At 68.6% G+C, this 51,348-nt stretch carries 54 protein-coding genes and 1 pseudogene (1 of these 55 cut by a window edge); 22 read left to right on the top strand and 33 right to left on the bottom strand.

Features of this window, described 5'->3' with window-relative positions; translation table 11 throughout:
- The 4 genes in view from ACIBI9_RS56060 to ACIBI9_RS56075 are tightly spaced (at most 28 nt apart) and all read right to left on the bottom strand, a layout consistent with a single transcriptional unit that may run on beyond the window.
- On the bottom strand, positions 1-538 hold the start of the coding sequence (locus tag ACIBI9_RS56060) for a glycoside hydrolase family 172 protein (protein ID WP_397235617.1). Its footprint begins 584 nt before the window's first position; the window shows 538 of its 1,122 coding nt (coding positions 1-538); its start codon is at positions 536-538; the stop codon falls past the left edge of the window.
- A 28-nt stretch (positions 539-566) separates the two neighbouring features.
- Positions 567-1,394, bottom strand: a complete 828-nt coding sequence (locus ACIBI9_RS56065; protein WP_397235618.1) for a carbohydrate ABC transporter permease — start codon at positions 1,392-1,394, stop codon at positions 567-569.
- Positions 1,391-2,380 (bottom strand): carbohydrate ABC transporter permease, encoded by a 990-nt coding sequence (locus ACIBI9_RS56070; RefSeq protein ID WP_397235619.1) that lies wholly within the window; start codon positions 2,378-2,380, stop codon positions 1,391-1,393. Before ACIBI9_RS56070 ends, ACIBI9_RS56065 begins: the two co-directional genes overlap by 4 nt.
- Positions 2,370-3,674 (bottom strand): ABC transporter substrate-binding protein, encoded by a 1,305-nt coding sequence (locus tag ACIBI9_RS56075; protein WP_397235620.1) that lies wholly within the window; start codon positions 3,672-3,674, stop codon positions 2,370-2,372. Before ACIBI9_RS56075 ends, ACIBI9_RS56070 begins: the two co-directional genes overlap by 11 nt.
- A gap of 205 nt (positions 3,675-3,879) precedes the next feature.
- Here ACIBI9_RS56075 and ACIBI9_RS56080 point away from each other — a divergent pair, with 205 nt between their 5' ends.
- Positions 3,880-4,788, top strand: coding sequence for a carbohydrate kinase (locus ACIBI9_RS56080; RefSeq protein ID WP_397235621.1), 909 nt, complete (start codon positions 3,880-3,882; stop codon positions 4,786-4,788).
- A gap of 402 nt (positions 4,789-5,190) precedes the next feature.
- On the opposite strand, the gene ACIBI9_RS56085 is transcribed toward ACIBI9_RS56080, so the two are convergent.
- The 4 genes from ACIBI9_RS56085 to ACIBI9_RS56100 all read right to left on the bottom strand — a co-directional run bounded on the left by ACIBI9_RS56085 (position 5,191) and on the right by ACIBI9_RS56100 (position 8,480).
- Entirely contained in the window at positions 5,191-5,499 is a 309-nt protein-coding gene (locus ACIBI9_RS56085; protein ID WP_397235622.1) for an alpha/beta hydrolase fold domain-containing protein, read from the bottom strand.
- 320 nt (positions 5,500-5,819) lie between these two features.
- Positions 5,820-7,031: a cytochrome P450 gene (locus ACIBI9_RS56090; protein WP_397235624.1), complete on the bottom strand. Its 1,212-nt coding sequence runs from the start codon at positions 7,029-7,031 to the stop codon at positions 5,820-5,822.
- A 53-nt stretch (positions 7,032-7,084) separates the two neighbouring features.
- A complete protein-coding gene (locus ACIBI9_RS56095; RefSeq protein WP_397235670.1) occupies positions 7,085-8,299 on the bottom strand; it encodes an NAD(P)/FAD-dependent oxidoreductase in 1,215 nt (404 codons plus the stop codon).
- Positions 8,283-8,480 (bottom strand): ferredoxin, encoded by a 198-nt coding sequence (locus tag ACIBI9_RS56100; RefSeq protein ID WP_397235625.1) that lies wholly within the window; start codon positions 8,478-8,480, stop codon positions 8,283-8,285. Before ACIBI9_RS56100 ends, ACIBI9_RS56095 begins: the two co-directional genes overlap by 17 nt.
- Before the next feature lie 170 nt (positions 8,481-8,650).
- Between ACIBI9_RS56100 and ACIBI9_RS56105 the strand changes: the two genes are divergently transcribed.
- Positions 8,651-9,280: a TetR/AcrR family transcriptional regulator gene (locus ACIBI9_RS56105; protein WP_397235626.1), complete on the top strand. Its 630-nt coding sequence runs from the start codon at positions 8,651-8,653 to the stop codon at positions 9,278-9,280.
- Positions 9,281-9,326: 46 nt separating this feature from the next.
- Positions 9,327-9,497: a hypothetical protein gene (locus ACIBI9_RS56110; protein WP_397235627.1), complete on the top strand. Its 171-nt coding sequence runs from the start codon at positions 9,327-9,329 to the stop codon at positions 9,495-9,497.
- Between the two features lie 87 nt (positions 9,498-9,584).
- On the opposite strand, the gene ACIBI9_RS56115 is transcribed toward ACIBI9_RS56110, so the two are convergent.
- Together ACIBI9_RS56115 and ACIBI9_RS56120 are read right to left on the bottom strand one after the other, a co-directional pair.
- Complete coding sequence (locus ACIBI9_RS56115) at positions 9,585-9,878, bottom strand: hypothetical protein (protein WP_397235628.1); 294 nt, start codon at positions 9,876-9,878, stop codon at positions 9,585-9,587.
- A 185-nt stretch (positions 9,879-10,063) separates the two neighbouring features.
- Entirely contained in the window at positions 10,064-10,438 is a 375-nt protein-coding gene (locus tag ACIBI9_RS56120) for a nuclear transport factor 2 family protein (RefSeq protein WP_397235629.1), read from the bottom strand.
- 106 nt (positions 10,439-10,544) lie between these two features.
- On the opposite strand from ACIBI9_RS56120, the pseudogene ACIBI9_RS56125 reads away from it, so the two are divergent.
- Together ACIBI9_RS56125 and ACIBI9_RS56130 are read left to right on the top strand one after the other, a co-directional pair.
- Positions 10,545-10,706 (top strand): annotated as a pseudogene (locus ACIBI9_RS56125) (helix-turn-helix transcriptional regulator); the annotation flags it as partial.
- Between the two features lie 63 nt (positions 10,707-10,769).
- The gene (locus tag ACIBI9_RS56130; protein WP_397235630.1) at positions 10,770-11,069 is read left to right on the top strand and encodes a helix-turn-helix domain-containing protein; all 300 of its coding nucleotides are present in this window, start codon (positions 10,770-10,772) and stop codon (positions 11,067-11,069) included.
- On the opposite strand, the gene ACIBI9_RS56135 is transcribed toward ACIBI9_RS56130, so the two are convergent.
- Together ACIBI9_RS56135 and ACIBI9_RS56140 are read right to left on the bottom strand one after the other, a co-directional pair.
- The gene (locus ACIBI9_RS56135; protein WP_397235631.1) at positions 11,053-12,033 is read right to left on the bottom strand and encodes an aldo/keto reductase; all 981 of its coding nucleotides are present in this window, start codon (positions 12,031-12,033) and stop codon (positions 11,053-11,055) included. The two genes, ACIBI9_RS56130 and ACIBI9_RS56135, sit on opposite strands and share 17 nt — an antisense overlap.
- A complete protein-coding gene (locus ACIBI9_RS56140; protein ID WP_397235632.1) occupies positions 12,021-12,947 on the bottom strand; it encodes an EamA family transporter in 927 nt (308 codons plus the stop codon). The genes ACIBI9_RS56135 and ACIBI9_RS56140 overlap by 13 nt, the downstream gene beginning before the upstream one ends.
- 82 nt (positions 12,948-13,029) lie before the next feature.
- Here ACIBI9_RS56140 and ACIBI9_RS56145 point away from each other — a divergent pair, with 82 nt between their 5' ends.
- The gene (locus tag ACIBI9_RS56145) at positions 13,030-13,464 is read left to right on the top strand and encodes an Lrp/AsnC family transcriptional regulator (RefSeq protein ID WP_397235633.1); all 435 of its coding nucleotides are present in this window, start codon (positions 13,030-13,032) and stop codon (positions 13,462-13,464) included.
- 493 nt (positions 13,465-13,957) lie between these two features.
- Here the strand turns inward: ACIBI9_RS56145 and ACIBI9_RS56150 are convergent, their stop codons facing one another.
- Positions 13,958-14,695 carry a VOC family protein gene (locus ACIBI9_RS56150; RefSeq protein ID WP_397235671.1) on the bottom strand — a complete coding sequence of 246 codons (738 nt, stop codon included), beginning with the start codon at positions 14,693-14,695 and terminating at the stop codon, positions 13,958-13,960.
- Between the two features lie 444 nt (positions 14,696-15,139).
- On the opposite strand from ACIBI9_RS56150, the gene ACIBI9_RS56155 reads away from it, so the two are divergent.
- Entirely contained in the window at positions 15,140-15,601 is a 462-nt protein-coding gene (locus ACIBI9_RS56155) for a GNAT family N-acetyltransferase (protein ID WP_397235634.1), read from the top strand.
- 193 nt (positions 15,602-15,794) lie between these two features.
- A complete protein-coding gene (locus ACIBI9_RS56160) occupies positions 15,795-16,574 on the top strand; it encodes an alpha/beta fold hydrolase (protein WP_397235635.1) in 780 nt (259 codons plus the stop codon).
- A gap of 7 nt (positions 16,575-16,581) precedes the next feature.
- Here the strand turns inward: ACIBI9_RS56160 and ACIBI9_RS56165 are convergent, their stop codons facing one another.
- A complete protein-coding gene (locus tag ACIBI9_RS56165; RefSeq protein WP_397235636.1) occupies positions 16,582-17,292 on the bottom strand; it encodes an IS630 family transposase in 711 nt (236 codons plus the stop codon).
- Between the two features lie 39 nt (positions 17,293-17,331).
- Positions 17,332-17,640, bottom strand: a complete 309-nt coding sequence (locus ACIBI9_RS56170) for a transposase (protein ID WP_397235672.1) — start codon at positions 17,638-17,640, stop codon at positions 17,332-17,334.
- 196 nt (positions 17,641-17,836) lie between these two features.
- Here ACIBI9_RS56170 and ACIBI9_RS56175 point away from each other — a divergent pair, with 196 nt between their 5' ends.
- A complete protein-coding gene (locus ACIBI9_RS56175) occupies positions 17,837-18,043 on the top strand; it encodes a hypothetical protein (RefSeq protein WP_397235637.1) in 207 nt (68 codons plus the stop codon).
- Positions 18,044-19,547: 1,504 nt separating this feature from the next.
- Here the strand turns inward: ACIBI9_RS56175 and ACIBI9_RS56180 are convergent.
- From ACIBI9_RS56180 to ACIBI9_RS56195, 4 genes are all read right to left on the bottom strand, one after another.
- Positions 19,548-19,841: a phosphotransferase gene (locus tag ACIBI9_RS56180; protein WP_397235673.1), complete on the bottom strand. Its 294-nt coding sequence runs from the start codon at positions 19,839-19,841 to the stop codon at positions 19,548-19,550.
- 103 nt (positions 19,842-19,944) lie between these two features.
- Positions 19,945-20,112, bottom strand: coding sequence for a hypothetical protein (locus ACIBI9_RS56185; RefSeq protein WP_397235638.1), 168 nt, complete (start codon positions 20,110-20,112; stop codon positions 19,945-19,947).
- A 77-nt stretch (positions 20,113-20,189) separates the two neighbouring features.
- Complete coding sequence (locus tag ACIBI9_RS56190) at positions 20,190-21,449, bottom strand: FxsB family cyclophane-forming radical SAM/SPASM peptide maturase (RefSeq protein ID WP_397235639.1); 1,260 nt, start codon at positions 21,447-21,449, stop codon at positions 20,190-20,192.
- An 80-nt stretch (positions 21,450-21,529) separates the two neighbouring features.
- The gene (locus ACIBI9_RS56195; protein ID WP_397235640.1) at positions 21,530-21,766 is read right to left on the bottom strand and encodes a hypothetical protein; all 237 of its coding nucleotides are present in this window, start codon (positions 21,764-21,766) and stop codon (positions 21,530-21,532) included.
- Between the two features lie 812 nt (positions 21,767-22,578).
- On the opposite strand from ACIBI9_RS56195, the gene ACIBI9_RS56200 reads away from it, so the two are divergent.
- Positions 22,579-23,883: a phosphatase PAP2 family protein gene (locus ACIBI9_RS56200; protein WP_397235641.1), complete on the top strand. Its 1,305-nt coding sequence runs from the start codon at positions 22,579-22,581 to the stop codon at positions 23,881-23,883.
- 256 nt (positions 23,884-24,139) lie between these two features.
- Here the strand turns inward: ACIBI9_RS56200 and ACIBI9_RS56205 are convergent, their stop codons facing one another.
- Together ACIBI9_RS56205 and ACIBI9_RS56210 are read right to left on the bottom strand one after the other, a co-directional pair.
- Entirely contained in the window at positions 24,140-25,300 is a 1,161-nt protein-coding gene (locus ACIBI9_RS56205; protein ID WP_397235642.1) for an NlpC/P60 family protein, read from the bottom strand.
- Positions 25,297-25,602, bottom strand: a complete 306-nt coding sequence (locus tag ACIBI9_RS56210) for a hypothetical protein (protein ID WP_397235643.1) — start codon at positions 25,600-25,602, stop codon at positions 25,297-25,299. The genes ACIBI9_RS56205 and ACIBI9_RS56210 overlap by 4 nt, the downstream gene beginning before the upstream one ends.
- 574 nt (positions 25,603-26,176) lie before the next feature.
- On the opposite strand from ACIBI9_RS56210, the gene ACIBI9_RS56215 reads away from it, so the two are divergent.
- The 3 genes from ACIBI9_RS56215 (at position 26,177) to ACIBI9_RS56225 (ending at position 28,508) form a co-directional block, all read left to right on the top strand.
- Positions 26,177-27,388: a cytochrome P450 gene (locus ACIBI9_RS56215; RefSeq protein ID WP_397235644.1), complete on the top strand. Its 1,212-nt coding sequence runs from the start codon at positions 26,177-26,179 to the stop codon at positions 27,386-27,388.
- Between the two features lie 323 nt (positions 27,389-27,711).
- The gene (locus ACIBI9_RS56220) at positions 27,712-27,897 is read left to right on the top strand and encodes a hypothetical protein (protein ID WP_397235645.1); all 186 of its coding nucleotides are present in this window, start codon (positions 27,712-27,714) and stop codon (positions 27,895-27,897) included.
- A 20-nt stretch (positions 27,898-27,917) separates the two neighbouring features.
- Positions 27,918-28,508 carry a GDSL-type esterase/lipase family protein gene (locus tag ACIBI9_RS56225; RefSeq protein WP_397235646.1) on the top strand — a complete coding sequence of 197 codons (591 nt, stop codon included), beginning with the start codon at positions 27,918-27,920 and terminating at the stop codon, positions 28,506-28,508.
- A 282-nt stretch (positions 28,509-28,790) separates the two neighbouring features.
- On the opposite strand, the gene ACIBI9_RS56230 is transcribed toward ACIBI9_RS56225, so the two are convergent.
- From ACIBI9_RS56230 to ACIBI9_RS56255, 6 genes are all read right to left on the bottom strand, one after another.
- On the bottom strand, positions 28,791-29,561 hold the full coding sequence (locus tag ACIBI9_RS56230; RefSeq protein WP_397235647.1) for a hypothetical protein: 771 nt from the start codon (positions 29,559-29,561) through the stop codon (positions 28,791-28,793).
- Positions 29,562-29,839: 278 nt separating this feature from the next.
- Complete coding sequence (locus tag ACIBI9_RS56235; RefSeq protein WP_397235648.1) at positions 29,840-30,733, bottom strand: alpha/beta hydrolase; 894 nt, start codon at positions 30,731-30,733, stop codon at positions 29,840-29,842.
- Positions 30,734-30,751: 18 nt separating this feature from the next.
- On the bottom strand, positions 30,752-32,077 hold the full coding sequence (locus ACIBI9_RS56240; RefSeq protein ID WP_397235649.1) for an MBL fold metallo-hydrolase: 1,326 nt from the start codon (positions 32,075-32,077) through the stop codon (positions 30,752-30,754).
- Between the two features lie 34 nt (positions 32,078-32,111).
- On the bottom strand, positions 32,112-32,942 hold the full coding sequence (locus ACIBI9_RS56245) for an NAD(P)H-binding protein (RefSeq protein ID WP_397235650.1): 831 nt from the start codon (positions 32,940-32,942) through the stop codon (positions 32,112-32,114).
- Between the two features lie 21 nt (positions 32,943-32,963).
- On the bottom strand, positions 32,964-33,644 hold the full coding sequence (locus tag ACIBI9_RS56250) for an SDR family oxidoreductase (protein WP_397235651.1): 681 nt from the start codon (positions 33,642-33,644) through the stop codon (positions 32,964-32,966).
- Positions 33,641-34,096, bottom strand: coding sequence for a nuclear transport factor 2 family protein (locus ACIBI9_RS56255; protein WP_397235652.1), 456 nt, complete (start codon positions 34,094-34,096; stop codon positions 33,641-33,643). Before ACIBI9_RS56255 ends, ACIBI9_RS56250 begins: the two co-directional genes overlap by 4 nt.
- 82 nt (positions 34,097-34,178) lie before the next feature.
- Here ACIBI9_RS56255 and ACIBI9_RS56260 point away from each other — a divergent pair, with 82 nt between their 5' ends.
- Positions 34,179-35,057, top strand: a complete 879-nt coding sequence (locus ACIBI9_RS56260; protein ID WP_397235653.1) for a LysR substrate-binding domain-containing protein — start codon at positions 34,179-34,181, stop codon at positions 35,055-35,057.
- A gap of 115 nt (positions 35,058-35,172) precedes the next feature.
- Here the strand turns inward: ACIBI9_RS56260 and ACIBI9_RS56265 are convergent, their stop codons facing one another.
- The 3 genes from ACIBI9_RS56265 to ACIBI9_RS56275 all read right to left on the bottom strand — a co-directional run bounded on the left by ACIBI9_RS56265 (position 35,173) and on the right by ACIBI9_RS56275 (position 37,703).
- Positions 35,173-36,075, bottom strand: coding sequence for an aldo/keto reductase (locus ACIBI9_RS56265; protein ID WP_397235654.1), 903 nt, complete (start codon positions 36,073-36,075; stop codon positions 35,173-35,175).
- 277 nt (positions 36,076-36,352) lie between these two features.
- A complete protein-coding gene (locus ACIBI9_RS56270; protein WP_397235655.1) occupies positions 36,353-36,751 on the bottom strand; it encodes a hypothetical protein in 399 nt (132 codons plus the stop codon).
- 190 nt (positions 36,752-36,941) lie between these two features.
- A complete protein-coding gene (locus tag ACIBI9_RS56275; RefSeq protein ID WP_397235656.1) occupies positions 36,942-37,703 on the bottom strand; it encodes an ATP-binding cassette domain-containing protein in 762 nt (253 codons plus the stop codon).
- On the opposite strand from ACIBI9_RS56275, the gene ACIBI9_RS56280 reads away from it, so the two are divergent.
- Together ACIBI9_RS56280 and ACIBI9_RS56285 are read left to right on the top strand one after the other, a co-directional pair.
- Entirely contained in the window at positions 37,609-38,208 is a 600-nt protein-coding gene (locus ACIBI9_RS56280; protein WP_397235657.1) for a histidine kinase, read from the top strand. The two genes, ACIBI9_RS56275 and ACIBI9_RS56280, sit on opposite strands and share 95 nt — an antisense overlap.
- A 214-nt stretch (positions 38,209-38,422) precedes the next feature.
- Positions 38,423-38,716, top strand: a complete 294-nt coding sequence (locus tag ACIBI9_RS56285; protein ID WP_397235658.1) for a response regulator transcription factor — start codon at positions 38,423-38,425, stop codon at positions 38,714-38,716.
- Positions 38,717-39,581: 865 nt separating this feature from the next.
- Here the strand turns inward: ACIBI9_RS56285 and ACIBI9_RS56290 are convergent.
- Positions 39,582-40,502 carry a LysR family transcriptional regulator gene (locus ACIBI9_RS56290; protein WP_397235659.1) on the bottom strand — a complete coding sequence of 307 codons (921 nt, stop codon included), beginning with the start codon at positions 40,500-40,502 and terminating at the stop codon, positions 39,582-39,584.
- Between the two features lie 42 nt (positions 40,503-40,544).
- Here ACIBI9_RS56290 and ACIBI9_RS56295 point away from each other — a divergent pair, with 42 nt between their 5' ends.
- The 5 genes from ACIBI9_RS56295 to ACIBI9_RS56315 all read left to right on the top strand — a co-directional run bounded on the left by ACIBI9_RS56295 (position 40,545) and on the right by ACIBI9_RS56315 (position 46,999).
- Positions 40,545-41,501 carry an SDR family oxidoreductase gene (locus ACIBI9_RS56295; RefSeq protein ID WP_397235661.1) on the top strand — a complete coding sequence of 319 codons (957 nt, stop codon included), beginning with the start codon at positions 40,545-40,547 and terminating at the stop codon, positions 41,499-41,501.
- 1,461 nt (positions 41,502-42,962) lie between these two features.
- Complete coding sequence (locus ACIBI9_RS56300) at positions 42,963-43,139, top strand: hypothetical protein (protein ID WP_397235662.1); 177 nt, start codon at positions 42,963-42,965, stop codon at positions 43,137-43,139.
- Positions 43,140-43,894: 755 nt separating this feature from the next.
- Positions 43,895-44,707, top strand: a complete 813-nt coding sequence (locus ACIBI9_RS56305) for a hypothetical protein (protein WP_397235663.1) — start codon at positions 43,895-43,897, stop codon at positions 44,705-44,707.
- 313 nt (positions 44,708-45,020) lie between these two features.
- Positions 45,021-45,977, top strand: coding sequence for a hypothetical protein (locus ACIBI9_RS56310; RefSeq protein WP_397235664.1), 957 nt, complete (start codon positions 45,021-45,023; stop codon positions 45,975-45,977).
- Positions 45,974-46,999, top strand: a complete 1,026-nt coding sequence (locus tag ACIBI9_RS56315) for a hypothetical protein (protein WP_397235665.1) — start codon at positions 45,974-45,976, stop codon at positions 46,997-46,999. Before ACIBI9_RS56310 ends, ACIBI9_RS56315 begins: the two co-directional genes overlap by 4 nt.
- A gap of 775 nt (positions 47,000-47,774) precedes the next feature.
- Here the strand turns inward: ACIBI9_RS56315 and ACIBI9_RS56320 are convergent.
- On the bottom strand, positions 47,775-48,755 hold the full coding sequence (locus ACIBI9_RS56320) for a helix-turn-helix transcriptional regulator (protein ID WP_397235666.1): 981 nt from the start codon (positions 48,753-48,755) through the stop codon (positions 47,775-47,777).
- Between the two features lie 65 nt (positions 48,756-48,820).
- Here ACIBI9_RS56320 and ACIBI9_RS56325 point away from each other — a divergent pair, with 65 nt between their 5' ends.
- Positions 48,821-50,299, top strand: coding sequence for an MFS transporter (locus ACIBI9_RS56325; protein ID WP_397235667.1), 1,479 nt, complete (start codon positions 48,821-48,823; stop codon positions 50,297-50,299).
- A 602-nt stretch (positions 50,300-50,901) separates the two neighbouring features.
- Here ACIBI9_RS56325 and ACIBI9_RS56330 read toward each other — a convergent pair.
- The coding region (locus ACIBI9_RS56330; RefSeq protein WP_397235668.1) for a hypothetical protein at positions 50,902-51,348 on the bottom strand (447 nt) is incomplete at its 5' end.

Here is a 51,348-nt window from a genome sequence, read left to right on the forward strand (position 1 = left end):
AGTAGGCGTGGAAGCGGCCCATGTCGTCGGGAATCGGCTCCTTGGTGAGCTCGTAGTCGACGTAGTAGAAGAAGTTCTCCACCGGCATGTCGCTCTCGTTGCGCAGCACGATCTTGGCGTGCGAGCCGAACGGCATGGGGAAGTAGCAGTTCATCGCGGCGGCGAACGGGCCCTTGGGGCCGCGGCGCGGGCCGAAGACCATGCTCAGCGGCAGCGACACGTAGTGCGTGCAGGTGGCGTGGCCGACGCCGAAGAAGTCGCCGAGCGGGCTGCGTACGCTCGGGTTGTCCTCGCCGTCCCAGTACATCTCGATGACCAGCTTGCGCAGGTACTTCTCCGAGTAGCACCGGGTGGTCAGCCAGATGTGCTCGATGATCCCGCTGCCGTCGATGTCGGCCAGCACGTGGCTCTCGCCGGGGGCGACGACGGCGAAGTCGCGGTTGCCGCCGGTACGGTCCCAGGTCGACGATCGCAGCGATCGCCCGGCCTTGACGCGCGGAAGTCCGCCCAGTGGGCTGGTCGGCTGCCAGAACTGCATTGCTCGATAACCTTTCGCGTGGTGTGGGTCAGCCCTTGACGGCGCCGAGGGTCATGCCCGCGACGATCCGCCGCTGGAGCAGCAGGGTGAACAGGACGACGGGGACCGAGTACAGGGTGGCCAGTGCGGTCATGGGCCCCCATTGCAGGCCGTACTGGGTCTGGAAGTTGGCGATGACGATCGGCGTCGTCTGTGCCCGCACCGCCGTGAGCAGCAGCGCGAACAGGAACTCGTTCCAGGACGCGAGGAACGCGAAGATCGCCGTCACTGCGATGCCGCCGCCGACGACCGGCACCACGACCCGCACCATTGACTGCAGCCGGGTGCAGCCGTCGACCTGCGCCGCCTCCTCCAGGCTGGGAGGCACGGCCTCGAAGAAGCTGGCCATCAGCCAGATCGACAGGGGCAGCGAGATCGTCGTGTGGGCCAGGGCGAGCGCGGTCGGCGTGTCGGTGATGCCCGCCGTACTCATCAGGTTGACCAGTGGGACCCCGATGGCGACCGGCGGCACCATCCGGGTGACCAGGGCGAGCATGACGAAGATCCGCCCGCTCACGGTCCCGTAGCGGGTGATCCCGTATGCGGCCGGGACCGCGAGCAGGACCGACAGCACCGTGCTGATCACAGCCGTGGAGGTGCTGTTGACGAACGAGGGGATCACGCCGGGCGTGGCCAGGGCGGTGCCGTAGTTCTCCAGGCTCCAGGCCTCGGGCAGCACCGTGGGCGGCACGGCGATGGCGTCGGTGGGCAGTTTCAGCGAGGTCAGGATGAGGTACGCGAACGGGAACGCGTACAGCACCACGATGCTGGCCAGCAGCACCCACAGCAGCGTCCGGGTACTCGTGCGCGAGGTCATCGCTCCGCCCCCTTCCCCGGTCGCCAGATGGTGGCGACCGCGATCAGTGCCACGCCCAGCATCGCGATCAGGTAGAGGGTGCCCATGGCGCTGGCGAGCCCCGGCTCGGCGAATCGCACCATCGTGCGATAGATGAGCAGGCTGAGCGTCTCGGAGGCCGACTGCGGGCCGCCGTTGGTCTGGATGAGGATCACGTCGAAGGCCCGCGCCGCGTCGATGCCGCGTACGACGAGTGCGACGGCGATGACCGGCCGCAGCAGCGGCAGCGTCACCCGGGTGAGGGTGTGCCACGGCCCGCTGCCGTCGAGACGGGCGGCCTCCAGCACGTCGCCCGGGATGTTCTGCAGCCCGGCGAACAGCACCAGGGCCATGAACGACGTGGTCAGCCAGATGTCCGGCAGCGCCACCGAGAACAGCACGATGTCCGGGTCGCTCAGCCAGCCGATCGCGTCGGGCCCACTGATGATGCCGAGCCGGGTGAGCAGCTCGTTGACGATGCCGAAGTTGTCGATGAGCAGGAACCGCCACAGCAGTCCCGCGACGACGGGGGCGATCATCAGCGGGTACAGGAACAGGGTCCGGATCCACCTCGCCCGCTTGCCCAACGCGTTGAACAGCAGGGCCACCGCCAGTCCGAGGGTGAACTCCAGCATGACCACGAGCATCGTGTACAGGGCCGTACGGCCTGCGGCGCCGAGGAACTCGGGCGAGGTCAGCGCCTCGCCGTAGTTGCCCAGTCCGGTGAACTCGCGCGTCCCCGCCAGCGGGGCGATGTCGTACAGGCTGTCCACGACCAGCTTGACCAGCGGCCAGCCGACGAACACCGCCAGGAACACCGCCGCCGGGGCCATCAGCGCCAGCGCGAACCGGTCGTCGGTGAGCCCGCGACCCGGCCGGCGCCGCCGGTGATCGCCCCTGGTCGGGACGTCGCCGCCACGGGGCCGGGCGTCGACCCTGTCCACCGTCGGCTGCGGTCTACTGGGCAAGGCTCTGCACCTTGTCCTTGGCGTCGGCCAGCAGGGCCGTGTAGTCGGCGTTCGGGGTGAGCGACTTCTGCAGCATCGGGATCAGCACGGTGTCCACGATCTGCTGCCACTTGGCCGTCGCGGGGCGTGGTTTGGTGGCCGTGGCGTTGAGTGTCTCCAGCAGCGGCTTGAAGTGCTCGTAGCCGGGCTTGTCGGCGTACTGCTCGAAGGCCGACTTCCGCGCGGCCAGCCCGAGCGAGGACTCGATCGCCATCGCGTTGTTGTCGTAGGCGAACTTGACGAACTCGGTGGCCAGGTCGGCCTGCTTGCCAGCCTTGGGCACCGACAGGTACCAGGGGCCGGGGATGCCCGCCACGCCCGCTGCTCCCCCGATCATGGGGGCGGCGCCGACCTTGCCGTGCACCGGGGAGTCCTTCGGGATGAGCGGGAACGCGTGCGCCCAGAACCGCGTCATCGCCGTCTTGCCCTGGTTGAACAGGTTCTGCGCGCCCGCCCAGTCGAGCTGCTCGGCGCCGGGCGGGCTCACCTTGAGCTTGTTGTTCAGGTCGCTGTAGAACGTCAGCGCCTTCAGGTGCTGCTCGTTGTCGATGACGACCTGGCCCGAGGCGTCCAGGACCACGCCCGGCGACCCTGCCTGGAGCACGTGCGCGAGCCATTCGGTCTCGACCGCGCCCTTGACGTCGGTGCCGTACAGCTTGCCGTCGCGGGTGAAGAACGCCGCCGCGTCGTTGAACTGATCCCACGTCGTGGGCGGGGCGAGCTCGTAGCCGTACCTCTTCTTGAAGGCGGCCTGCTCCTCGGCGTCCTCGAACAGGTCCTTGCGGTAGAAGAGGATCTCCGCGTTCGTCCACACCGGCATGCCGACGAACGTGCTGCCGACCTGCGCCTCTGACACCAGAGCCGGGAACAGGTCGGCCTTGACGTCCGCGGTGAACAGCTCGTTCATGGGGCGTACGGCCCCGGCGAACGCGGTCAGCCAGATCGCGTCCAGCGCGGCCACGTCGAAGCTGAGGGCGCCGGAGGACAGCTCGCCGGACAGCCGGTTGAACAGGCCGTCGTACGGCAGCTCGATGAACGTCACCTTCGCGCCGGTCTTCTTCGTGAACGCCTCGGCGATCTTCGTAAGTTCGGCCTTGCCGCCCGCCTCGACCAGGACATTGAGCGCCTTGGCGCCGCCCGTGCCCGATCCGCTCGTCGTCCCGCCGGCGCCGCACGCGGTGGCCATTACCGCCAGACCCGACACGCCCGTCCACTTCAACAGGTCGCGCCGGGACAGGCCTGAGTTGTGAGACATGGTGCTCTCTCCCGTCAGCCCGGGGCTCATGCGGTGCACCCCCAACCGCCGCTGAGCAAAAACGTTTGCGCAAACGTAGCCCTGCGCATCGAAGCAGGTCAAGATGGCGCAGGAAACTTCGCCGTAATCCTCCCGGAACCGGCCGCCGGTCTTGCGGAATCGATTCATCAAATGTCACCATGTCGCCGGCACGAAGGGAGGGCACATGACGTTCCTGGTGATCGGCGAGAGCATCGTCGACCTGATCGGCTCGCCCGACGCATGGCGGTTCAGCGCCGTCGCGGGAGGCAGCCCGCTCAACGTCGCGGTCGCGCTGGCCACGCTCGGGCAACCGGTCAGACTCGCGAGCGAGATCGGCGGCGACTTCTTCGGCGACCTGCTGCGGAGTCATCTCGGCAGGCACGGGGTCGGGGACGGCGAACTCGTCCCCGGCGCCGCGACCAGCCTGGCTTTCGCCAGAATCGGCGACGACGGGTCAGCGTCCTACGACTTCCGGTTCGACTGGCGATTCTCCGGTCCGGTCTCGCTCGACGGCGTCACCTGCCTGCACACCGGATCGCTGGCCACGCTCGTCGGACCCGGCGCCACGCATGTCCGAGAGGTGATGAGGGCCGCGGCCGAGGCGGGGGTCATCGTCTCGTACGACCCCAACATCCGCCCCTCGCTCGTCGGTGACCGGGCGTCTGCGCTGACGCCGGTCGAGGAGTGCGTACGCCTCTCGCGGCTGGTCAAGGTGAGTGCGGAGGACCTGGCCTGGCTGTATCCCGGCGAGCCGGACCTGGACGCGGCGAAACGCTGGGCGGGATGGCAGGGAGAACGCCTGGTCGTGGTGACCCGAGGCGGCGACGGCGCGTCGGCGATCCTCGGTAACTCGATGATCACCTGCCCCGCTCCGGTCGTCGAGCTCGTCGACACGGTCGGCGCGGGCGACACCTTCACCGCCGCGTATCTCACGGTTCTCGGCGACGGCGAGCTCACTGCGGACCGGGTCCGCGACGCGTTGCGCTACGGATGCGCGGCGGCGGCCGTGGTGTGCACCCGGGAGGGCGCGGTGCCACCGAGCCCGCAGGAGATCGACGGGCTGCTTTCCTCGGTGTCGGCGACCCCGGTCTGACAGATCTCATCGCGCCGGGGTCACTCCGCGCCCTCGCCTTGGGCTCAATCGTTCATGCGGTGAGGGCCGACTTCATCGCCCAGGCCCTGAGCGTCTTGACCGTGGCGGCGTCGTCGGCGAACAGAGCCAGGCCGAGGACGTCGCCCGCGAGAATGACCGGGCCGCACTGCACGCCCAGGTCGGCGACCTCGGGCGCGTCTTTCAGCTCCTGGTCCTGCTGGGCCGCGGTGAACCTCGACGGCCCCCTTTCTGAGCGACGACCTCGCGGTCCTGCCCGTCCGCCCGCCGGAGACCTCGCTGGGGATCGGTCACCTGGAGAGTGACCCGGCCTTGCTACGCGCTGTATCCGAAGTGGGTCACGTCGCCGCGACCGCGGTGCTGGAGGCCGCCCGCAGGGCCGGGTTACTCCATCCCAGGAGTCGGCGGCGGATAGTGCAGGACCTGCAGGGCGGTCAGCGGCCCGCCCTGCTCCAGCGCCTGACGAGCCACCGCCGCGGCCAGTCCGCCGCCGGCGCTCTGCCCGCCGACCGTCAGCCGGGTGCCGTCCCACCCATGCTGCCTGCCGTGCTCGGCCACCCACCGGACGACCTCGAAGGCCTGGCGGGGCGGTGCAGGAAAGGGATGCTGCGGTGCGACGGCGTAGTCGACGTTGACGACGACGACACCGGCCTCGGCAGCCAGGTACCGGCACAGCGGGTCGTCGAGCTGCACCCCCCCGCATGACGAACCCGCCGCCGTGGAAGTTGACGTGAACGGGCGGGCTCGGGTCCTGGCCGGCGGGGCGGTAGACGACCGCACGCGCGGGCGTGATCGACGTCGGAATCGTGACGTCCTGGGTGTTTCCCGGGAGCTCTGAGAACATGATCCCCTTGCGCCGGGTGGCCAGGTCGAAGGCGACCGTGACCAGACCCTGCATCGCCCGCGCCACAGTGGCGGCGACCCACGGTGTACCAAGAACGGACATGTTTCCTCCATCGAGGTCGTTCCAAGACCGACGCCCGCCGACCGGCCTTGGGCGGGGATGCTGGGTGTTACCAGGCGACCGGCAGTTCGTGGACGCCGTAGGCGGACATGTCGTGCCGGAACTTCACTTCCTCCAACGGCACGGCCAGGCGCAGGCCCGGCAGCCTGCGCAGCAGTGCCGGCAGCGCGACCTGCAGTTCCACGCGGGCCAGGTTCTGCCCGAGGCACTGGTGGATGCCGTAGCCGAAGGCCAGATGCCCGCGGGTGTTGCGGCCGAGATCCACGGTGTCGGGCTGGTCGAGGAACACCGTGTCCCGGTTGGCGGCGGGCAGGTTGACGGTCACCGCTTCGCCGGCTCGGATGAGCTGCCCGCCGATGGTGAGGTCCTCGGTAGCCACCCGTACGATCATGTCCTGCGCGATGGACAGATAACGCAGCAGTTCCTCGACGGCGTTGGCCACCACGGCGGGGTCGTCGGTGTCGCGGATCCGGGCGGCCTGATCCGGATTCTGCAGCAGCGCCAGCGTGCCCAGGCCGATCATGTTGGCCGTGGTCTCGTGCCCGGCGAACAGCAGGATCATGCCGTTCATGGCGGCTTCTTCGCGGCTGAGCTCGCCCTTGGCGACCCGCTCGGTGAGCAGGCGGCTGATGAGGTCGTCTCCCGGCTCGCGTTCCTTGCGCTCCACCAGAGCGAGCAGGTAGCCGAACAGCGCCCCGCTGGCCTGCGCCTTGTCCTGCGGCGAGGCGTCGGCGTGGTTCATGGTGGCGCTGTGCTGCTGGAAGAACTCGTGGTCGTCGTACGGCACCCCGAGCAGGAGCGAGATCACCAAGGACGGGATGGGCAGCGCGTATCCGCGAACCAGGTCCGCCGGCTGGCCCTTGCCGATCATCTCGTCGAGGAACCGCTCGGCCATCTCGTGGATCTGCGGACGCATCGCCTCCACTCGCTTGACCGTGAAGTCGGCGGTGAGCATGCGGCGCAGCCGGGCATGGTCGGGGTCGTCCATCCGCGGGAACGCCGGCACCTGCGTGTGCGGGAGCACGGACGGATAGCGCTGGGCGTCCGCGCTGAGCCGCGGCTCGCTCAAGACAGCGCGGACGTCCTCGTACCGGGTGACCACCCAGGCGGTGTGGCCGTTCCACATCCGGACCCGCTGCAGGCCTTCGGCCTGGCGCCAGCCGGCGTATTCGGTGGGCGGGTCCAAGGGGCAGCGCTGGGAGCGCACGCCGGGGAAGACAGGGAGGTCGGCGTTGTCGTGGGTGTCGGTCGTGATGCTCACGAAAAGCTCCTGAAGGTGTCGTGTAACGGTCGTCGTCGACGCCGCGGCGCGAGTTACGCGGCCGTCGTGCCGGCGATGGCGGTGGCCCATGGGGTTCGGACCGCGATGAGGGCGCGCCAGGCGCGCAGGATCTTGGGTGACATGCCGGCGGCGAGCACGCCGGTCACCCGGTCGCCGGTGCGGTAGGCGATCAGGAGACGCCGTTGCCGGACGTCGCCGTCCAGGACGAGTGCCTCGTCGTGGTCGCGCAGGTGACCGTAGGCCTGGATTTTCATGCCGTACTGGTCGGACCAGAAGTACGGCACCGGGGCGAACGGTCGCCGCGCCTGCGGGTGGAGCAGGTTGTGGGCGACGGCCAGGCCCTGCTCGGCCGCGTTGGTGCGGTGCTCGATGCGCATCGCCGTGCCGAACAGCGGGTTGTGCCAGCGGGCCACATCCCCGACCCCGTACACGCCGGGTGCGGCGGCGCTGAACTCGTCACACACCAGCCCGTCGCCCAGGGTCAGCCCGCTGCCGTCCAGCCATTCGGTGTTCGGCACCGAGCCGATGGCCACCAGCACCTCGTCCGCCGGCAGCACCGTCTCATCGGCCAGCCGCACCCCCGTGACCGCCCCGCCCGCGCTGACGATCTCGGCGACGACGGCGTGCGTACGCAACTCGACGCCGTGGCTGCGGTGCATCTCGGCCAGCACGTGGCCGGCCTGCTCGCCGATGGCCTGGGCCAGGGGAAGCGGGCCCGCCTCCAACAGCGTCACCTGCACACCCAGCCCGCTGGCGACGGCGGCCACTTCGGCGCCCACGAACCCGGCACCGACGATCACCAGCCGCCGCCCCCGCCCCAGCCGCGCCTTCAGCGAAACGGCGTCGTCCAGGGTGCGTAGCGTGTGCACTCCCGGCACGACCTGGCTGCCCGGCAGGTGACGGGGACGCACGCCGGTCGCGATGACCAGAGCGTCATAGGGCACCTCGGCACCGTCGGCCAGCGCCACACTCCCGCCGCTCAGGTCCAGACCGATCGCGGGCACGCCCAAGCGCAGTTGCAGGCCCAGCGCGTCAATCTCCTCCTTGCCGCGCAGGGCGAGCCGGTCCGGCTCCCACTCCCCCGTCATGACCTGTTTCGACAGGGGCGGGCGGTCGTAGGGCAGCTGCGGCTCCTCGCCGACGAACGTGATCGCTCCCCCGTACCCGGCTCTGCGTAGCGCCTCCGCGGTGGCCAGTCCGCCCGCCGAGCCGCGACGATCACGATCCGGTTCACGACTCCGCCAGATGGATGGCGGCCGCGGGGCAGACCGCGGCCGACTCGCGGACCGGGCCGTACGCCTCCGGAGCGGGCCTCTCGTCCAGCAGCACCACGATGCCGTCCTCGTCACGCTGGTCGAAGACCTCTGGTGCGATCAGTACGCACTGCCCGGCGGCCACACATTTGTCGGATTCGACTGTCACCTTCATCTGGCTCTCCTTCGTCGAGCTGCACCCGCATCACTCCGGGAAGTCGCATCCCGCCGGACGGCAGCATGCGGATGAGGTTGCATCCAATAAGCGATAGGACACTATTACTTATCTCGGGAGAGGAAGTCAATCAGAACCGATAGGACGCTATCGGTTGATAGTCTGTGCAGGTGACCACCGATGCCTCGCGTCGACTGCGCGCCGACGCCACACGCAACTCCGAGAAGATCCTGCGCGCGGCCCGGCAGGCCTGGACCGAACTCGGCCCTGACGCGTCGCTCGAAGAGATCGCCCGCCGCGCCGGCGTGGGCATCGCCACGCTCTACCGCCGCTTCCCCGACAAGGCAGTGCTGGTCCGCGCCGCCCTCGACCAGAGCTTCACCGAGGACATCGCCCCCGCCATCGAGCAGGCCATGGACGACGACGACCCCAAGCGTGGCCTGGTCACCGTGCTCGAGGCCGCGCTGTCCCTGGCGGCCCGCGAACACAACACCCTGGCCGCCGCCAGGAACGCCGGCGCCATGACCGCCGAAACCAGTACCCGCTTCTTCGAGTCCCTGACCCTGCTGACTCACCGGGCCCAGCAGGCCGGCCTCATCCGCGCCGATCTCGTCCCGGACGACATGCCCAGGATCATGGTCATGCTCGTGAGCCTGCTGTGGACCATGGATCCCCACAGCGACGGCCGACAACGTTACCTCGCACTCGTCCTGGACGCCCTGTCTCCTGACGCGGCCAGCCCGCTGCCGGCCACGGCTCCCCCACTGGAGCTGCAGCGTCCCGGCAACTGGCCCCTCTGACCACCCCCGGTTCGCGAAAGATCGAAGTGGCCAGGAGCGGACTCCAGTGGTTGCGCTCAGCCCGTACGGGGCCGAGCCCAGCCCGCCGCCGATCGCCGGCGCTCCACCGCAGGGTGCGACCCAGCGGCCGCTGCGGTCGACGGCCGCTGCCACGGCGAGTACCTGGACGAGCAGGCCCATGAAGCAGATCCGCCAGATCATCGCGGCGGCGGCGTAGCCGGCCCCCCAAGGGACGGCGGCGATCATCAGTTTGGTGTGACCCCCCACCGCGACGAGAGCGGCTATGGTGGCCAGCCGCCCGACCTTACGGGCCGCCAGGGCGCTCAGGCCCGCACCTGCCAGTGCCACGACGGCGGCGCCCGGCTGCGTCAGGAAGGGCGCGGACCAGCCAGAACGCCGGCAGGCAGCAGGCGGCCAGGACCGTGAAGCCCGCAGCTCCACCCCAGGCGTCATTGGCCAGAAGCACCGCGATCACGATCGTGCCATCCAGCACGGTGACGGCCGAAGCCCGGTCGGAGTCGTCCGTCGAGGCGATCGCTGCCACAGCGGCGGCATAGACCACGCCGAGGCGGCCGATGGCCGCGGTGATGGTGATCATGGTGACGTGGTTTTCCTTTGGGAATGGTGCATGGCAACAGCGGCGAGCGCAGGCGGCCGCCTCGGGCGCATGGACAAGCCAGGTGCGATGACCGGCAGCTGCCTGCGATGCGGCCCGAGCAGTCCCGCACCCCTGACCGAGGCTGTTGCTGATCACGCATGCGGGCCCACTGGCGCAGGGCCGGGTCAGTGCTGGATGTTGCCCCTGGCCTGAGCCATCGGGAGCATGTCGAAGATGCTGATCACGCGCGTGATCCTGCCGTTCTCGACGGTGAAGTAGTCGATGCCGCGGAAGTCCTTCAGCAGCGGGGTGTCGGTGGTGTACACGGTCGCCGCGTTCGTGTCGTTGCCCAGGACGTCGATGACGGTGGCGCCGATCAGCGAGTTGGCGAACGGTTCGAGGAACCCGCGATAGCCCTCCACTCCCTCGAACGTTCCGGTCGGGGCCTCGCACACGACGTCGTCGGCGAGCAGGCTCAGGGCCTTGTCGACGTCCTTGCCGGTCCACGCGTGGACGAAGTCCTCGGCGATCTTCCGGGCGAGCGCGTTCGTTGCGGTCACAGCACAGGTCCTTTCAGGGACGTTTGGCGCCGCCCCCCGTGGGCGGGCCGTCTACCTGCATCTTCACGGGGGTATATGTCAGGTGGCGTCATATACCTTTGAGGACGTGAGATCCGAGCGCCTGCTGTCGATCATGCTGCTGCTGCAGACCCACGGGCAGCTGCTCGCCGGTGATCTGGCCGAGCGGCTGGAGGTGTCGGTCCGCACGGTCATGCGCGACGTCGAGGCGCTGTCGGCCGCCGGGGTGCCCGTCTACACCGTGCGCGGCGGCCAGGTCCCCCGGGGTCGATCTCCCCAGCCCTCGTCCAGCAGCTGACGCACGACCTCGGCGATGGCAGTTAGCGGTACGGGCTATTCGATTGGCCCGCTGCTGGAGGTGCTCGGCGGCCCGAGGCCGGCCCCGGCGATGCACCCCGGACAGGTCGGACACGCCCGCGCCCTGCTCACCCAGCCCGACGTGACGATCGCCTCCATCGCCCGGCTGCTGGGCGTCAGTCGCGCCACCATCTACAAGTACGTGCCCCAGCTGAAGTCCGGCGGCGACCGTCAAGCCATCGCGGCCCCGCGGCACGTGCCGAACTCACCACCGAAGATCGAGCCGCGTCACAGCCCGTTCAAGAGTGCCCGATGATCTTGTGTGGCCGGTAGGGGGCCTCCAGCCGGGCCGTCTCCTCTTCACTCAGGGACACCTCCACCGCCGCGATCGCGTCGTTCAGATGGCCCACCTTGCTCGCTCCGACGATCGGCGCGCTCACCCCGGACTTTCCGAGCAGCCACGCGAGCGCGAGCTGCGCTGGTGGCAGGCCTCGTTCGCCGGCGACCGTACGCACCACGTCGACGACGTCGAAGTCTGCGTCCTCGTACATGCTGTCGGCCAGCGGGTCGCTGCCGGATCGGGCCGTGTGCCGCCGGCCGTCGCGGTGGCGGCTGCCGGTGAGCAGTCCGCGCGCCAGCGGGCTCCACGGGATGACGCCCACTCCCTGGTCCAGGCAGAGCGGGATCATCTCCCGTTCCTCCTCCCTGTACACCAGGTTGTAGTGGTTCTGCATCGACACGAACCTGGTCCAGCCGGCAGTCTGAGCAGTGTGCTGCGCTTTGGCGAACTGCCAGGCGTACATGCTGGAGGCCCCGATGTAGCGGGCCTTGCCGGCCCGCACCACGTCGTGCAGGGCCTCCATGGTCTCCTCGATCGGCGTCTCGTAGTCCCAGCGGTGGATCTGGTACAGATCGATATAGTCGGTTCCGAGTCTGGTCAGCGAGGCGTCGATTGCGGCCAGCACGTGTTTGCGCGACAGCCCTCGGTCGTTCGGGCCCGGCCCCGTCGGGAAGTAGACCTTCGTGGCCAGAACGTAGTCGTCGCGGCGCGCGAAGAGCTTGCTGAGCAGCCGGCCGGTGATCTCCTCGCTCGCGCCGTCGGAGTACATGTCGGCGGTGTCGAAGAACGTCACCCCGGCCTCGACCGCGCGCCGCACGATCGGCCCGGCCGCGTCCTCGCGCAGGATCCAGTCCCGGGCTCCTGGATCGCCGTACGTCATCATGCCCAGGCAGATCCGCGAGACCTGCAGTCCCGACGAGCCCAGCTTCATGTATCGCAATTCGTCTTACCTTCCTGTGAGAGCGTGGCTCTCTCCTCGGCTGGAGGAGACTGAATCTCGCGGTGAAGGGCGACTGAGAGCACCACGAGCCCGACTCCGGCGAGCTCGGCGAGTGAGGGGAGTTGCCGGAGCACCACGGTGCCGATCACCGTTGCAGTGGCCGGAAGCAGCGCCACCAGCAGCGCGTACGTGGAGCGGGCCATGCGTGCCATGGCGAGCTGATCGCACACGTACGGGATCACCGACGAACAGATCCCCACCCCGATCCCGGCGGCGAGCGTGACCGGGTCGATCACCGCGGGAGCGGCCTGCCCGATGGCCACCGGCGCGACGAACACGCAGGCGATGAGCATGGCGGCGGCCAGCCCGTCGATGCCGCCGATGCCGCGCAGCCGCCGAGCCGTACGGTGGGCCAGCACGATGTAGGCGGCGAACAGCACCGCGTTGGCGAAGGCGAACACCAACCCCAGTGGCTCCCCGTCCAGGTGGATGCCGGTCAGCACGTAGACACCGCCGACGGCTGCCACGAGTGCCATGAGGTTACGTGCGGTACGGGCACCGAGCGCGGCCAGCACGATGACCGGCAGAAACTCGATCGCGGCGACGGTCCCGAGGGGCACGCGGGCGATCGCCAGGTAGAAACAGACGTTCATGGCCGCGAGCACCGCGCCCCAGGCGATGATCGTACGACGCCCCTCCGCGTCGAGCCGGGCCAGGGTCCGCCAGGGACGACGCCAGAGCGCGAAAACGAGTGCGGCGCTCCAGATCCTCAGTGCCGCGACCCCGAGCGGGGCGAGCCTGGTGAACAGGAGCACGGCGAAGGCCGGGCCGAGGTAGTGGAAGACGGCGCTCCCGATGAAGTAGGTCCACGGAGGCGCCGCGGACAGGACGGCGCGAGGGCCGGTGAGCGGCATGACGCCATCGTCGGCCAACCCGTAATTTAGGAGAATGGCGAATCGAAAGATCAGACCCGAGCGGGCATACGAACCAAAGGGAATGGACGCCCTCGACCTTCGTATTCTCGCCGAGCTGCAGGTCGACGCCAGAGTGAGCTTCGCCGAGCTGGGCCGCCGGGTCGCCCTGTCGGCCCCCGCGGTGGCCGACAGGGTGCAGCGGCTGGAGGAGTCGGGAGTGATCACCGGCTATCGTGCCGAGGTCGACCCGCGGGCGCTGGGTTTTCCGGTCACGGTGATGGTCCGGATCCGTCCGGCGATCCGCGAATTGCAGCGCATCTCCAAGATCGCCCAAGAGGTTCCCCAGATCGTCGAGTGCTACAGAATGACCGGGGACGACTGCTTCTACTTCACGATGCACCTGCGGGCGGTCGACGAGCTCGAACCGATCCTCGACCTGTTCACCCCGTACGGTCACACGACCACGTCTCTCATCCACACTGCGCCCGTGCCACGCCGCCCCCTGCCCCTGGAGTGAGACTCGGCGCGGTCTCCCGGTGTGCCGACGGGCGGGACCAGCTCCAGGGCTGCGACCGGGCCCCGCTCAGCCGCGCAGGATCACCGGCGTGACTCTGGCTCGTGCGCATCCTGCTTCGATACGGAGCAGCGGGAAGCTGATTTCCAGCTCAGGGCTTATTTGGCGGCTGGTGCCACGTTGGTTGACGGCGGTGTGACCAGGGCAGCAGGTGGCTTGCCCTCGGGGCATGCCACACGAGGTCTGCCCCCGCCGAAGTCAGCTCGTTCTTGGGCAGAACGGTCATTGGCCGGCGGTGCTCGGCGGTCGAACCGGAGCATGGCTGATCTCACGGGCGAGAAGCGGCCCCACCTCGCTGCCGAGGATGGCGGGCGCTCGTCACAGGTCGACGTCAGGACGGCGCCGGCCAGGCGGCGAGAGCCTCGCTGTGCGGGAAGATGCCGACGACACGTCGCCGAGGAGCCGTTGTACGCCCCGCAGGTGAAAAGGCTCCGCGTCAGGCCCGACCGAGGACGCAGAACTCGTTGCCCTCCGGGTCGGCGAGGACGATCCACGGGACGTCGCCCTGGCCGACGTCGGCGGGCGTCGCGCCGAGAGATTGCAGCCGGGCCACCTCCGCCGCTTGGTCGTCAACAGGGTGCGGCAGCAGGTCGAAATGGACGCGATTCCACACGGTCTTCACATCGGGCGTGCGGCGGAACTCCAGATACGGGCCGACACCCTGGGCGGAGCGCAGCAGCGCATGATCGTCGCTCACCTCGTGGAGGGTCCAGTCCACCGCCTCGCCCCAGAACCGGGCCATGGCCCGCGGGTCCGCGCAGTCGACCACCACCGCGGCGATCGGCCCGGTATCCCGGTAGATCTCCCGAGGCTCCAGCACGCAGAACACGTTGCCCTCCGGGTCGGCCAGGACCGTCCACGGGACATCACCCTGGCCCACGTCGGCGGGCGTGGCACCGAGCTCCTTCAGGCGCGCGACCAACTCCGTCTGATGGGCCGCAGAGGTGGTGGCGAGTTCGAGGTGCACGCGATACTTCACCGTTTCGGGGTCCGGGACGGTGACGACATCGATGTAGAAGGCGGCGGGGTCCGGCCAGACGAAGCCTTCGGGCTCGAGGTTGGTCACGCCAGGTCCCTCGCTGGAAACACCCCAGCCGAGCGCCTCCGCCCAGAACCGGCCGAGCGCCGAGTCGTCCCGAGCTTTGAAATTCACCTGAACAAGTCGCAGTGCCATGCCGCCGATCATAGGCCCAGGTGGATGAGGCACCGCGTCCGCGTTCGCCCGCTAAGGGTGGGTTCGTTGCCTGGCTGGGCGAGAGGTTGCCGTGTCAGTTCGCGGTACAGCACGGTGCGAACTGACCGGCGGGGTGGGTCAGCCGCCGTTCTCGTCCCGAGGACGGCCACCGTACGGCCGCGCTTCGCTTCGGGCGCTCTAGGCGGCGGGTTGGCAGCGATGAGGACGAGCCAGAAACGCCCAGGACCCGAGAGGGTGGGGCGGGCTCGATGATGTCCTGAAGGTCACCGGCCTCGAGGCGGTGCCCAGCGGCATCGTCGGAAGGACGGGGCGGCAAACCGTATCCGCTCCGTCGGTGTCGGGGCAGCGGGTGGCCGAGGGCGGCATCCGGCGACAGCGTGCGCGGCGGCCAGGGCGAGGTGACCGTAGGGCAGGATGGGCGCCATGATGGAGATCAACTTCTTGACCGAATCCGACCGCGCCTGCTGGGAATCGCTGGCCCGTGGCAAAGACACATACTTCAAGGTCGAACGCAGCGACGACGACTACGAACGGACCTGGCGACGCCTGCTTGACGACGAGCAGATACGCGGGATCACCGCCCGGCTGGACGGCAAAATGGTCGGCATCGCGCACTACCTGTTCCACGCCAGTGTCTGGTACGCCGGGAGATGCTATCTGGTGGACTTGTTCGTGGACGCGGAAGTCCGGCGGCGGGGTATCGCGACGGCAGTGATCGAGTGGGTGGCGCGGGACGCCAAGGAGCACGGCTTCCCAGGTCTCTACTGGAACACGTTGGAAGACGCTCCGGCTCGCGCGCTGTACGACAAGGTGGGCAAGTTCCACAAGGGGCACGTCCTCTACACCTACCGGCGTGACGCGAACCAGACCTCCGCCCAGCGCTGAGGGGCGACCAGGATAGGGCGATCTCGACGAGACCGACGACAGCCAGCGGAACGATCCCCTCGACCGCTCGAGTCGATCAGCGAACGGGCATCTAGTGTCCTGTCTTCGAACATTGACCCGATAATTGATCTCGCACGGTGAACCCGTCAGGCCGAAGCTACTGTGGAAGTGGTGACCTCCAGGGAGGTGGCGGATGGCCGAGGGTGTACTCAAGCACGGACTGCCGTACTACACGGTAGGCGCGGGCAGACCGCTGGTGGCGCTGCGGTGGTTCGCGCCGGAGCACACCAACCCCACGGGATGGGCGCTCAGGGCGGAGCTCAAGGTGATGGGCCCGCTCGGGCGGCACTTCGAGATGTACGCGGTCAACCGCGCACCCGGGATGGTGGCGGGCACGACCATGGCGGACATCGCCGCCCAGCACGCCGAGGCCCTGGCCGAGCGGTTCGGCGAGCCAGTGGATGTGCTGGGCATGTCGTCCGGTGGGTCGTTGGCGCTGCAGTTGGCGGCCGATCACCCCGAGGTCGTCCGGCGGCTGGTGGTGGCCGGAGCGGCGTACACGCTGACTGCGCGTACCCGCGAGGTCCAGCGGCGATACACCGAGGCGGTGGCGGCCGGCCGGCGCGGCGCCCACCACCAGGCGCCCGTGGTCGGTCGGACCGCGCTCACCAGGGCGCTGATCCGGCCCCTGATGTGGCTCGCCGACCCCATGATGCGCCCGTCCGATCCCCTGGACATGCTCCACTTCGCCCAGGCCGAGGACTCCTTCGACGTCCGCGGCCGGCTCGCCGGCATCGCCGCGCCCACGCTGGTCGTCGGCGGAGAACGGGACCTGGCCTACTCGGTGGAGCTGTTCAAGGAGACGGCCGAGCTGCTGCCGGACGCGCGCCTGATCCTTTACCCGGGCACGGGCCACCTCGGCACGTTCGGCCATGCCCGATTCGCTGGCGACGTGGCGGAATTCTTGGACTAGTGGTCCGTCACGCAACCTTGGCCGGGTAACTGGTCCAACTTCGGATGGGTGAGCTGGCGGCGAAGCTGGTCTTCGGTTGCGCGCGGGCGTTGCGCCAGCGGACGTAGGCGCCGATCGCCGTGTTCTGCTCGTCGTGAGTGCGATGATCGGTGCCGTTGAGGGCGTAGTAGCGCAGCGCGGCGAACTCGGACTCGATCCAGTTCAACCATGAACCGTAGGTGGGCAGGAACACCAGCTCGACATCATGCTCCACGGCCCATGAGCGGACCTGGGGATGTTTGTGCGGCGAGTAGTTGTCCATGATCACGTAGAGCTTCTCGCCGGGCCAGCGGGCACGCAAGGTCTTGAGAGAGGACAAGAACTCCCGCCACCGCTTGCGCCTGCGGATGCGGTAGTACAGCTTTCCGGTGGCAAGATCCAGCGCGGCGATCATGTGCATGACCCCGTGATAGCGGTTGTAGGTAGCCCGCAGCCGGGCCGGGCTGCCGGCCGGTCGCCGGCGTTTGCCCGGACGCGGCATCAGCTTCAGCGGCCCGAACTCATCGACGCAGATCACCCGCCCGCCGGCGGGCGACTGGTCGTATAACTCCAGCACGCGCTGCATCTTGGCGATGAACTGCGGGTCGTTGGAGGTCTTCCAAGTGGTGGTGGTCTGCCAGGTCACCTTGCCCGCACGCAGGATCCGCGACAGATGCCAGCGGCTGATCGAGGTGACCACACCCCGGTTGATGAGGTGCTCGGAGAGGGTGCGCAGGCTTTAGGTGGAGTGGCCGGTGATGCCCCACTCCGCCGGGGCCGTCCTGGCAATCAGGCAGATGTGCTCGCGCGCCTGCTCACTGATCGCCGGTGGACGGCCCCCGCTCCATTTTGGGTCCAACGCGTCGAACCCCCGCTCATTGAAGGCGTGGATGACATCGCGCACGTAGTCGTCGCCGACCTGCATCAACGAGGTGATGTCCGGCACGCTCTGGCCCTGGCCGGACATCATCACCACGATCGCCCGCCGCAGCTTGACCGGGTCCTTGGCGGTCCGGGTGATGCGCTGGAGTTTGCGGCCCTCCTCCATCGACAAGGGTCGGACGAATACATCCGGTCGGCGAGCCACGACCACCTCCAGAGACTCGAGAGAGGCAGCCAGCCTGACGGGTCCACGTCCGAGATCAATTACCGGGTCAACGTTCAGAGACGAGCCACTAGTGTCCTGAGTCAGTAATTCGTCTAGTGTTGCGCGGGTCTCCGGCAAGAATCAGGACGACAAATTCGTGTGGGGCCCGGTCGGCGACCTGAACGACGCTCCCCAGCCGGGCGAGGACGATTTCCGCTGCCACACGTTCAAGGACTGGTGGTGGTACGGCAATATCGACGTCTCCTGGTTCGACATCAACGGCAACTCGAAGGGCGTCACCCGTCAGGCGTGCGACGTCCCTGTGTTCGACATTTCGCCCGCCAAGACCTGTAAGTACTGGTGATCAGTATGAGAGCCTCACTCGTCAAGCTGGCAACGACAGTGGTCGCGGGTCTGCTCTGCGGCGGCGTCCTTGCCTCGCCCGCGTCGGCCGGTTACAACGGCCAGCAGGTCATAGCCTGCTTCGAAGGACACCCCAAGGCCACCAACATCACGGTCTACGGCGTCAACCAGGACGGCAACAGGGTCACCTCGCCTCACGAGAACCTGTACGCGCCCACCGCGGAGGGCAAGTGCCGTACGGCGGGCACGAACGGCAAGGTCGTCATTCACCTCTGGACCGCGGCGGGGGGGGGGGGGGGGGGGGGCGCCGGGGGGCCGCCGGCGCCCCCCCCCCCCCCCCCCGCCCCCCCGCGGGGCCCCCCCCCCCCCCGCCCCCCGGCCCCCCCCCCCCCCCCCCCCGCCGGAGGCGGCCCCGGCGTTGGGGGGGCCCTCCCCGTCTTGTACTTAATGCCCGGGGGGCGGGGGGGGGGGGGGGGGGGGGCCCCCCCCCGGCCCCCCCCCCCCGCGGCCCAGACGTGGGCCGAGGACTGGACCTGGTGCCCGACTCCCCGCTAAGGATGAGTAGGTAAGGATCAGAAGGCCGGTGGACACCCACTGGCCTTTCTTTTTCCGCAGTCGTACCGGCTCGCATAAAGATGGGCGGGGTGCGGCCGGGCGCGTCCAGTCCGCGGGGCAGGGATCATCCCACCGGCATCGGCGAGGCAAATAGGTCGACCCACCGCTCGGGTTGACGTCACCAGAGGAAAAGTAACTCTCAGTGTTCGCGGCGACGGCCCCCCTTGGGGAAAACGGGCGCTCGACGTTTGGTCAGGGTGTCCGCGCGGCCGTGGCGATCCGGTCTGCATACACCCGGTACGCTTTGCGCCCGGCCGATGTGGAGCCGTCCTGGTGAGGGCACGACGTCGCCAGGCGCCGAAGCGCACCGGATAGGTGCGTGGTTGCAGCATGCGCAGCGAGATGCTCGGCGCCCACAATGGCGGTCAGGCTTCGGCGACTCTCGTCCGCGCCAGGTCCTCAACGGTGAAGCGGCAGGTCGGACAAGCTCTGGGCAATTCTTCCCAACGACCATGGGCGTCGTTCGTGCGAATCTTCGCCGACGTCCTTCACCCGCGACTGCCCGCCGGACGGGCCTGATCAGGCGTACTCGACTTATTGACCAGTAGGGGAAGAAGCAGATGATCAATAGCTCTGCTGCCTCACACGCTCTGAAGGATCGCCTGGCGGAATGGTCGCTGCAGACCGGGATAACGGTGGAGATATGGCCTTTGCCGAAACAGCCGCTTCCCGCCCGCTCACCGAGATCGTCCATGGCGCGATCCGTGACGTTGTGCAGGAGGCGGAACGGTAGGCACAGGCCCGTACCGTCTCCATTGCCCTCACCGTGGCTCCCGGCGGGCTCCGCTTGACCATCAACGATGACGGTCTCGGTACGTCGGCCGAGGCGTATGAGGCTAGTCTGCGTGGCAGACGGGTCGAGCTCGCAGGAATGGGCGGCGGCCTCACCGTCAATGGCGTACCAGGAGAAGGCACCACGGTGAGCGCCACAGTACCCCGAAGGGCCCTCGGCTAGTTTTGGGCTGGCGCGTCCAGCACATCCGGGGCATGTCACTCAGGTCGATGCCAGGCCGCGCCACCATCGCCACCGGCAAGCTCATCCTTGACGCGCCGGCGAACAGGGCGCCGAAGTCGATCACGCCGCAGATGGTGCCGTCCGCGGTGAGGACGTTGGCCGGATGCAGATCGCCGTGGAGCCACAGCGCCGGGCCTGCCCAGTCGGGCGCAGCGTCCCAGACCGCGATGCCGTTCCACCAGAAGCGACATGATGGTCACTTGCAGTGGGGTGCGCATGAGCCGCTGGACGGTGGATTCGGTGGCCGCGTCGGTGATGCGTTCGATGACGCATCACGGTGTCGTGGTGGTGCCGTACGGCGGCCAGTCGTCGCGCGTTCCCTGGTGGAAGGATTGCAGTTCCAGAGCGAGGTCACCAAGCGTGAACTGCGTCTGCTGCTCGCCCAGGCGGCGGCCTTCGATGACAAGCCGCTGATACCGATCGTGGGTGACGTAACCCAATCATGGTTGGCATGGCCCGCTCTCCTTTTACCGCGGTGTGTTCCACAGGGCGGGATGCGGACCGCCAGTTCCAATGCTCAGAGGGCCGCCGCACGCTCGGCCCTCAACCGTTCCACGTCGGCGAGCACCCGGTCGCGGATGTGGCAGATCAGTTTGGCCAGATCGGCGCAGTAGACGGAAGGATTGAGAAATCCCGAGCCGGCGCGGTATCGCGTGCTGTACTCGCCGGCCCCGCAGATATCCCGGATCGAGCAGGAAACGCAGATCGGCGACAGGCCGGCCACCTTTCGTTGCCGGGCGACGACGCCCGGAAGGAGTCGCGCGTCGTCGAACGTGTTGCGAAAAACGTTCAAGCCGGTGCATGGGGCGCCCTCGTAGGCGGACTTCAACGCGTCGCCGAGTTCGATGGTTCCGTCGCTTTCGATGACGATGAGCTGGAACGGGTTGAGCCCCAGCCCCTCGGTGTAGGCATGACCGCCGAGGCACAACGTCATGATGTTCTCGAAGAGCCTGACACCGGCCGGAAGCGGCACCGTGGAATACCAGCGCTCGAAGATCGGTATCAGCCAGTCCGCATATGCGACGCCTCCGTCCCCGGCGGTCCATCCCGGTGGAGGAGACGACCAATTGCCAAGCGGCAGCAGGAAGTCGACGGCCGGCGCCCCGGTGGCGAGCAGCGCCTCATAGGTGGTCAGGGGGTCGTTCTCCAGGTCGATGGTGCACAGCACAAGGTCGAAGAGGTCACGGTAAGCGGGGCGGTTCAGAACCTCGATGCCGCGCATCACCAAGTCATGGCTGCCGCGGCCGTTGGCGTACTTGCGGTGACGGTTCTGGGCTTCCCTGTCGCCGTCGAGGCTGACCGTGACACCGATGCGGTGTTCGCGCAGGACGTTCAACAGGTTCTCGTCAGAAAGGAGCACGCCGTTCGTGGTGGTGACGAGTCGCAGCGGGACCTCGGACGGCGCGGCGTTCCGGAAGGCTCGCGCCGCGTACGCGAACTGATCCGCTCCGGCGAGCAGCGCTTCGCCGCCATGCATCCTCACCGACGCTCCCCCGATTTCGTCGGCGTGAGCCCGCAGGTGCTCTCCGAGCCGGAAGGCGACCTGGTCGATCGTCTCGCGTGACATGGCCACCGGTTTGTTCTTCCAGCTCTGGTCGGCCATCTCGTACATGTAGCAGTAGTCACAGGCCAGGTTGCACCGGCCGTGGAATTTGAGAGCGAATTCCACGAAGGGCAGAGGGCGCCAGTACGGATCCGCAAGCGCCTGATCGGTCACGTCCTGAGTCGGCCATTCGGCGGCTCGCTCTTTCACCTGCACGATCGGTAGCTCGATCACGATGTCCTTCGCCTCTCTGCCCGTCGTGTCCCAGTAGGCCTCTACACGGCCCGATCAGCCACGGGAACGAACCCGCTCCGTCACCTGTTGAAAGTGCCGGCAGGACGGAAGATGTCGTCGTCGGTGGTCACCCGGTTCAGCACCGCACCGAGCGCGCTGTTCTGGTCGGAAGTCGCCGCGACCTCGGAGAGATTCGCCTGAGAGGACTCGGCGGCCGAAGCGGCACCGGCGGCTCCGACCCCGACCGCGGACGCGGCAGCGAACGCGGCGGCCGTCAAGGCCACCTTCCGTACGAGATTTCCTTCACGTTCCGACATTGGATACTCCTTTCCATACGGCTGGACATCGACCTGCCGCCATAGCGATCCCGACCCCGGCCAGTGATGTCCTGTTTCGGTTGGATTAATCGAAGTTGATCACGACAGCCGGACGGTACCGCACCCCCTCACAGAGTCGCTACAAAACCACTACACAGCCGATTCTTCGATGCCCGGCACCAGAAGGTAATCCAAGGTCAGCCTCTTAATCAGCCGCGTTTGGATAGTCCTTTCGACCCCCCAAAGCGATCTTCTGGTAACGCTCGGAGCGGGACAAAAGACCTTGACTGCCAAGGATTGTCCCGTCCTGTAATCGCAGAAAGAATGCGCAAGTTGTGGTCACGGGGTGTGGTGACCGTTGCGGAGATCGTCGAGGCTGCCGGGGTGGAGTCGCGGCGGGTCGGGCTTGTGAGCCGGTCGAGGGTGCTGACAATGCGGCCAGCGGGGAACGGGCAGGCGTCCGACCGGCACCACCCACTGGTTCCATGCCACAAGCGGTCGCGGGAGCGGAAGATGATGGGCGGTGGCGAACCGGTCGACGCGATGTAAGGCGTGGAGCAGGGCGCACCGGTTTTACCTGGCCGGAGACGCCGGCTGACCCGACGACCCACTGGCCGTTGCGCCTGGCGCGGTCCCGTTCGTGGCCGAGCGACTCAGCCTGGATCCTGCGCACTTCGCCGACTACGGCCAGCGGCGTCGTGCCACGCTGCCACTTTCGCCGAAACGGGCCTCAGTGTCATCGGCCTGGTCGGCCGACGTGGCAGTTGTTCGCGCGCTGGCTCGATCGGTGGCGGTCGGAGTAATTTCCTATCATGGTCAAATTACGTTACGCCGGATGGGCAGGCGTCCTCCCGCGCAAGGCCGTTCGCTTATCCGTCGCCGGGATCATCGCTGTCGGGTCTCCGATCGGACTCGGCTCGTCGTTCGCAAACGCGTCGACTTCGAACACGCCTCCCAATTCTGTCATCATCTGGGACAGAAACGCCCAGACGGCGATTTGGGACATTGCCGGCCAGCAACCGCAGGTCCAGGCGCGCAGCTTCGCGATGGTGCACGGAGCCGTTTACGACGCCGTAAACGCGATCGCCGGCACTCCCTATCAGCCGTACCTGATCGCGCCGCCTGCCGATGGGACCGAGTCGACGGACGCGGCCGTCGCGACCGCGGGCTTCCTGGTGCTGAACGCTCTGTTCCCAGAACAGCGAGCGAGGCTGAAGACGCAGTACGACGAGGCGCTGGCCGTGATTCCGGACGGTACCGCCAAGCAGCGCGGAATCAGCGTGGGCACTCAGGCGGCCTCTGCGATGAACGCCGCACGGCAGAACGACGGAGCGTTCGGAAACCAGACCTGGACGGTGGGCACCCAGCCCGGTCAATGGCGGCCGGCGCCACCCACGTTCGCCTCCGACGGAGCCTGGGTCGGTGACCTCAAACCGTTCCTCATCCGCAGCGCCTCCATGTTCCGCACGTCCGGCCCGCCATCGCTCACCAGCCACCGGTACGCCCGGGACTTCAACGAGGTCAAGACCATCGGCTCGGCGACCAGCACGGTCAGGACGTCCGACCAGACACAAGCGGCGATCTGGTGGCACGACCGGCACCTGGCCGAATGGGAGATCAAGCGCCAGCTGGCGACGAAGCGGCAGCTGAACACGTTGCAGACGGCGCGGATGTTCGCGATGGTCGACCTGGCCGAGGCCGATGCCACGATCGCCTGCTACAACGAGAAGGCAGCGTGGAACTTCTGGCGGCCGGTCACCGCGATCCGCCTGGCCGACACCGACGGCAATCCGAGAACGGCGGCCGATCCGAACTGGACGCCATTGCTCGTTACACCACCGCACCCCGACTACACGTCCGGACATACCTGCTTCACCTCGGCGAGCATGTCGGCGTTGGCGTATTTCTTCGGCCGCGACGACATCCCCTTCAGCGGGTACAGCGCCGCCTCGGGTACCACCAGGTATTTCCGCAGTTTCTCGCAGGCGCTCGCCGAGGTCGTCGAAGCCCGCATCTGGGGCGGAATCCATACTCGAACGGCCGACGTCGAAGGCGCGAAGATCGGCAAGAAGGTCACCGCTTTCATGGTCGCGCACTACTTCAAACCGAAGGGGTAAGACCTCGGCACCCGAACGTCACCGTGAAAAAGCCGTACACGCGACTTTGATCCAGGGCGGCGATCCGTTCGCCGTCACGGATGCTGCCCGCCGGAAATGGCGGGGAGCACAACATCTGCCACGCGGGCGTCGGTGGAGGCACACCAGAGAACCGGTCACGTAAAGATCAGATGATCTTCTGTCACGCCCTTACATTGGGTCGCGAACGGCCACGTCGAGCCGGGCTTCCAGTCCGATTCCAGGTGCGTGCCAGGGGTCAGCTGGTTCCCGGCCGCGTGAAGCCCATGGGGGTGCGGCTGTACGGGGCGATCTTGACGTCGGAGCCCGTTCTGGGCGCGTGGATCATTGTGCCCTTCTCGGGGTCGAGCACGATGCCCACATGGTCAGCGGTGCCGTCACCGTTGTTGTCGAAGAAGACAAGGTCTCCGGGCTGCACGTTGCCATCAGGGATGCGCGGTCCGCGCATCCACTGGTCGTGCGCGACCCGGGGGATGGCGGTCCCCGCGGCCTCGTACGCGCGCAGGGTCAGCCCGGAGCAGTCGAAGGAGCCGGGTCCTGTCGCTCCCCACACGTAAGGGTCGCCGATCTGCTTGAGGGCGTAGTCGATGACGGCCTGGGCACGAGGGTTGGGCGCCAGGCTGTGGGCGTTCGGCGGGACGGCCAGCGAAGGCGCGCCCGCACCGCCGCCACCGCCGCCGCCACCGCCGGCGCCGCCGCCTGCCCCGTTGACGCCGTTCCCGATGCCATCGCCGGTCGGCAGGCCGTTGCCGTTGCCGTTGCCGTTGTAGGACGCCAGCTGCGTCGTCGGGGTATGGGGCCGGAAGTCCGGGTCGGGGATCCAGCGCATCCCGGACTTGTTGCCCGGGACGAAGTCTTGATCGCCGGGAGCGGGGATACCGGTGAAGAACCGCACCTCGCCGAGGTGTTTGTCGATCTCGCTGGTGGCCTGGCCGAGTACCTCGGCGGCCTTGTCCGTGTGCACCTTGGCGCGCTCGAGGGCGTCGGACACCTGGGACCTGATACTCGTCATCGAGATCGTCGTGCTGTCGGAGTCGCTGCGCTGCTCGTCCAGCCAGGCGCGTTTCTCCCGGTAAAGGGCTTGGACCTCGCCCTTGGCCGTCTCCAGTGCGCTCCCCGCCGCATCCAGCTTGCCGGCGCAGCTGGTCAGGGCCTCACTCAGTGCCGTACCAGACTGGGGATATCTGGCCATGTACTTGGCGAAGTTTTCGGCGGCGACGCCGTTCCACGCGCTGTCCACCCTGTTGACCGCGCGTTTGATGACGCCGGTCTCTGTGGTGATGTCGCTCGCCAGCGTTCGCCATCGCCCCGAGATCTTGGAGATCTGGGCCTGGTCGCCGCTCAGGTCGTCGATGACGCGCTGGATGGGGCTGAGGTACTGGTCCCAGATGTCCGTCACACCTGCTCCGTCCGGGGAACGGTGGGGAGGTCGGCCGTGCGGACGTTGGTGACGACTTGATGGATGGCCGCCTCGACCTTGTTCAGGTTCTGTTGCGCATGGCGTATCTCGGCGTCGATCTTCACCTCGAAGTCGTTGACGGCCTTGGCGAGCTTGTCGGAAACGTTCTCCAGGTCGCCGAAGCAGGAGGTGCTGACGCTCGTGGGACCATCCTCCGCCGCGCTCTTGAACTGGTTCGCGACTCCCTTGGCCTTGGTGGCGCACTCCTCGAGCGTGTCGAAGTAGATCTCAAACCCTGCCACGTGAGTCACGCCTCTACTGTCAGATCAACATCAATCGCCCGACAATCTAACATCCTTGGCCTTTTGTCCGGCCGCGAGCTCATGGCCGGCGCGATGCCTCCCGCCGGCGTTGCGGCCCACTCCCCCGGCCGTGGAACGGCTTGTCCGGCTCATGCCGCTGCTCTCCCTTGTGAGCCACTGTGGGACAGCGCGGTCGGCTCCGGCCCGGCCAACTGGGTGCTGTGGTGTACCACATGAAGAAAGACCTGCGCGTGAGAGGACTCCGTCTTGGGGCGGAGCCTGGCACTGGCCAATGCGCTGGAGACGAGCCCGTCAGGTCGGCGTACGCCACGTTCAAGGGCGAGCAGAGCAAAAGTTCCTGGGCCGACCCCGAAGCCGTCGCCCCGCCGCGCCGACGTGGCCGACCAGCGGCAGCCGGCCACCATGAGCGGGCATGTCCGGTGAGCCTGCCGTCTTCGACCTGTGCGCCGCGAGCGCCCACCTACGCGGGTGGGGTGGCGGTCTTGACCGGCGGCGGCTTGTTGCGTACGTTCCCGGCGAGCTTGTTGGACGACGGCAACGCCCGGAGGCGGCTTTGACAGAACAGTCCAGCACCACATCGACCTGGCCGGACCTTCCTCCCGGACCGTACGGCACCCCTTCACCCGACCTGACCCGCCGCTACGCCGAGGCGCCCATGGAGGCGGCCACGCTGCCGAGCGGCGATCGGGTGCCGATGATCGTCCGGTACGCGGATGTCCGCAGCGTGCTCACCTCGCCGGCCAGCAGCCGTAACCTGCGCGAGCCCGGCCTGCCGCGAATGGTCCGGGGCACGTTCCTGGACGACGATCCGGCGGCGCTGATGAACCAGGATCCGCCGGAGCACACCCGATACCGGCGCATCATGCATGGCACGTTCACGCCCAGGCACATCGAACGCTGGCGGCCCCGCGCGGCGGCCATCGCCGGCGAGTTGATCGACGCGGCCGGCCAGGAGTTCGACATGGTTGCGGACTTCGCCCTACCGCTGCCCGCTCGGGTGATCTGCGAGCTGCTGGGCGTGCCGATGGACCGCTTCGACCAGGTCCGCGGCTGGACGGAGATGTTCCTGTCCACCTCGGACGCGAGCGCTGAGGCCCGGGCCCAGGGGTTCGCCGCGTTCATGGCCTACGCGCGCCAGCTGATCGAGCAGCACCGGGCCGAGCCCGGCGAGGACCTGATCGACCTGCTCATCGCGGCCCGCGACGAAGAGGACGGGCTCAGCGAGGACGAGCTGACCAACATGGTGTTCACGCTGATCCTGGCCGGGCACGAGACGACCGCCTCAATGATCGTCCGGGGCGTCTTGCGCCTGCTCTGCCACCCTGACCAGTACGCCGAGCTCGTGGCGCGTCCCGAGCTGGTCGATCCGGCGGTGGAGGAGATCCTGCGCCACGAGGGGCCCGGCTCCAACGGCATGCTCCGGCGGATCACTGAGGACGTCGAGGTGTCCGGAGGGATCATCCCGGCCGGCAGCGTCGTGCTGCCCAATCTGTGGGCCGCCGACCACGACCCGTCGGTGTTCCAGGACCCGCTGCGCTTCGACGTGCACAGATTCACCGGCGCCCCGCCCATCCCGCACCTGGCGTTCGGCCACGGCCCGCACTACTGTCTGGGCGCGAACCTGGCCCGGATGGAACTGCAGGAGGCGTTCCACGCCCTGGTGGCGCGCCTGCCAGGACTGCACGCGCAGGAGGACCTGTCGGCGGTTGTGTGGAGCGACGGGTTCGTCTACCGGCCACTCCGGTTGGTGGTCAAAGCAGGCTGAGTCCGGCCGGCCTGCTCTCGGAGCCAGAGCGGCTGCGCCGGCCGCCGACAAGGAACGGGACCGGCACCACATGGCCGATCGAGGTGCGCGGTGGTGCAGGCGTCGCGGGACAAGCCGCTGACCGCCGCCGAGCAGCAAGCGAACCGGCTGGCCAGCTCGGAATGCGCGGATGGCCACGGCGAGCACCACGAAGACGGCCTCCAGCGGGCCGGTGGTTCACGCCCTGGCCAACACCGCCCAGCCGGGCATCGGCGTGCTCGACGTCGCCCGGCTGGATGTGGTGGCGGGGGTGCGGTGGGCCTCCTGCCGGGAACCCATGAACGATGAGCCGCTCGTCCTGGATCGTGCTGCGGCACGACCTGGCCCGTGGCGCGGTCCAGCGGGCGGGCATGTGGGAGTACCTGACCGAGATCACCGACGCCGGACGCGAGCGGATCAGCGAAGAGACGATCAAGGAGGTCGAGCCGGGATGGCGATGTGACCCGCAGGCCATAGACTCTAATAACTAAGAGTAACCAATCTTCACCCTGTGCAATCACCACAGGACGGGGATGGCGACCAGGCCTATGCCGATCCAGACTTCGACACCGACCACGACGCGCAGTGGGGCAGGCCGTACTGCGTGGAAATGAACGAGATCGCGGCCAAGGTCGCCGCCCACCGCCCGGACTATCTCCTGGTGCTGCTCGGCATCAACGACCTGTTCTGGTACGACCAAAGCCCCGAGCAGGACGAGGCCAACCTGCGTACCTTCATCGCCGCTGCCCGCACCGGCAATCCGGGGCTCAGGCTGGTGCTGGGCACGCTGCTGGACACCCACAAGGCCAGCGTGGACCCCATCTTCAACGCCCGGGTCAGCGAGTTCAACCGCCGGCTGATCACGACCTCCTGCGACCTGCACACGCCCGAATCGCCGCTCGTCATCGCGGCCACGCACGCCGAATTCGTCGCCTCCGCCCACACCTGGGACGGCACCCATCCCAACGCCCAGGGCGAGCTGCGCATCGCCGCGGCATTCGCCGACACACTGGCCGGCCAGTTCGGCATCGGCGCCCCGTACCCCCGCCCGTTCCCCACCGTCGCCGAGGTCCCCACCACGGCCAAGAAGCTCATCGCGTAGGAGATCCGGTCGACCGCCGCAACCTCCGGTGCTGCGGCCAGAAACGATCACCGCGGCCAGATCCGCCTGGACCTGGCCGCCCGCCTCCAGCCGGCCGCACCGCTCGACGACTGGCAGGCCACCCTCGCCCCCCACATGCCGCCCGCTCAGCCGAGTCGCGAAGCCGTTGTCCCAGCTCACCGTCAGCTCGGCGCTTGGCCTTCGCGCCGGCCGGGGCCGTCTCTGGGGTGCCACCGGAGGCCGACCTTACGGGTCTGCCGCTCCCAGCCCGCCGTGTGTTCTTCAGGACGGGCGCGGCCCCGCCAAGAGCTCGCCGACCTGGACGACCGCGAACTCGACCTGGCCCTGGCCCTCCTCCCAGTTGGCGATCAGCGTGCAGCCCTCGTCGGCGAGCAGGTCGCCGCCCGAGCGCTCGGTTCGCAGGTACATCAGCCCCTCCTCGCCTTCGGTGCAGAAGAAGCTCAGGTGGGCGAACAGCTCGGGCGGCGTGAGGTCGGCCAGCGCCTCCTGCCATTCCTCGGACGCCTCCGCCTCGAGGGGAAGGAGGCTTTCGGGGCCCGTGCCGAGTGCGGTGGCGACCCGCATCGCGTCGAAGAGCGTGCCGTCCGAGACCAGCCGCGGGTGGCACACGGTCCAGGTGCCGCGCAGATCGCACGCGGCGAGGTCGTGGCGCGCCAGCAGGGGAGCCAGGTCGCCGCCCAGGACGAGCCGGCCCGCGAAGCGCGCCGCCGCGAGATCCGCCTCGAACTCCGGCGGCAGCCCAGCCTTGTCGAACTCGAAGACCGACCGGCTCGCGTCGAACTCCAGCAGCGGCTCCTCCACGTCGAAGATCGGGCAGTCCCAGACGACCGGCTCGGCGCCGCGGAGGGCAGCCGGGTTCACCCAGGCGGTGTCCTGCGCGAAGCCGAGCTCGTTGATGAGGTTGCCGCCGAAGAACGTCGCATAGACGGCGTCGGCGTCGAAACTCGCCAGCGGACGGCCGAGCAGGATCTCAAAGGCGCCGGTCAGCCGTTCCAGCCACGGGCCCGAAATGTTCGCAGAAGCGGAGTCCATGCCGGGACCATATAGGCCAGGCCCGTCATTCCGGACCGGGTTCGTCAGAGGCGGGCCAGCGCGTCGGGGTGCCGTGGTTGCGGGCGGATTCGTGGCCTTCCAGGGTGCCGGGACTACTCCCTCAGGGAACAACGCCAAGGACCCCACAGGTCGGCCACGATCCTGATCCAGATCGTCATGCCCGACACGAAGGGCGGAAGGCGCTGAGCGCCATCCACCGGCGCGGTCTGGGGTTGCGAGGTCGGTCCGTAGGACCCCCAGCAAGGCCGAGCGTCCGGCTATTCGCGGGGCAGCGTGCGGGCGAAGTGGGCCGCTGCGGCGTCCACCGCCGTCGTGACCTGCGGTTCCTGGTCGTAGAAGGCGAACTGGTCGCCCCCGGTCCAGACGAACTCCTTGGGCCCGGCCAGCGCGGCGTGGAAGCGCCGCGCCCCGTCCGGGATGGCGGCGTCCTCGCTGTGGACGAGCAGGACGGGCTGGGTGAGGCGGGAGGCGAGGGAGATCGAGTCGTAGCCGAGCCAGCCCGGCCATGCCATCACCGCGAAGCGGTTGGGCCACTGCGGGAGGCCGCCGCGGTCGGGGTTGAGGTAGAAGTCGATGTCGAACGGCATGGCGGCGCGAGGGTCGGAGCCGCTGACGACCGGCACGTACTCGACCTCGCCGGTCGCCTCGTACGTCGCGCGTGCCCGTGCGGCCTCGGCGAGCTTGCCCGCGACGCCCTCCTCGCCGCCGTACACCTCCCGGCAGATCTCGGGGTCGTGCAGCCAGGGCGCGACGAGCGCCAGCGACCGGATGCGGGGATCGTCGACGGCGTTCCCGCTCATGTACATCGCGGCCGCGCAGACGCCGAGGGCGCCGAGACGGGCGGCGTTCACCGCAGGATGGTCGGCGAGGAAGGTGACCGCGTGGTTGATGTCGCGGACCTTCCGTTCCGGCACCTCGTAGTCGCGCGGCTCACCCTCGGATTCGCCATAGCCGGTGAAGTCGAAGGACAGGGCGGCGAACCCGCGGTCGGCGAGCCGTTCGGCGTACCGGTCGGCCATCAGCTCCTTGACGCTCGTCCAGGTGCCCGCCACCACGATGCCCGGCGCCGGATCGGCGCCGTCGGGCAGGAACAGGTTCCCGGTCAGCGCCACGTCGCCTGCGGAAAACTTCACCTTCTGCACGGTGGTCATGAACGTTGGCTCCTTCGATCAGTTCGCATAGGTCAGTTCGGCTTTGGTGATGGACGAGCCGTCGACGGTGAAGGCGTAGTAGGCGTTGAAGCCTCCCTGGCCGCCGGGGGCGAAGCGCACCAGGAGACGCTGGTGACCGGGCCGGTTCTCGGCGACCTCGATGACGGTCAGGCTGCCGCCCATGACCTCGGCCCGGGCCCAGTCGCGGATCGCGGCGCGGCCCTTGAAACGCCGCCCGACGTCAATGAGCTCCGCGTCGGCGGCGAACGCTCCCGCCAGCGCGTCGAGGTTTCGGCCGTTGACCGCGGTGACGTAGGTGCTCACCGGCGCGAGCAGCCCGCCCGTCCCTTGCCGGGGGGTGTCTGCGCAGGCGGCAGGCGTCTTCGCGGGGTCCTCGGCGGACAGCTCCCGCGCGACGGCCTTGATGTTCTCCTGCACGATGGTCGGAAGGTCCGCGACCGGAGGATAGCCGGGGTAGGCGCGGTCCAGCTCGGCGATGATCGACCTCTGCTCGCCGGGGCCGACCGTCCTGCCCTCGGGCGAGTCCGGCGCGACGGCCGGCCGGACCAGGCCGCGGAATGCCCGGAGATACCGGCGCTGCTCGTCGATCAATGCGCGGGCCGGGCCTGCGGCGCCGTGTCCCGGGTACATCGTCCCGGCCCCGGGGAAGCGCCCGCCGAGCTGATCGAGGATCTGGAGCCAGCCACAGCTGGTCCCCTCGATCAGCGCGGGCGTGACCTTGCCGGTCGCCAGGTCGCCGGAGAAGAGGTCGCCGGTGTCGGGACGGTAGTAGACGTCCGCGGTGTCGGACTCGCCGTGGGCGAAGGTGGCGGTCTCGAAGCGGAGGCCGCCGACCTGCAGCGGTGCGCCGTCCTCGAAGGTCCGGTCGGCGTAGGTGAGCTTGGCGGGGAAGTCCGCGTTCGCCGAACGGGCCAGCGGGTAGAAGCCCCGACCGTCCTCCCGCATCGTCTTGTCGGTCGCCTTGGACGCGTAGATGGGGGCCTTGGGGAACGCCTCGTGGAAGGCGCCCGCCCCGCCCACATGGTCGGGATGGGAGTGGGTGAGCAGGATCGCGGCGACCGGCTTGCCGGTCTTCTTGATCTCCGCCACCGCTTTGCGGGCATCGGTCGGCGTGCGCAGGGTGTCGATGAGGACCAGGCCCTCCGGTGCCTGGATCCAGTAGGTGTTGACCGAACCCGGGTTGGACGAGGCGAAGCGTCCCGGCTCCGCCTTTTGCGCGGGCGGCGCCGCGGGCTTGCCGTCGTTCGAACAGCCCGCCACCGACGCGATCGCGCATGCGGCGGCGGAGCTTGCGGCGAGCAGGCGCCGCAATCTCTGGTTCATCTGGAGCCTTCGTGGAGTCGGATGCGAGGGGGGTTCAGCGGAAGTCGTCCGCGTGGGCCTGTGCCCACTGCGCGAAGGTGCGGGGCTCGCGGCCGGTGACCTCGCGGACGGTCGGGCGGACGATCGACTCGTCGAGCGAGCCGTTCACGTAGAAGTCGAAGAACGCGTCCACGTACTCGACGGGCATGGTGGCGAGCAGGTCGGCGCGCGCCTCCTCGTTCGTCAGGCCCACGAACTCAAGATCGCGGCCGAGGACCTCGGCCAGCACGGCGACCTGGTCGGCCGGCGGCATCGCGACCGGACCGGTCGGCCGGAGGATCTCGCCCCGGTACTCCTCCGACAGCAGCGCGCGGGCGGCGACGGCCCCGATGTCGTACGGGTCGACGCTCGCCGTACGGACGTCCGGGAAAGGGACCCGCACCCGATCACCGGACCGCAGCTGCGGCAGCCAGCGCAGCGCATTGGACATGAACGCGCTCGGTCGCAGGAACGTCCACGGCAGCCCGGACTCCCGCACCGCGAACTCGGACGCGGCCATGAAACGGGTCACCGCGTTGGTCATGTCGCCGCTCCCGGCCGAGCCGCCGGACAGCAGCACGACCTGTTCCACTCCCGCACGCCGGGCCTCGGCCACCAGGCCCGGCATGTCCTCGTACCCGGGGAGCAGGAACACCGCGCGGGCCCCGCCCAGCGCTCCGGCCATGCTCTCCGGCCGGTTGAGGTCGCCCGTCACCGCCTCGACGCCGTCCGGCAGCGGTACGGTGTCCGGCTTGCGCACCAGCGCCCGGACGGGTTCACCGGCTGCGGCCAGGGCCCGGACCACTTCGGAGCCGACGTTGCCTGTCGCACCCGTCACCAAGATCATTTCATTTCCTTCACAGGGTGGTTACCAAGGGAGGGGACGGCCGTCGCGGAAGAACCCGCCGGTCGGGCCGTCGTCGGGCAGTGTGGCCGCCCAGACGACGCCGGCCGCGCCCTCGGAGACGGGACGGCCGCCCGGGCCTCCCATGTCCGTCGCGACCCAGCCCGGGCAGATCGCGTTCACGAGGACGCCGTCACCGCGAAGCTCCGCCGCCAGCATGCGGGTCAGGGCGTTGAGGGCCACCTTGGTGGTGCCGTACGCCGGGGTGCCGCCGCCCATGTTGGTCAGCGAGGCCGCCTCGCTGGACACGTTGACGATCCGGGGGTGCGCGCTCTCGCGCAGGAGCGGCAGCAGCTCCTGGATCAGCCGCCAGGGACCGTACAGGTTCGTCTCGGCGGCCTCGCGGACGACGTCCAGGTCGGCGGACGCGCCGCTCTGCCAGGTGTCGTAGGTGATGGCGGCATTGTTGACCAGAACGTCCAGCCGCCCGTACCGCTCGGCGACAGCGGCCGCCACCCCCGCGATGTCCTCCCCGGAGGTGACGTCGAGCCGTAGCGGGACGACGTCACCTCCGAGCTGCCTGGCCGCGGTCTCGGCCGCCTGCGGCGATCGGGCGGTGAGCAGGACGGTGTGGCCGAGCGCCGCCAGCTGGCGGCAGACCTCCCGGCCGATCCCCCGGTTGCCGCCGGTCACGAGAGCGATCATCCGTTTCCCGCCGCCAGGGACATCAGGTTCCGGTTGCCGTCGGCCCAGGTGGCGCTCATCACCACAGCGGCGATCTTCCACGCGCCGTCCGACCGGACCAGGTCGAAGCGGTAGGTGCCGCCCAGCGTCCACAGCGGCGAGCCGAACGGATCGGTGAGGCGGTGCGTGGCCTGGAACGACGCCGTGCAGAGCGCGGTGTCGCCGTCGACGGTCACCAGATGGTTCGTGATCAGGTGCTGCGTGGCGTCGAACGCGCCGAGCAGGCCCGACCATGCCTCGACGATCTGCGCCGGCGTCAGCACGACAGGCTCGCCGCCGTTCAGGCTGGTGTAGTCCAGGGTCACCGAGTCCGCGAACACCTCGCCCAGGCGGTCCCATTCGCGCTGGTCGGCGTGCCATGCCATGCGGGTACAGGTCTCGATGATCGCCAGGCGATCCTCCGTGGTGCTCATGTGGCAATCGTGGCGTCGACTTTCCCCGCACGTCCAATATCTGCTGTAATAGCCAACGGCTATGGATGCTCATCTGCGTGACATGAGATATTTCGTGACCGTGGCGGAGGAGCTCAGCTTCACCCGCGCGGCCGAGCGCCTGTTCATCTCGCAGCCGACGCTCAGCAAGCAGATACGCCAGCTCGAAGAGCTGATGCGGGTGAGGCTGTTCGAACGCGACCGGCGCACGGTGCGGCTCACCGCGCCCGGAGAGGCGCTGCTGCCGGCCGCCCGCGAGCTGCTCCAGCAATGGGACGAGGCCCAGCGGGCCGTCGCCGACGCCGCCGCCGCCGAAGCCTCACGGCTGACCGTGGGCATCTCGACCAGCGTCGGACGCGGCCTCTTGAGAACGCTGCGGGACCGGTTCACCGAACGCCGGCCGGGATGCGACCTGCGACTGCGCCAGGTCAACTGGACCGACCCCACGGCGGGCCTGGCCGAGGGCGAGGTCGACGTGGCGTTCGTCTGGCTGCCGTTTCCCGGTCAGGACGATCTCAACGTCCGCGTCGTGGCCCGAGAGCCGCGCTGGGTTGCGTTCCGGCACGACCACTGGCTGGCCGGACGGGACGAGGTCGACTTCGCCGCCCTCCTGGACGAGAAGTTCCTGGCACTGCCCGAAAGCGCCGGCCCGCTCCGCGACCACTGGCTCGCCACCGACGAGCGCGGCGGGCGGCCACCGGTGGTCTGCACGACCGTGACGAACGCCGAGGAGACCTTCGCGGCACTTGAGAGCAGCGACAACATCGTCCTGCTCGCCGCCGGCAACGCCGAGATCTACCGGCGGCCGGGCATCATGACCATCCCGGTCACGGGTCTGTCCCCGAGCGTGCTCGCCCTCGCGTGGCGGCGCGGCGATCACCGCAGCACCATCCGCGACCTGGTCGACGCCCTGTCCCCCGAGCCGCAGCGCCCCCCGACGTGATCCCCCGTACGCTCCTGCTGGCCTCCTGGAAACGCCGGCGGGGGCGCTGAACCCCTTCGCCCTACCGTGAACACCTCGTCGACGAGCCCGGGCTCGACTCGGGCACGGACGCGGCTCAGGCCCCAGCCTCGCCCGGCTTGTCGAGGAGGGCCAGTTCCTCCTCGCTCAGACGCAGGGCGCCGGCGGCGATGTTCTCGGCGAGGTGCGCCGGGTTCGCGGTGCCGGGGATGGCCAGCACATGCGGTCCACGGTGCAGGGTCCAGGCGAGGCGGATCTGCGCGGGTGTGGCACCGTGGGCGCGGGCGACCGTGTGAACGCGCGCGTCCTGCTCCTGCGCCGCGGCCGCCTCACGCTGGAGGCCGGACAGAGCGAAGAAGGGAACGAAGGCGATGCCCCGCTCCCGGCAGAGGTCCACCAACCCGCTCTCGTCGGCACGGCGCCAGTCGAGCCCGTACGAGTTCTGGACGCAGACCACCGGGGCGATCGCCTGGGCCTCGGCCACGTGTTCCGGCCGGACGCTGGAAAGCCCGAGATGCCGGACCAGGCCCGCCTCGCGCAGCTCGGCGAGGGCGCCGAAATGCTCGGCAACCGAGGTCCCGGGACCGCTGTGGCGCAGGTTCACCACGTCAAGGTGGTCCCTGCCGAGTTGGCGCAGGTTCTCCTCGACCTGGCCGCGAAGCTGCTCGGGCCGGGCCATGGTGAACCACTCGCCGGAGGGGTCGCGTCCCGGACCGACCTTGGTCACCACGACCACGTCGTCGCGCCAGGTCGCGAGGGCCCGGTTGATGAGCTCGTTCGCGGAGCGCAGCGGCGAGAAGTAGAAGGCGGCCGTGTCGAGGTGATTGACGCCCTGCTCGAACGCGCTGTGCAGCAGCCGGACGGCGACGCCGCGGTCGATCGGCCTGTGGTCGGAGTTCCCCATCATGCCGTTGCCGGTCAGCCGCATCGCGCCGTACCCGACGCGGTTCACCTCCACGTCCCCGAGCCTCCAGTTCCCTGATGCCGCCGCTGCGCTCACCGTGCTCCTTCAGCCGTCGGTTTGTCAGGTTCTGGAGTATGAGGGGGTCGCGGGTTGCCGCGACAGGTCAACAGGCTGAGCGAAACGTCACATCCGTATCGGGAACCAACCGTCACCACTCAGCCGTTCAACTTGCGGACCCATTCAGCCACCGGCAGCGTGCTCGCTGCTGATGACGCGCAGGTCACTGTCGAGGAGACGATCCTCGACCCGTTGGACCAGGCCGAGCGGGGGACCCTGCACGCCTAGCTCGGCCGCAACCGACCCGGCCGTGGCGTCATTTCACTTCCGTGCGCGTCGCGCCGGCCGTGCCGAGCAGCAAAGGGACGACGATCCACAGGGCGGTGCTCGCCAGGCAGACGACGATCGCCGCCGGAGCGTTGAGCAGGAGTGCGCCCAGGGCCGATTCCATCAGGACGAAGAGCACGTTGGTGGCCGTCCAGCCGGCCATGGCGGCGAAAGTGGCGTTCCAATGGGCGGGGGTGTGCCGTACGGCGCCGGCGAGCGCGGTCGCGGGGACCGCGACGAGCAGGGCGAACAGGCTTGCCGCCACAGCCACGAGCACGTTCGGGATCAGCTTGGCGGCCATCACCCGCCCGCGGCGGGGTTCGAGCGCGAAGGTGGTCAGCGCCGTGCGTTGACTCCACTCGTTCGTCACGGTGAGGATCGCGAGCACCGGCAGGAGGGTGGCGTAGCCGATGCCGGCCGTCCAGACCAGGCGTCGCAGGTCGGACCCCCAGGTACAGGCCGCGGGCCGACGATCGCCCCGACCGTCAGGCAGAGCAGGACCGCAGTGATGATCATGGAGCTGCGGGTGTCGAAGAGCTTGCGACTCTCGACGATCAGCAGGCGGTGGAAGGGAGTGGTCACGCGCGGCCCCGATCGGTGCTCGCGGTCAGCTCCAGGAAGGTCCGCTCCAGGCTGCGGCCGCGGGTGAGCTCGGCGATGGAGCCCCGGACGAGCACGCGCCCGCAGCCGATCACCACGATGTGGTCGGCCACCTGCTCCACCTCGTGCAGGAGGTGGGAGCTCAGCAGCACGGCGCAGCCCGCGTCGGCCAGGTCGCGCAGCAGCGCGCGCATCCAGTGAATGCCCTGCGGGTCCAGACCGTTGACCGGCTCGTCCAGGACTAGTGCACGGGGCTTGCCGAGCAGCGCGTGCGCGATGCCGAGCCGCTGCCGCATGCCGAGGGAGTAGGACTCGACGGCGCGCCGCCCCTCCGCGCGGGTCAGGCCGACCAGGTCGAGCACTTCGTCGACGCGCAACCTGGGCAGTCCCAGGACGATCGCGCCGAGGGTCAGGGGCTCGCGCCCGCTGCGGCCGGGACGCCGATGCTGTTCTACGGCGCGAATCTGGGTCTGAGTCGTCCCGCAGCCTCCGGATCGGCTGCCGCGCGCGCTGCTCGACGTGCGGTCTGAGCGTGCCGGGACTGATCCTGATGCGGTCGCGACGCCGGTGACCGTGGCAGATCGCCGCGGTGACCGCGTTGCTGACCGCCCTGTCCAGCATGGCGACCGGGCCCAGGTGGCGTACGTGTCGCTGTGCACGCACCGCCGCCGGCGGCAGATCGTCCCGATCGCGTTTCTGTTCTGGGCCTGTATGGGCGTGTACGCGGTCTCCGGCGGCACAACGCAGCAGGCCGACGTCAGCCTGACCACCAGCACCACGATCCTCGGCGGGCTGACCTTCCTCGGTCTCTACCTCCGCTCGCTGCGCGATGCCGACCTGGCCGCCGAGCGGACGGAACTGCAGCGCATCGAGCAGGCCGAACTGGCTGAACGCGCGAAGATCGCCCAAGAGATGCACGACGCCCTGGCCCACCGCATGACCCTGGTGGCGATGCTCGCCGGCGGCCTGGCTTACCGAACAGACCTCCGCCCCGAGGAGATGAGGCAGACCGCGCAGGCCATTCAGGAAAACGCCCACCAGTCGCGCAACGAGCTTGGCACCCTCCACGCCGGTGGCGCCACCGCAGCCGACCTTAGCCGACCTGCGGGACCTGTTCCACGAAGTACGGGCCGCCGGGCAGAAGGTCGTCGAGGCCGACGCCATCGAACAGCACTACCTGCTGCCCACGCAGACTGGGCGCAACGCGTACCGAGTCGTTCAAGAGGCGCTCACCAACGCGCGTAAGCACACACCAGGCAGCAGCGTCACCGTCGAGCTGAACGGGCGGCCGGGTGACGCGCTGCGCATCCACGTGACCAGCCCGACCCCCTTTCGGGGCAGCCGCCGGTCCCGGTGGAAGACTTGGCCTGGTTGACCTGGGCGAACGGGTCCGTCTCGCGGGCGGCACGATGACGCACGACCACCAGAACGGGCGGTTCCTCCTCGATACCCGACTGCCGTGGAAGGGTTGACCCGTGATCCGAGTGATGATCGTGGACGACGACTCGACTTCGACGCCGATGACATGGTGCTGCGTGCGCTCCGCCCACACCGCGAGGAGGCCTGGCGGGAGCCGGGCAAGCTGAACGACCGAGAACGGCAGGTGGCCGTCGAGGTGGCCAGAGGACGTTCCAACACCGAAATCGCACAGAAGCTCTACATGAGCGTCGCCACGGTCAAAGCCAACATCACCCGCATCTTCGCCAAGCTCGGCACCGACAACCGCGTCCAGGTCGCCATCGGACTACTTTGATTCTCGCTGCGGCCAGTTCCTCGATGGGGTCCCCGCAGCTACCGGCGCCTGGCACACCATCCACACCCGGACCCACGGGCAAGACGCCCAGCAGGCCAAGCGGATGATCGCGGATACACTGCGCCTTCATCGCGTACTGCCCGGTCAGCGGCTCGAGGAGCTGCTCGCCAGGCAATCAGCGACGGTTGAGATGAAAGTGGTACAGGCGCCACGGGACGTGAAGCCAGCACGCCCGCCCGCTCCGATGCTGCCGATCAGCTACGGTCTCGGCGAGGCCCAGCCGCTGTTCCTCGCTGGCCAGGCCCCGGGCAGCTGCGCGACAGGAGCGGAGGCAGGCCCGCTGGTAGGGCCCGTCCGGCAGGAACCGGCTCCACCCCCGCCGGCTGCTGGCAAGCCTGCAGAATCACCGCGACAGCTTGCGTTGGGTGCTTGAGCACGCCACCGGAAGCGTCGGATCATGACGAAGGCGTCACCACGGCGACCGTGTGCGTTGATCGGCGGGACACGCGGGTGCTCGTTGCAGGCGTGTCGAGCTCAGCGGCGTGTTCGACCTCCTCGGAGCACCGTCCTTGGCAGTAGCCGTTGGTGACGATCAGCCGCGCGCGAGTAGATGTGTAGGCGTTGTTCTGCTGAGTGACGATCACTCCTCGGCAGGTGGGGCAGGTGAGGGATTGGTCGGCTGCCATGAAGGCCCTTTCCACATGGTCCTACGGTGAAATCACATGGTCTCTGGTCCAGGACTGGTGCCCGGGATGCCGAAAGCCACACCCCGCGTTGGACGTCTTTTATCCATTGTGATCCCTCTGCTCGCGTAACGGGGTGCCGGGGTCTCAATAACGGCAAACCCACACCGGAGCCCGCCCAGTCACGGTTCCACGTTTCCACCCGCTGCACCACCCGCTGCCCCCGACGCCCCCAGGGCCGCTCGCGAACCGGTGAGCAGCGCCCTGGCAAACTTGCGGAACGCCGGCACCAGGCGGTTACGGTCGCCGGCCCGGGTCGCCAGCACGACGTGACTCGGCTCGACGCCCTCCAAGGGGATCGAGATGAGATCCGGGCGGAGGTTGACGAAGATCGGGCCCGCCGCGATGGCCACCGCCTCCCCCGCGGCGATCAGCTCGAACTGGCCATCAGGAGCCGGGCGGCCGTCGGGCCTGGGATCGATGCGCCAGTACGCCTCCCAGGCCGGATCCGGGTCGGCCAGCCGAGGCAGCGGCTCGTCGGCGATGTCGTCCAGCGTCACGGACCCCCTACCCGCCAGGCGGTGGTCACGCGAGAGCAGCAGCATGCGCGGCTCGTCGTACAGGATCGTCACGTCGAGCCCATCAGTCGCGAACGGCAGCCGGGTCACCACCGCGTCCACACGACAGTCGAGCAGAGCGGAGCGCGGCTCGTTCCAGACCACGTGTGAGGTGCGTACGTCAGCGTCCGGGTGCAGGCGGCGCAGCTCGCGCACGGCCGGCGTGACGATGAGGCCCGTCGTGTACCCGATCGTGATCCGACTGGGCCGAGCGGCCGCACGGGTCTGCGCCGCCGCCTGCGCGGCCGAGCGCAGCAGCGTCCTGGCGCGAGGCAGAAAGACCTCGCCCGCCTCAGTGAGCCGCGTACCCTGCGGGGAACGGTCGAGCAGGCGAACACCCGGTTGCCGCTCGAGCCCGCGGATCTGCCTGCTCAACGACGGCTGCGAGATATGCAGCGCCTCGGCAGCGCGGCCGAAGTGCCGGTGCTCCGCCACGGCCGCGAAGTAACGCACGAGCCGCAGATCGAGGTCGGGCGAATCGGGCATACCCCGCAGCCTACTGTGGTGATGCCTCAAACGTATTGCCCGATGAGAAACAGGCTTTGGACGCCGTACGACACCGGCCCCGACGATGGGAACACCGCGAAGAAGGAGATCATCATGCGTGTTTTCGTCACCGGCGCCACAGGTTTCGTGGGTTCCGCCGTCGTTCGTGAGCTCATCGAGGCCGGGCACCAAGTGGCCGGCCTGGCCCGTACAGACGAAGCCACCGCCGCGTTGAGGGCCGCGGGAGCCGAGCCCCACCCCGGCTCGCTCGACGACCTCGCCAGCCTGCGCGACGCGGCCGCCACCGCGGACGGCGTCATCCACCTGGCCTTCGTACACGACTTCGCGAACTTCGAGGCCGCCAACCAGACCGACCGACGGGCCATCGCTGCACTCGGCGAAGCACTGGCGGGATCCGACCGGCCGTTCGTGATCACCTCGGGCACCGGCCTGCTCCCACCCGGCCGCGTCGGCACCGAAGAGGACGAGCCGGGGACGCATTCACCCCGAGGAGCCGCCGAACAGGTGGCGCTGTCCTTCGTCGAGCGCGGAGTGCGGGTCTCGGTGCTGCGGCTGCCGCTCGTGCATGGGGAAGGCGACCCAGGATTCGTTGCGACCGCGATCGGCATCGCCCACACGAAGGGCGTCTCCGCGTACGTGGGCGACGGCGACCACCGCTGGTCAAGCGTGCACCGACACGACGCCGCCCGCCTGTACCGGCTGGCCCTGGAAAAAGCTCCCGCAGGCGCGCGACTGCACGCCGTCGCCGAGGAGGGCGTGCCCGTACGCGACGTCGCCCACGTCATCGGACGCCGACTCGGCGTGCCGGTGACCCCGATCACCGCGCAGGAGGCGAGCGAGCACTTCGGCTGGCTGGCCTCCTTCGTCACGCTGGACATGCCGGCCTCCTCCGCCCTGACCCAGAAGCTACTGGACTGGCGTCCCGGCCGCCCCGGGCTCATCGCCGATCTGAACGAAGGACACTACTTCAAAGGCTGAGCCCGCAGCTCCCATCGGTGGCGCCCCGCACAGCCGCAGACCCCGCCAGACCGTCTCACCCGCCGACGCCACCGCCATCGCCGCACTCCGTCACGAAGCACGTTCCCGTCCAGAGTCGCCATCAAGTAGTTGCGTGACGGGGTTTTGGCGCGCGTCCGAGGAGCCTGAACAGCTGCCGGGAAAGGGCTCGTTCGAGGCAACGACGGGCTTCGCGTGGGGACTTGCCGTCGGAGATGCGGCGGGCGATGTAGGCGCGGGAGCCGGGGTGGACGCGGGCCCGGACCAGGATGATGGCGTGGAGCACCCGGTTGAGTCCGTGGCGTTCAGTGGAGGCCGAAGGATGCCAGGATGGGGACTGTTCCGGCGAACGTGGCAGAGGCAGCATCGGAGCGAACCCATCCGGGAACGGGACCAGCTCACCAGGACCTGTGCCGCGCTGATGGCGCCCACACCGACCTGCCAGCGCCAAACTGCCAGCACCTTCAAGGGCCCAGCAGCGACAGCCCCGGACGCGCCGGCGGGCGAACTCCAGGAACTGCAGGTAGCCGTGGGCGTCAGTCGCCGCCTCGCCGTAGGCGCCGAGGAGCAGGTCGCCACGCACGGCGCCGGCGCCTCCCTCCCAACCCCACCACCCGCGCGAACCGGCTGTTCAACGTGGCCGCTACAGGTCTGAGTCCAGAACGAGGTTGCCGGTAAGAATCGAGCCACCCGCCCTGCAGCGACGGTGCGTACCCGGGAGCTCCCCGGCGGCTGGACACGAAGACATACCGAGCCGCCCTCTGTGAGACAAGCTTGCCGATCCTGCACCGCCACGGCCTGATCCGCGGCGACCGGCCCCTGCCCGACCAGGCTTACGCCTTCGCGGTCGCCGGTCTGTCAGGCGAGCAGTCGCAGCAGACCGAGGCCACATCGTCGGGCACGAACCCGAGCCGTGGCAGCGTACAGAGCTGGACCAGCCGTCTCAGCGGTCGATCCGCTGCCGCGCTTCCTGCCGGAGGCGGCCTTACTGGGCACACCTATCACTCTGGTCTGCGGCAAGACCGATCTGGTCCTGGTCGGCGAGATTCTCGTGCACGCCCGGCTGGAGACCACCCGCCGCAACGGCTGTCCGCCGGCTCCTCACCGCCGGGGCCGAACGCAACGAGCCGGTCATCCATAGAAGTCCGCGACGCCCACCTCACAGACGGACACGCCGACGTCACGGAATCGAACGGGAAACACCAATGACCTCTACGTACCCCTCCACCCCGGCGCGCCCAGGCAGCACTCTGATCGGCGCCTACCCGAGCTCGGCGGGGCGGATCTTGGGCTTTTGCGACAGTCCAGCGCGATAAACGATGCCGCGGCAATCGTGGTTTTGGATGAGGTACGGGCGAAGCCCGTGCTTTTTGGTTTTCGGAGCAGATTTTTGCCTTAACCGACGCCCTTTACAAAGTAGATCTCATAGCGTGTTCTGCCCTCGTGGTGCGGCCGGCCATCGGGGCATCGCTCGGCGCTTCGCTGGGGCTCGCCTTCGGCACCCCAGCCGCCGCTGACGCCAGGACGGTCATTCGCTACGACACGGCGGGCATCCTCACGTTGGTGCTCATCTGCACGCGCGGCCACCTCCCCTGGCGCCTGGGCCGCTTCCTCGCGTGAGCTCCTCGTTGCAAGCCCGGCCAGCTGGCCGCGCTCAAGTGCTTCACCGGCAGCGGTCGGTGCTCGTGCCACTGTGCGCTGGGCTACACAGAGACGCCCGCCGCGGACCGTGGCGTGGGTGGAAGGTCCCAGGCGTGCTGCTCGACTCCGCGTCCTCAGCGCCGACTCTCATCAACAACTGGTCCCATCCGAGGATGCGTTGGTACGTCGCTGTCGGAACGTTTGGCCAAGGCAGGCGACCCGCAGCAGGCGCATGACGGCCGCGCAGACCGGATCCCGCGCTTCGAGCGCACCAGAAACAGCGAGCATCCCAACGAAATCTTGGTCGCCGCGGACCTGCATGCTGAGTTCACCGGGTGTGCCGGCGACCCGCCCGCCGACTGCTTCCGGTCCATCGGCGAGTATCCGGCGAGGAGCCGACGCGTCTGCGTCAAGCTCGCTCGCTGGGCGGAAACCAGCCCGTCACCGTAAGACGGGACAGCCGCTGCTGACCAGCTGCAGGGCTCCGGCCTTCGATTCGCCGACGATTGGGCGGCGCGCTGGGCGGATTCCGTATAAATGCAAGGGTGCCGTCAAGATCCGACATGGCGGCGTGTGTCGCATCGGCCGCCTCTGTCCGCCGGGCCATAGTGGTCGAGCCGGCTGCCTTTTGAGGCGAGCGGGTCTCCACCCCAGTCTCTACCACCGGTCCGCCGTGCCACGCGTGGCCCTGAAAGGTCCGCACGCCACAGGTACGACAGGGCGCGTGCGCGTCCATGAACGAGAAGGCTTCCACCACACGCATGACCAAGAGGGACCGGATCCGAGAAGCGGGCAGAAAACATCGGAGGCTGGCGCTCAGCGTGCCACAGATCGTGGGAAGTGCGATGGCTGCGGTCACGGCGGCGGTTGCGGCGTCGTACCTGGGCGTCGCCGGCACGGTGATCGGCGCCGCCGTGATGAGCTTCGCCAGTACGGTGGCCACCGACGTTTATACGCACTATCTCAAGCGCACCGGTGACAAGGTCAGGCAGCACACGGTGAACGCATGGCACGAGCGGACAGCCGAGGCGGGCGATGGCGCGCCGCGACGGTTCGCGCAGGCCATGGCCTCGGTCGGGGCACTTGGGAAGGCGTTGCCGTGGGCCAAGCTGGCCGCGGCGGCCGCGCTGGTGTTCTGCGTCAGCATGGGCAGCATCCTGACCTACCAGGTGATCGTTGATCAGACGGTAGCCGACCAGGTGACCGGCAAGTCCCCGAAACGGGCCGAACCCCGCAAACCATCACCCAAGAAAAGCCGGCACACCGAGTCCCCGGCGCCGGCGCCATACCGGGAGTCAGTCACCTCGACGCCGACAAGCGCGTCTCTGTCCTCCACCCCCTCCACACCACCGACCACCCGCACACCCACGCCGACACCCACCCTGACGCCGAAGCCGGCGCAAAAGAGCGTGCCGGAGCCGTCCGAGCCTTCCACCCCCGAAGGAACTCCGGACGTGATCGAGCAGTCCCCCGCGCCAGGTCAGGGCGTGCCTACCGGCTCGCCCTCCGCCACGCCGCCGGGCACGGTGCATATAGAGCTCTTCTGAACGTGGCGGGAGACCGCGCGCGCCACCTGCTGCGTGCGCTCCGTATCCCGCCTGGCCCGCTCGCGGGCCGATGGCCACGATCCGAGTCGGGTCAGATCACCTGCGGCGAGAGCGATGTCGACCGGGTGTAGTTCTTCCGCAATGACTGGTTGAACTGGGCGTTTGAGGGTCCCGGCTGGGTGATGGCGCAACGGGTTCCATCGTAGGTGCAGGCGTGCGAGACGTGAGCCGTAAACCTAGGTCCTTAGCTTGACCGCAGGGCTGGGAGTTCGTCCGAGTTGCTGGGTGCCACATGATCACGCATAATGCCGCGATGCGCCGCAAACGTGTGGCTGTGATCGGGGCTGCGATACCGGCGGGGGCGGCGATCACCGGGGTCGTCTTCATGTTCGTTCCTGAGCCGCCGTCTAAGACTATCTGGGCTCCGCTGCCGGAGGTGGTCGACCGCGCCGCGCCCGTCCTGCCGAGCCCTTCCTCGACGATCACGATCAAGGGGCTCGGGCTCACGGGTATGAGGGTCTTCGAGCACCCGTCGGACCCGGTCAAGCTCGGCGCCTACCGGACGGACAAGAGTCTCTACCTCAGGAAGGGCGAACGGTTCGTCGAGGTAGACATCAGGGGTGGCGAGGTGGCGCTCGCGCCGGACGGGCGCCGGGTGGCCACGCTCAAGAGCAGGACGCTGCGTCTGCTGGCCGATGGGAAGACCAGTGTGATCCGACTGCCCGCTCCCGCCCAGCGGCCCATCTGGTCACGGGACGGCAGGAGCCTCCTGCTTACCGCCCGGGACGGCTTCATCGTGGTCGATCCACAGACCCGCGAGGCCACCCTGATCAAAGCCGCGGGAGACACCGAGTACTACTCGTGGCTGCCTGATGGCTCCGGCGTTCTGTCCGGAGCGGGAGGTGGAGTCAGGTTCCGCGATCTGGCCGGACGTGAGACCCGCGTTCTGCCCTGGACCGGCCGCCCCATCGGGGTCGACGCCTTTTCCCCCTCGGGCGACCGCTTCGTCACCTACTGCCCAAGCGTCAACGTGTACTGCGTCTGGAACGCTGCCGACGGCAACCGCGTGGCCTCACTGCTGCCGACGTACGAGAGGAGCCGCCACACCTTGTACGGCTGGTTCGACGAGGCGCGACTCTTCGGCGGCTGGTCTGGGAGAAGCGGCACCATGGACCTGTGGGGCGGCGAACGCCGTACACTGACCGACCTCGAGCTCGACTCCCCGGATGACCCGGGGCCGCAGCTGTTCTACGCGACGGGGGCGCAGTGAAGCGCGCTGCCGCCGCACTGATGCTCGCCCTGGCTCTCGCGGGTGACACCCGGCTCGCGGGGCTTGCGCAACTCACCGAGATCGCCCTGCCCGACCAGGCGGGGACGCTTTACGAGCGGCCGTCCGACAAGGCCAGGCTCGTCTCCTATCTACTCGACGAGCACCCCGCCGGCGCATACCCCATGACCAGGGGCTACGCCCGCCGGGGACGCACGTTCACGCGGGTGTCCGGCACCGGATACTCCGTTTCCGTCTCGCCCAACGGCGAACAGCTGGCCATGGTGGACGAGCTCTGGTTCAAGCGCCAGTCACGGCCGGAGGTGCGGTTCACCGACCGCGCGAGCGGCGAGTCCTTCCGCGTACCGGTCAGGCTCCGGGACGGCCAAGCCATGAAGGACCCGATTTGGGCGCGGAAGGGCGATCGGCTGCTCCTGACCGTCGCCGACTCCTCGGGTGGCAGAGGCAGCCAGAACGTTGGGTACGTGATCGTGCATGTGCCTTCGCGTCAGGCCTCGTTCATCCAGCTGTACGAGGTCGGCCCCACGGGTGTCCTCCTCGACACGCTCGAACGCTTCCGCTGGGGACCGCGTGACGAGTCGGTTGCCGCTGCCGGCGAGCGAGGCCTGACCCTGCTCGCCCTCGACGGCACGATCCTGCGCAGGCTGTCCTGGGTCGGGACGGCGCGCGACTTCGGCTGGTTCTCCCCCGCAGGCGACAGGTTCTACACCACGTTCTGCCTGTCGGAGTACTCCCACGAGGCCATCCTCTACAGCGAGTGCGTTTGGGACACGGCGACGGGCAGGCGACTGGCCACCGTCTATGGCGCCTACCAGGGGGACACCGTGCTCGGCTGGTGGGACGAGGACCACTTCATCGTCGGCCGCCCGCACGGGGGCAGCTACTGGGTCGTGGTCAAGGATTTCAGCGGCCGCCAGACCCAGATGCTCGCCAAGTTCAAGGCCGGTGAGGAAAACGGCAGGGTGTTCCGCTTCGCCTTCGGCCATCCCGATACTGGAGGGTGAGGGCCGCAGCGGCGGGCGGCTGGTCGCCGGCGCCTTTGCCCTGGCCTTGGCCGGGCTGCCCCCAGGCTTGGCCGCGCTGTACGCGAAGGTCACCGTCATCGACTCCCCCAGGCCCTGCAGTTGATGATCGTCGTGGCGCTCAACGTGGTCATCGGCCTGGTCTGCTCCGTCCGCCTCGCCGCCGTCCTCTTCCACCAGCGGGGCCGGAGGCCAAGGCCGCACGTGCAGCCCGAAACCCGAGCGGCCCGCAGGTTCCAGCCCCTCCTTCGGGTGCAGCGACGGGATCTCGTAGTAACCGAAGTGCTGCCGCCGGAACGCGATCGGCTCGGTCGACTCCAAGGTCAGCAGCCGCTGCTCCCAGGCCTTGGCGATGTTCAGGAAGTCCTCGTCGGTGGTCCGGTCCGTGCCGTACAGCATGAACGGCGGCAGCACCCGGATCCGGGTGCAGTCCGGGAGGAACTCCGATACGGCCTCGAAGGTCTGCCGCACCTCGGTGCCGACGGTTAACCGCGTCTGGATTCTCGATCGGGCTCGCCGTAGCGGCTCCCGCGACCTTCACCGTGGCGCGCCACCCACCGCCGGGAACGCCTCAACATTGACGGCTTCCCTGTACGCGGCGAGGGCCTGTCAGGTGTTCGCCGTTCACGCCCTCACGAGTCGTCTCGCAAGGGAGGTGCGCGCGATCTGCCTCGGCAGCATGCGTCCATTCAGAACGGTAGGGAGCTGCCGAGAAGACAGCCGGGCTGGTCAGAAGGCGGACGCCAGATCGTGCAGGTCACCGGTGAGGTCGGTCGGGTTCGAGCCCCTTGCTGATTCGGGTACGCAGGGAGTGCAGGGCTTGCCTGAGTTCGGCCGGTTCGATCTCTGTGATGTCGGCGTCGAAGGTGAGGAGCAGTCCCGCCACTCCTGACCATGACCATGCGCCGAGTGTGAGTCGGCAAGTGGTTTCGGTGTCGTACCCGACTGTTGATCCGCCGGGCGCAAACCTGGCGACGGTGGAGGCGGGCAGGGCGACGATGGCTGAGCCGCGGCATTGCCATTCGGCAGCGGCGTCTCCGCGGTCGTGTGCGGTCATGACGAAGGCGACGGGATCGCCGTGCGGGATGCCACGTCGGGCGAAGGGGGTGTGCGTGGGCATGTGTGGTTTGATGCGGTCCACGCGCATCGCCCGCCATCGGTCCGCATCCGGGTCGAAGGCGACCAGGTACCAGCGTGCGGCCCAGACCACGAGGTCGTGCGGTTCCAGCGTGAGCGTGACGGGTTCGCCGTCGCCGGTGTAGTCCACGCGAACGAGGTGCTGCCGGTTGATCGCGCTGCCAACGGCGCGGACGATCTCGGCGTCGATCGGTGGCGCGGGGAACTCCCAGTAGTTTCGGGCTGAGGAGACGGTGAACGCTTCGGCGTGCAGGCGGCTGCGCCCGGGCATCGCCTGGTGCAGCGTGGCGAGAGCACGGGCCGCGTTCTCGCGGATGCCGGAGAGGACCGTCGGCACGGTCTGGAGCGCGACGGCCGTGGCGACGGCCTGGTCTTCGTCGAATACGACCGGCGGCAAGCGGGTAGCACGACCGAGCCGATATCCCCCACCCGCTCCGCGGACGGCCTCGATCTCGTACCCGAGATCCCGGAGCGTATCGATATCGCGACGCACGGTTCTCACCGACGTCCCGAGTCGGGTGGCGAGTTCCTCGGCGGTCAGGGTCGCACCGATCCCGAAGATCGACAGCAGCTTGAGCGTCCGCGCGGAGGTGGCAGCCATGATTCCCCGATCCTCTCACCGATAGCGGTCACTCGATGGCAACTATGCCGACGATGGTGGCCGACATGACCAATTCACCGAGCTCCCGAGAGGGCGCCCGCACAGCCGAGGCTTCTCCGACACTCATCGCCGACGCCGGCGCGACCATGGCGCTGTTGGTGGTGCTCTTCGGTTCCTTCATGGACCTTCTCGACGCGACGATCGTCACCGTCGCGGCCCCGGCGATAGCCCAAGACCTGGGTGCCGGCGACGCTCAGATCCAGTGGACGATCGCCGCCTACACCCTCGCCCTGGGCGCGGGCCTGATCACCGGTGGACGGCTCGGTGATCAGTACGGCCGCAAGCGGCTGTTCATGATCGGGCTGGCCGGGTTCATGGTCACCTCGGCGCTGTGCGCGCTGGCCGTCGATCCGGGGATGCTCATCGGCATGCGGGCCGGGCAGGGACTGACCGCCGGGATCATGGTCCCGCAGGTGTTCGGGATCATCCGGGCATCATTCGCTCCGGGCGAGCGCGCCAAGGCGTTCGGCGCATACGGAGCGGTCCAGGGCCTCGCCTCGGTCGCCGGCCCGCTGCTGGGCGGGCTGCTCGTCGACGCCAACCTGTTCGACCTGGGCTGGCGCACGATCTTCTGGATCAACGTGCCCGTCTCGATCCTGGCGCTCATCATCGGCGCGAAGGTCCTGCCGGAGTCCCGCTCCGCCTCGACCGCGCCGCTGGACCTCCCAGGCGCGCTCCTCGCGGCCACGGGCATCCTTCTCCTGCTGCTGCCGATCATCCAGACCGAGACATGGGGATGGACCTGGGCCAGCTACGCCCTCCTCGCAGCCGGAATCACCGTGCTCGCGATCTTCCTCGCCCACGAGCGCCGCCTCACCGGACGCGGAAACGAACCTGTCTTCGACCCGGCTCTGCTGAGAATCCGCGCTTTCGCAGTCGGCCTGAGCGCTTCGGTGCTCTTCTTCGGCGGCATCGGGTCGTACTTCCTCACCCTCTCGGTCTACCTCCAGAACGGAACCGGCCGAACCGCATGGGAGACCGGCCTGGTGATCCTCCCGTACGCGCTCGGCTCGATCATCACCTCCGGCCTCGGCGTCGCTCTCGCCGCCAAGGCGGGCAGAACGCTCCTGATCATCGGCTCGCTCACCATCGCGGCATCTCAGCTCGTCCTGTGGTTCATCGTCAAGGACGGCGACGATCCCGGATACTGGCTCCTCGCCCTCGCACTCTTCATCGGTGGCCTCGGGCTCGGGCTCGCCGCACCCATTCTCGTCAACGTCGTCCTCGCAGGTGTCCCCGGACGCAACGCAGGCGCCGCGGGCGGGGTGCTCTCCACCGTCAACCAGATCGGCGGCGCCGTCGGCATCGCCGTTCTCGGCACGATCTTCTTCACCGCCGTCACCGGTTCAGCCACAGGAGCACCGGTGCTGCCCGACTACAGTCCCGCGCTCAGCATCGTCCTGATCGTCTCCGCCGCGCTCTACCTGATCACGGCACTCGTGATGCTCGCACTCCCGAAAGCCGCACTCGATCGCGCCGAGTAAGCCCCCCGCTCGGGGCCGTGTCACATGTGAGCGATCAGAGCTACCGGTCGGTACCGGCTGATCAGCCCTCGCCCGGTGCTGTGGCGTCGTCGTGCTCGCGGAGCATGCGCAAGACGGTCGCCGGAGGTGGATGGCGGAGCCTTCATATTGCCGGTGGACCTCAACCCCCGCTGGCACGGCCCTCGCGGTTGGCTAACCTGATCAATAGAGGATGAGGAGGGGGCCGATGACTGTCTCGGTGGCGGTAGCAGCCCTGATGGTGCTCACGGTTGCGGCGATCGCTGTCCGTTCGGCGTGGTCACTGCTATTCCGCAAGGCTCCCGTGCGCAGGCGCAGGCGCCGGGGCCGGCACCTGCCGTACCACGGTCCGGCGGATCACGCCGGCCAGTACCCCATGCCCGGCGCGGGCGGTATCGGCTGTGACCCAGGTAGTTCGGGCAGCACCGGCGGCTGAGACCGTGCCCGGCGAGCCAGTGACAGGGCCTTGACAGCCGTAGTAGAGCGTTGCCGCACCGTCGCCGCCGCTCCAGCCGCGACCCGCTGGCCGTGCCCGGCTCACCGACTTGGGAGGCCGGGCGCGGGCCGGCTTCAGGTTTGCACTGCTACTTGCAGCGAGCCGGCTTCGTTTCGTTCAAATAGACCTCGTACACATTGGCATTTTTCAGATCGACAGAGTCCCAGTCGCAGAACCAGAACGTCCCCTTGTCGGAGGTGTACACGGCGCCGGACCACCCGCCAGCCGTGAGTCGACTTGCCTTCACGTCCGTGAAGTGGGGACCGTGGCAGTTCCAACTCCCCTGAGCGCTCCCTCCGACGCCGTAGATAGTCGCCCAGGTGGCCTGACAGCCCAGGGCCGACGAGTCCTTCGCCGACGCGGGAGACGCCCCACCGCCGACTAACAAAGCAGCGGCGACGGTCGCAGCGCAGACCACACGTTCGAAAAGCCTCCTGCACTGAACCAGTCCGGGTTGGTTGGAGGCCCTGAAGCCAGCATGATCGTGCTGGCGGAAGGGAGATTCACACGCGATGCCAGCCCCCAGGAAGTACCC

Source organism: Nonomuraea sp. NPDC050451 (assembly GCF_044458585.1).

Coding starts and splice junctions, on each gene's coding strand:
- ACIBI9_RS56065 (WP_397235618.1), bottom strand. CDS start 1,394: ATGACCTCGCGCACGAGTACCCGGACGCTGCTGTGGGTGCTGCTGGCC.
- ACIBI9_RS56075 (WP_397235620.1), bottom strand. CDS start 3,674: ATGTCTCACAACTCAGGCCTGTCCCGGCGCGACCTGTTGAAGTGGACG.
- ACIBI9_RS56080 (WP_397235621.1), top strand. CDS start 3,880: ATGACGTTCCTGGTGATCGGCGAGAGCATCGTCGACCTGATCGGCTCG.
- ACIBI9_RS56100 (WP_397235625.1), bottom strand. CDS start 8,480: ATGAAGGTGACAGTCGAATCCGACAAATGTGTGGCCGCCGGGCAGTGC.
- ACIBI9_RS56115 (WP_397235628.1), bottom strand. CDS start 9,878: ATGATCACCATCACCGCGGCCATCGGCCGCCTCGGCGTGGTCTATGCC.
- ACIBI9_RS56130 (WP_397235630.1), top strand. CDS start 10,770: ATGGCAGTTAGCGGTACGGGCTATTCGATTGGCCCGCTGCTGGAGGTG.
- ACIBI9_RS56140 (WP_397235632.1), bottom strand. CDS start 12,947: ATGCCGCTCACCGGCCCTCGCGCCGTCCTGTCCGCGGCGCCTCCGTGG.
- ACIBI9_RS56145 (WP_397235633.1), top strand. CDS start 13,030: ATGGACGCCCTCGACCTTCGTATTCTCGCCGAGCTGCAGGTCGACGCC.
- ACIBI9_RS56150 (WP_397235671.1), bottom strand. CDS start 14,695: ATGGCACTGCGACTTGTTCAGGTGAATTTCAAAGCTCGGGACGACTCG.
- ACIBI9_RS56155 (WP_397235634.1), top strand. CDS start 15,140: ATGATGGAGATCAACTTCTTGACCGAATCCGACCGCGCCTGCTGGGAA.
- ACIBI9_RS56160 (WP_397235635.1), top strand. CDS start 15,795: ATGGCCGAGGGTGTACTCAAGCACGGACTGCCGTACTACACGGTAGGC.
- ACIBI9_RS56170 (WP_397235672.1), bottom strand. CDS start 17,640: ATGGAGGAGGGCCGCAAACTCCAGCGCATCACCCGGACCGCCAAGGAC.
- ACIBI9_RS56195 (WP_397235640.1), bottom strand. CDS start 21,766: ATGTCGGAACGTGAAGGAAATCTCGTACGGAAGGTGGCCTTGACGGCC.
- ACIBI9_RS56200 (WP_397235641.1), top strand. CDS start 22,579: ATGGTCAAATTACGTTACGCCGGATGGGCAGGCGTCCTCCCGCGCAAG.
- ACIBI9_RS56220 (WP_397235645.1), top strand. CDS start 27,712: ATGAGCCGCTCGTCCTGGATCGTGCTGCGGCACGACCTGGCCCGTGGC.
- ACIBI9_RS56230 (WP_397235647.1), bottom strand. CDS start 29,561: ATGGACTCCGCTTCTGCGAACATTTCGGGCCCGTGGCTGGAACGGCTG.
- ACIBI9_RS56235 (WP_397235648.1), bottom strand. CDS start 30,733: ATGACCACCGTGCAGAAGGTGAAGTTTTCCGCAGGCGACGTGGCGCTG.
- ACIBI9_RS56240 (WP_397235649.1), bottom strand. CDS start 32,077: ATGAACCAGAGATTGCGGCGCCTGCTCGCCGCAAGCTCCGCCGCCGCA.
- ACIBI9_RS56245 (WP_397235650.1), bottom strand. CDS start 32,942: ATGATCTTGGTGACGGGTGCGACAGGCAACGTCGGCTCCGAAGTGGTC.
- ACIBI9_RS56250 (WP_397235651.1), bottom strand. CDS start 33,644: ATGATCGCTCTCGTGACCGGCGGCAACCGGGGGATCGGCCGGGAGGTC.
- ACIBI9_RS56255 (WP_397235652.1), bottom strand. CDS start 34,096: ATGAGCACCACGGAGGATCGCCTGGCGATCATCGAGACCTGTACCCGC.
- ACIBI9_RS56260 (WP_397235653.1), top strand. CDS start 34,179: ATGAGATATTTCGTGACCGTGGCGGAGGAGCTCAGCTTCACCCGCGCG.
- ACIBI9_RS56290 (WP_397235659.1), bottom strand. CDS start 40,502: ATGCCCGATTCGCCCGACCTCGATCTGCGGCTCGTGCGTTACTTCGCG.
- ACIBI9_RS56295 (WP_397235661.1), top strand. CDS start 40,545: ATGAGAAACAGGCTTTGGACGCCGTACGACACCGGCCCCGACGATGGG.
- ACIBI9_RS56305 (WP_397235663.1), top strand. CDS start 43,895: ATGAACGAGAAGGCTTCCACCACACGCATGACCAAGAGGGACCGGATC.
- ACIBI9_RS56310 (WP_397235664.1), top strand. CDS start 45,021: ATGCGCCGCAAACGTGTGGCTGTGATCGGGGCTGCGATACCGGCGGGG.
- ACIBI9_RS56320 (WP_397235666.1), bottom strand. CDS start 48,755: ATGGCTGCCACCTCCGCGCGGACGCTCAAGCTGCTGTCGATCTTCGGG.
- ACIBI9_RS56325 (WP_397235667.1), top strand. CDS start 48,821: ATGACCAATTCACCGAGCTCCCGAGAGGGCGCCCGCACAGCCGAGGCT.